Here is a 45,520-nt window from a genome sequence, read left to right as displayed (position 1 = left end):
ATCCCCGGCCCCGCCTGTTCCGCCTTCCCGAGGACGAGGCGGTGATCAACCGCATGGGCTTCAACAATGGCGGGATCGACGCGGCCCTGGCGCGCATCGCGAAGCTTGGCCCACGCCGGGGCATGCTCGGCATCAATGTCGGCGCGAACAAGGACAGCACGGACCGCGTCGCCGATTATGCGCTGGGCGTCGGCAAGGCGGCCAATCTTGCCGACTATATCACGATCAACGTCAGTTCGCCCAACACGCCGGGCCTGCGCGATCTCCAGTCGCGCCCCGCGCTCGACGAGTTGCTCGCCGCGAGCCACGCCGCGCGGGGCGAGACGCCGCTGTTCCTCAAGGTCGCGCCCGATCTCGATCGCGCCGGGCTGGAGGGCGCGATCCGGGCGGCGCTCGACAATCGGATCGACGCGCTGATCGTCGCCAACACCACCATCTCGCGCCCGCCGCTCCGCTCGGGCCATGCCGGCGAGACCGGCGGCCTGTCGGGCAAGCCGCTCGCGCCGCTCGCCCGCCAGAAGCTGGCCGAGGCGGCGGAGATCGCCGCAGGCGCGCTGCCGCTAATCTCTGCGGGCGGGATCGACGGGCCGGACGAAGCGAAGCGCCGCATCGACGCGGGCGCCACGCTCGTCCAGATCTATTCGGCGCTGGTGTTCAAGGGGCCGGGCCTGCCCCGCGCCATCGCCCGGGCGCTCGCCTAGGTCGAGAACCCAAACAAGTATCTGATTTTCCTTCGTCATCCCCGCGCAGGCGGGGATGACGGGGTTTGCTGATTGAGGCGCGACCCTAGCCGGCGAGCTTCCGGAGCCGCAGCGCGAGCGCGACATAGGCCGCACCGCCCAGGATCGCGAGCCAGGCGATCAGCCAGACCAGCCCGATCGCGCCCGCGACCGGCCAGGCGAGAAGCATCACGCCGAAGCCGATCGAGACCAGCCCGGCGAGGATCAGGAAGATCTCGCCTTCGATCTCCTTGCGCAGCGCGATCGCGCCGGCGGCCTCCATCACGCCGGTGACGATTGCCCAGGCGGCGATCAGCAGCAGCAGCACCTGCACGGTGATGCCCGGCCAGATGATCGTCAGCAGGCCCGCGGCGATTCCGGCGAGACCGGTGAGTGCCAGCCACCAGCGCGGCGTATCGCCGCTGCGCATGCCGGACAGCGACGCGGCCAGCGCAAACGCGCCGTCGACGAGCGCATAGGCGCCCCAGACCAGCGCCAGGGTGAGCAGGGCGATTCCCGGCCAGAGCAGCGCCAGGATGCCGAAGGCGATGCCGGCGATGCCGCGCAGCAGGAACAGCCACCACCGCTTGCCGAGCGCGCGAAGCAGCGAGGGGGAAGTTGCGAACGTCGAGCCGTCGGTCATGCTAGCCCTCCATGGGGAGCGCGCACCCGTCCGGCATGGGCGGGCACCGGCGCTGCACCGTCCGCCAGATTGCGCCTGGTTATACCCTTGCGCAATCATCCGATCATCCGCCGCCCGACGTAGCGTCTTTGCGCTCCGGCCAAAGCCCGCTACGGCTTGCCGGATGAAGAAGCTGTTCCTGCTGCTCGCCCTTCTCGCCGCTCCCGCCGCGGCTTCCGCCCAGGGTGTGGTGAGCGCGGCCGATCCCCGCGCCGCCGCCGCCGGCACCGAGATCCTCAATGCCGGCGGCAGCGCCACCGATGCCGCGATCGCGACGATGCTCGCGCTGAACGTGGTCGAGCCGCAGAGCGCCGGCATCGGCGGCGGCGCCTTCTTCCTTCAATATGACGTGAAGACCGGCAAGATCGCCACGGTCGACGGGCGCGAGGCAGCGCCGATGGCCGCGGACGATCGCTGGTTCTATGGCCCGGACGGCCAGCCGCTCGGCCATATGGCGGCGGTGCCGGGCGGGCGCAGCGTCGGCGTGCCGGGCACGCTGCGCGCGATGGCGAAGGCGCATGCCCGCGCCGGCAAGCTGCCCTGGGCGCGGCTGTTCGATCCGGCGATCCGGCTGGCGCGCGAGGGCTTCGACGTCTCGCCCCGGCTCGCGAACGCGCTGCGCAACTATGCGCCGCACGTCGATGCCGGCGTCCGCGCGATCTATTACCAGGCCGACGGCAAGCCGCTGGCGGCCGGCGCGCACGCGACCAATCCGCAGCAGGCCGCGCTGCTCGAGCGCGTCGCGAAGTTCGGCCCCGACAGCTTCTATGTCGGCCCGCAGGCGGAGAAGCTGGTCGCGACGGTCAACGGCGCGGCGCGCAACCCGTCGAAGATGACCGTCGGCGACCTTGCCGCCTATGACGCCAAGGAGCGGCCGGTGCTGTGCAGCAAGTACCGCGCCTACAAGATCTGCTCGATGGGCCCGCCCTCGTCGGGCGGCGTCACCGTGATGATGATCCTCGCCCAGCTCGAGCGGTTCGACATGGCGAAGCTCGGCAAGGACAATCCGGTCGCCTGGCACCTGTTCGCCGAGAGCTCGCGCCTCGCCTATGCCGATCGCGACCTCTATGTCGGCGATCCCGACTATGTGCAGGTGCCGATCGCCGGCCTGCTCGACCGCGGCTATCTCGCCGGCCGCTCGGCGCTGATCCATCCGGACGGCACCATGGCCCAGGTGCGGGCCGGCACCCCGCCGGGCGCGCCGAAGCGCATCGCGGTCAAGCCGCAGGAAGTGCCGGGCACCACCTCGCTCTCGGTGGTCGACAAGGCCGGCAATGTCGCCCAGGTGACCACCACGATCGAAGGCGCCTTCGGCTCGGGCCTGTCGGTGGACGGCACGATGCTCAACAACGAGCTCACCGATTTCGACATCGTGCCGGAGAAGGACGGCTATCTCGTCGCCAATCGCGTCGAGGGCGGCAAGCGCCCGCGCAGCTCGATGGCGCCGACGATCGTCTATGGCCCGGACGGCAAGGTCCGCATCGCGATCGGCGCGGCGGGCGGCTCGACGATCATCGCCCAGGTCGCCAAGGCGCTGGTCGGCGTGATCGACTGGAAGCTCTCGGCGCAGGATGCGATCGGCCTCGGCCTGCTCTATGCGCCCGGCCCCATGGCAGTCGCGGAAAGGGGCACCCAGCTCGACGCGATGGTCCCGGCGCTCCAGGCGCTGGGCGAGAAGGTGCAGTCGGCCCCGCTGGGGCTCAAGATGAACGCGGTCGAGCGCGTCGGGGGCCGCTGGACCGGCGGCGCCGATCCGCGCAGCGAGGGCGTCGTGATGGACCAACAGGGCCACATGACCGTTATCAGCCGTGTGGGCGCGCAGCCGAACCGGCCGTCGGAATAACGTCGGGGAAGAGGCGGGACGCTCCAGGAAAGGGGCGCCCGAACTGGGGAGAGGGAATGCGTAGGCTCGAACGGTTTGAGAACCTGGTCCAGATGTTCTTCGCGCGGGCGAAGGAAAAGGGCGACGCGCCCTTCCTCTGGCACAAGGCGGAGGGGAAATGGCAGCCGACCAGCTGGGCCGATGCGGCCCGCCAGGTGGCGAGCCTGTCGGCGGCGCTCACCGCGCTCGGCCTGAAGCGCGGCGACCGGGTGATGCTCGTCTCGGAGAATCGCCCGGAATTCTGCATCAGCGACCTGGCGATCATGGCAGCCGGGTGCGTGACCGTGCCCACCTACACGACCAATACCGAGCGCGACCACCAGCACATCATCGAGAATTCGGGCGCCTGCGCGATCATCGTCTCGAACACCAAGCTGGCCAAGACATTGCTCCCGGCCGCGATTCGCTCCTCCTCGGCCCGGATGGTGATCGGCATCGAGGAACTGCGCGTCGCCCAGCAGGGCAGCCTGGAATTCCATGACTGGCGCGGGCTGATCGCCAGGCACGACACCGATCCGCGCGGCCTTTCCTGTACGTTCCGCCGCGAGGACCTGGCCTGCATCATCTACACCAGCGGCACGGGGGGAAGCCCCCGCGGGGTGATGCAGCACCACGGCGCGATCCTGCACAATGTCGAGGCGTGCTGCGCGCTGATCAGCGAGGATTTCGGCTGGGACGACGAGGTGTTCCTCTCGTTCCTGCCGCTCAGCCACGCCTATGAGCATACCGGGGGCCAGCATTTCCCGATCGGGCTCGGCGCGCAGATCTATTATTCCGAGGGGCTGGAGAAGCTCGCCTCGAACATCGAGGAAGTGCGCCCGACGATCATGGTCGTCGTGCCGCGCCTGTTCGAGGTGCTGCGCACGCGCATCGTCAAGCAGGTGGAGAAGCAGGGCAATTTCGCCAATTTCCTGCTCGACAAGGCCGTGGCGATCGGCGGCCGCAAGGCGGCGGGCACCGGCCGCTTCTCGGATCTGCCGATGAACCTGTTCCTCGGCGCCACCTTGAAGCCAAAGCTCGCGAGGAAATTCGGCGGGCGGATCAAGGCGATGGTCTCGGGCGGCGCGCCGCTCAATCCGGAAGTCGGCATCTTCTTCCAGAGCCTCGGCCTCACGTTCCTCCAGGGCTATGGCCAGACCGAGGCGGCGCCGGTGATCTCGTGTAACCGGCCCAAGGCCGGGCTCAAGATGGACACGGTCGGCCCGCCGCTCGAGGGCGTCGAGGTGCGCATCGCCGACGATGGCGAGATCCTGGTTCGCGGCGAGCTCGTGATGCACGGCTATTGGCGCAACGAAGCGGAGACGAAGCGCGTCCTGCGCGATGGCTGGCTCTATACCGGCGACATCGGCCATATCGACGAGAAGGGCCGGATCAAGATCACCGACCGCAAGAAGGACATCATCGTCAACGACAAGGGCGACAATGTCGCGCCGCAGAAGGTGGAGGGCATGCTCACCTTGCAGCCCGAGATCGTCCAGGCGATGATCGCCGGCGACAAGAAGCCCTATATGTCGGCGGTGATCGTCCCCGATCCGGAATGGACCGCCGAATGGTGCGCCCGAACCGCCACCAAGTGCGACTTCAGGGAACTCGCGCACGATCCCGACTACAAGGCGGCGCTGGGCCAGGCGGTGGAGCGCGTGAACAAGGACCTGTCGGTGATCGAGCGGGTGCGCAAGTTCCTGGTCGCCGACGAGCCGTTCACGATCGAGAACGAGCAGCTCACGCCGAGCCTCAAGATCCGCCGGCATGTGCTGAAGGCGGTCTATGGCGAGCGACTGGACGGGTTGTACCGGTAAGGAACGCACCGCTGCGGCTTCGCTCTCCCCTTCCCCGCCTTCGCGGGAAGGACGAAGCGGACGGAACGGTGCGGACAAACAAAAAGGCCGGGGCTGCCACCCCGGCCTTTTCCGTTTCCTATAGAGCGGGCCCGAAGCCTCACTTCTTTTCCGGCACCACCTTGAGCGTCCAGTCCCTGTCTGGGCGGAGATACTTCATCGCCAGCCCCTGCACGTCCTGGGGCGTCACGCGCGAATAGTCCTGGGCCAGCGTCTCGACGCCGGCGATCCGCGCGGGATCATGGGTGCCGCCCTCGACCAGGCGCATCCAGAACATGTTGCCCGAGGACATGCGCAGGATCTGCTGCTTGAGCGGCGTGAGCGCGCGATTGAGCTCGTCCATGTCGATCGGCTTGGCGACCAGATCCGCCGCGATCGCCCGCGACAGCTCGAAGAAGAAATCGACCTTGTCGGGGGGCACCATGCCCAGCGCCATGATCTTGCCGCCCGTCGGCAGGCCCTGGGGCCACTGGCTCGCCACCTGGGGCGAATAGCTCACGCCCGCCTGGCTGCGCAGCTGGTCGAGCAGCCGGTCGCGGAACACTGCGGCCAGCACCTCGAGCTTGCGGCTCTCGGTGATGCCGCCATTCTCGGTGCCGCCGCCGGTCGGCCAGGCGATCACCGCCGCGGCCTGGTTGGGCTGGCCCTTGTGGAACAGCGTCACCGGCGTGGCGACGTGCGCGGGGAACTCGACCGGCGCAAGCGGCGCCTTGCTCGCCGTGCGCGGCTTCAACGCGCCGAAAGTGGCGGCCACGGCCTTCACCGTCGCCTCGGCGTCCATGTCGCCGAACACTTCGACTTCGATCGGACCGGTCGCCAGCAGCGGCTCCCAGAACTTGCGGAAGCTCTCCGGCGTGGTCTCGCGGATCGTCGCCTCGGCCGGCACGCCCCAGCGCGGATCGCCATTGTGGAGCAGCCGCTCCAGGTCGCGATTCAGCACTGCGTCGGGCGAGGCCGAGAGGCCGGCATAGCCCGACAGGATGCCCGCCTTGGCGCGCAGCACCGGATTGGGATCCCAGCCCGGCGCGGCAAGCTTCGCGGCGAGCAGCTTGAGCTGGTCGGACAGATCCTCCTTGGTGGTCTGCCCCTTCAGGACGAAGGCATCATCGTCGACGTCGAAATCGGCGCCGATCTGGCGGCGGCCGGTGAGCGCGTCGAGCTCTTCCTGGCCATATTTGCCGATGCCGCTGGCGACGAGCGCCGGCTCGCCGGCCCAGGCCGGATTCCGGCCCTTGTTCGGCAGGCCCGAAAGCCCGCGGCCGAAGCGCACATTGACATAGACCTTGCCGGTTTCCGACGGGTCCTGGCGGATCAGCAGCGTCACTCCGTTCGCGAAGGCGAGCTTCTCGATGCCGGTGCCCGGCAGAATCTGCTCGCGGCTCGCCACCTTGCCCGGAACGCCGAGCTTCGGCAGCGCCGCGAAACTGACATTGCCGACCAGCTTGCGCTTGCCGTTCGCAGCGACATTGGCCTCGAGCGCGGATGCCACCTTGGTGGTGATCGCCGGATCGGGTGTGTGCAGGTTGACGATCGCGCGCGTCGCGGTGCCTTCGAACACCTTCTTCGACGACGCCAGCACCGTGGTCGGCGTGAACATCTTGCCGTCCACCGCGCCCTTGAAGATCGCGTAGGAGAATTCGGGCGTCGTCACTGTCTCGTTGATGTCGACTGCCTCGGCCAGGTCATCGGCCAGCTTGGCGCCCGCTTCCACCGGCGCGGTGTTGATCCGCTGCTTCATCGACGCTTCGATCTCGGCGACTTCGCGGTCGATCTCGGCCTGGGTGGGCGGCGTCGCCTGGGCGTCGGCAATCACTGCGCGCACGTCGCGCAGCGCCGCTTCCCAGTCGTCGCCCACCGGCAGCACCTGCACGGTGGTGATGTTCGCCGAGCGGCCGATATCGCTCAGGTCGGCGCCCGCCGCGATGAAGGTGCCGCCGGAGCGAGCCCGCGTCTCGAGCCTGCGGTTGATGATGCGGATCGCGACCAGGTCGATCATCCGCTTCTGGTTGAAGATCACCGTGTCGCCGTCGACGGTCCAGGGGCGCACGATCGCCATGGTGGTGAGCACCGGCAACGCAGGCTCGACGATGCTGGCGGCGACCGGCTTGCCCTCGACCGGCTTGCCGAAATCGGGAGTCGGCACCACCGGGCCGGTACCCTTCCAGTCCGAGAAATGCTTGACGATCATCTGCTCTAGCAGCGCCGGATCGACGTCACCGATCGCGATGATCGTCGCGCGCTCAGGGCGATACCAGCGCTCGTGAAAGGCCTGTACCGTCTCCGGCGTGGCGCGGGTGAGCGTCTCGACCGTGCCGATCGGCTCGCGCTGCGACAGCGGCTGGCCGGCGAACATCAGGTCGAGCATCGCGTCCTGCAAGCGCACCTGCGGCCCAGGCTGCTCGCGCTGTTCGGCAAGCACCACCGGCCGCTCGGAATCGAGGATCTTCTGGGTGATCTGCGGACCGGACATCATGCCGGCCAGGATCTTGAAGCTCTCGTCCAGCCCGGCGGGCGTCGCCATGGGCAGGTCGAGCTTGTAGGTGGTCGCAGTGAAGGTCGTGCTTGCGTTCGAGTCGGAGCCGAAGGTCACGCCCAGGCGCTGCCAGATGCGCTTCGATTCGCCGTCGGGCACGTGCACCGATCCGCGGAACGAGAGGTGCTCGAGCAAGTGCGCGAAGCCCCGCTCGCTATCCTGCTCCATCAGCGAGCCGACATCCATGCGCACCCGCACCGAGACCTGGCCCGGCGGCACGCCATTCTTGCGCACGGCATAACGCACCCCGTTGGAAAGCCGTCCGAATTTCCATGCATCGTCATGGACCAGGTCGCTCTTCTCGTAGAGCCAGGGATCCTTGGCGGTCTGCACCGGCCGCCCCACCGTCTTGGTATCGGGCACCCCCGGCGGATTGGTATTCTGCTGGGCCTGTACCGGCAGCACCGGAGCGAGCGAGGCAAGGGCGAGAAGCGCGAGAGGCGCGCGCAGGAAGAAATGCATAGTCCGTCCATCTAGGGGCGAAGGCCCGGGCATGCCAGCGCGAACCTTTCCCCCAGATGTACGCGCCGGACACGAAGCGGCACCTGCGCGCCGCAGCGGGGCCATGTTTTCGACCCATCCAAAGGCTAATCGGAGCGGAGCGGGCGAGTCCCGCAGTCGAATAGGCAGCGTAACCAGCAAGGTCAGGTGCAGTGAAGGTCGAGCCGAGTGCGCGGGGCAGCGCAATGTGGCGGGACGCGGACGAAGTCGAAACCGCCGCGGCACGGGAAATGATTCCCGATCTCACGCGCATGTCCGGGGCCGCGATGCCGGATGCGCTGCTGCGGGCGGACGGCAACCGGCCTTTCCTGATCAAATATGGCAAGCATCTGCGCGGCGCCTTCGACCGGTTCATCGCCCGCTTCTCGCTCGCCTCGAACGAACCGGTGCTCGACGTGCGCGACTTCGCCTGGACCGAGGCACTGCGCGCCAACTGGCAGGCGATCCGCGCCGAGGCGATCGCCGCCGCCCTCGAACGCCACCCTGCCCCTTCGCTCTCGGTGATCTCGCCCGATCACCGCGCGATCGCGCCGCCGGGCAAGTGGCGCAGCTATTTCCTCTACGGCTATGGCTATCTCGTGCGGGAGAATCTCGATCGCTGCCCCGAGACGACTCGACTGGTCGAGGCGATTCCCGGCCTCAACAGTGCCTTCTTCTCGATCCTCGCGCCGGGCACGCACATCCCGGCGCATCGCGGCGTCACCAAGGGGCTGATCACCTGCCATCTCGGCCTGATCGTGCCGCGCGACGGCGATGTGCGCATGCGGGTCGGCGATCGTATCCTGCGCTGGGCGGAGGGCCAGACATTGGTGTTCGACGACACCTATGATCACGAGGTCTGGAACGACACGAGCGGCACCCGTGTCGTGCTGCTCATCCAGTTCCGCCGGCCGCTCCGCCAGCCGGGCAAATGGTTCGTCGACCGGTTCCTGGCCTGGATCCGCGGCTCCGCCTTCGTACAGGAAGCGCGCGTGAACCTGAGCCGCTGGAACGCGGCAATGCAGGCGCTCGACGATTGATTTGCGCGCGGCGCGGGCCCACATGGCCGAACGAAGGAGCTGCCGCAAATGGCTATCAACCACGCCAAGGCCTGGGCCGAATTCCGCCGGATGATCGCCTGGATCGCGCTTGCGGGCGTGCTGATGGTCGCCGGCGCGCTCTGGTATCTCTCGCTCTACGACGCACTCTATCCCTCGGCCGTCCTCGCCACGATCGGCGGCGTGTTCCTTTCCACGCTGCTCGGCTGCGGCCTGTTCGCCGCCGCCTTCTTCAGTGACAAGAGCGGCCACGACCAGAGCGTGACCGACGCGACACGGCACGAGGACGACGACTAGGTTGAGAACCCAGGCGAGTATCTGATTTTCCTCCGTCATCCCCGCCTTGTGCCGGGATCCCGCTTCCTCCTCTGCCGCCAAGGCGGCGGCCCCCGGCTCAAGGCCGGGGTGAAGAGGGAAGAATATAAGGCCTCAGCCCAGGCGCAGCGCTTCCCCATCGGAAACCTTTCGTTTCGCCCTTCCGGCTTGATCCCCGCCGCCCGAGCGCCCAAATGGCGGCCATGTTGATCGAGACCGAAGCCACGCCCAATCCGGCGACGCTCAAATTCCTTCCGGGCCGCACCGTGATGGACGCAGGCACGCGCGACTTCGCAAGCCCGGAGGAAGCCGAGGCTTCGCCGCTCGCCGAGGCGCTGTTCGGCCTGGGCGACGTGACCGGCGTGTTCTTCGGCCGCGACTTCATTTCGGTGACCGTCGCGCCCGGCGCCGAATGGCGCGACGTGAAGCCCGACGTGCTCGGCATCCTGCTCGATCACTTCGCGGCGAACATGCCGCTGTTCCACGCGGCAGCGGCCGGCTTCAGCGTGCCGGCCGAGAGCCAGGATTTCGGCGACGCTCCCGAAGATGCGGAAATCGTCGCGCAGATCAAGGAACTGATCGAGACGCGCGTGCGCCCCGCCGTCGCCAATGACGGCGGCGACATCGTCTATCGCGGCTTCGATGCCGGCAAGGTCTATCTCCAGATGCAGGGCGCCTGTTCGGGCTGCCCGTCCTCGACCGCCACGCTCAAGAACGGCATCGAGCAGCTGCTCAAATATTACGTCCCCGAAGTCACCGAAGTCCGGGCCGTCTGAGCCCAATCGCCCAAGAAAGGACTGGAACATGGCCCAACCGCTCGACGACGCGGCGCTGGACACGATCTTCCGTACCGCGCGCACCTATAACGGCTATACCGACGCGCCGGTGACCGAAGCCGATATCCGCAGCATCTACGGCCTGCTCAAGATGGGGCCCACCTCGGCCAACAACCAGGCCGCGCGCTTCGTGTGGCTGACCACGCCGGAGGCCAGGGAAAGGCTCGCGGCGCTGTCGAGCAGCACCAATGCCGACAAGATCCGCAAGGCGCCGGCCGCGGTGATCATCGGCATGGACCTCGCCTTCAACGAGCAGCTGCCCTGGCTCTTCCCGCACGCGCCGACCGCCAAGGACTGGTTCCCCACCGAGGAGAGCCGCTATACGACGGCCTTCCGCAACTCGTCGCTCCAGGGCGCGTATCTGCTGATCGCCGCTCGCGCGCTCGGCTTCGACACGGGCCCGATGTCGGGTTTCGACAACGCGAAGGTTGACGAAGCCTTTTTTGCGGACCAGCCCAGCGTGAAGTCCAACTTCATCTCGACCCTGGGACATGGCGACCCCTCCACCATCTTCGATCGACTCCCGCGACCTGAATTCGAGCAGTTCAATCGCGTCCTCTGACCTGACTCTCGTCATCGAGACCGCGACCGCCGCCTGTTCGGTCGCGCTGCTCGACGGGGCGAGCGTGGCCGCCGCCGCCCATGCGGTCGTGGGGCGCGGCCATGCCGAGCGACTGGTGCCGATGATCGCGTCGCTGCCGGGCCAGGGCCGGGCGGCGCGGATCCTCGTCGATGTCGGCCCCGGCAGCTTCACCGGCGTGCGCGTGGGTCTCGCCGCCGCGCTCGGCCTGTCGATCGGCTGGGGCGCGGAGGTGCGCGGCTATTCGTCGCTTGCGCTCGTCGCCGCGGCGGGCTTCGCCGCCGATCCGGCGATCGCCAGCCTTGCCGTGGTGCTCGAAGGCGGGCACGGTGAAGTATTCATGCAGGCGTTCCATTCCCAGCCGTTGCGCGAAGACGGGCCGTTCCGCTCGCTCCCTCCCGCCGCTGCCCTCGCCGCGCTCGAAGGGCGCCCGGCCTTTGGCAGCGGCGTCCGTCACCTGATCCCGCTGGCCGAAGGGCTCGATCTGCGCGAGGCGCTGCCCGCCGCGGCCGACGCCCGGCTGCTCCCGGGCGATTTCACGCTGCTCCCCTCCCGCCCGGTCTATGGCCGCGCGCCCGATGCCAGAACGCTCGCCGAACGGGGCCTGGCATGAGCGGCGCGATCAATCTGGTCGAGCTGCGCGAAGGCGGGCCGCACGATCTGCAAAGCGTCAATCGCATCATGCAGGAAGCCTTCGATCCGCGCTTTGGCGAGGCCTGGACCAGTGCCCAGTGCCTGGGCATGCTCTCGCTTCCCGGCGTATGGCTGGTGGTGGCAAGCATCGACGGAGAGGATGCCGGCTTTGCCCTTGCCCGCGCTGTCGTCGACGAAGCCGAACTGCTGCTGCTCGCCACTCGCCCCGCCGCACGCCGTCGCGGCGTGGCCGGCGCGCTGCTTCGCGCAGTGATCGAGGAAGCCCGTGGCCGCGGTGTCGCGCGCCTCCATCTGGAGGTGCGTTCAGGAAACGATGCCGTCTGGCTCTACCGTCGCGAAGGCTTCGAAAAGGTCGCCGAACGCAGAGACTATTATCGAGGACGTAGCGGGCAGTTGTTCGATGCCCATACCTATGCGCGGAACCTGACGTGAGACTTACGGATATCTGCAAATATGGTCTTGCGTTTGCTCCAAAATGGTCCGATAGGGTGGCACCGGGCGATGAGTCATAGTCGTCCTCGCCGGGTCGAAAGGAAAAAAATGGAAACGCAAGCCGAGATTGATGAAACGCTGGTCACGCTGACGGCGGATATTGTTGCAGCACATGTCAGCAACAATAGCGTGTCGGTTTCCGACCTTCCGACTCTCATCCAGAACGTGCATGGCGCGCTCTCGGGTCTTGGCCGCGCTGCTGCCGAGCCGGAAGTGAAGCAGGAGCCTGCCGTTTCCATTCGCGCCTCGGTGAAGCCCGACTACATCGTGTGCCTCGAGGACGGCAAGAAGCTCAAGATGCTGAAGCGCCACCTGATGACGCACTATCAGATGACGCCGGAGCAGTATCGCGCCAAGTGGAACCTGCCGGCCGACTATCCGATGGTCGCCCCGAATTACGCCGAGCAGCGCCGCAGCCTGGCGAAGAAGATCGGCCTGGGCACCAAGCGCCGCAAGCGCTGAGCCCCGACGCACCGAAATCGCAAGGGCCGGTCCGGATCGCTCCGGGCCGGTCTTTTCGTTGCACGCGCCTTTTCTCCGCCCCAGTTTTCTCCGCCCCAGTCTTCCAACTTCGATGCACCCACGCTACATCGCGCCCATGGGCCGTAAGATCGATCTCGAAGCGCTCTGCCACGAGAAGGGGCTGCGCATCACCGAACAGCGCAAGGTGATTGCGCGCGTCCTCTCCGATGCGGAGGATCATCCCGACGTCGAGAAAGTCTATGAGCGCGCTTCGGCGATCGATCCGGGCATCTCGATCGCCACGGTCTATCGCACCGTGCGCCTGTTCGAAGAAGCGGGCATCCTCGATCGCCATGATTTCGGCGACGGCCGCGCCCGGTACGAGCCTTCGCCCGAAGCGCATCATGATCATCTGATCAACGTCGAGACCGGCGAAGTGATCGAGTTCGTCGATCCCGAATTGGAACAGTTGCAGAAGCAGATCGCCGAGCGACTCGGCTTCCGTCTGGTCGATCACCGCATGGAGCTCTACGGCGTCGCGCTCGACCGCAAGAGCTGAGGTGCCGGGCGCGGGCGAGACGCGGGAGCAGCGCGCCGCGCGCCGGCGCGAGGAAGCGATCCAGGGCCACGACACCCTGCTCACGCCAGCCGAGCATTGCCGCATGTGGCTGCGCGTCGCGATGCTGGTCGTAGCGCTGCTGCTGCTCGTGCCCCTGCACTATCTTTTCCGGCTGGTCCGCCTGCCCTCGCCCTGGCCGCGCTATTTCCTGTCGGCGGCCGCGCGGATCTGCGGCGCGCGCATCCACCGCGTCGGCACGCATCTGAAGCGCGACGTCTTCTACATCTCCAACCATCTCAGCTGGATCGACATCCTCGCGCTGGGCGGCGCCAGCGGCACCGCCTTCATCGCCAAGGCCGAGATCGAGCGCGCGCCAGTGGTCGGCTGGCTCGCCGGATTGAACCGTACCGTCTATGTCAAGCGCGAGAACCGCCTGGGCGTCGCCGAGCAGATCAACGAGCTGCGCGACGCGCTGGCCGAGACCTGGGCAATCACCGTATTCCCCGAAGGCACCACCACCGACGGCAAGTCCCTCCTTCCCTTCAAGACGCCGATGCTGCGCGTGCTCGAGCCGCCGCCGCCCGGCGTGATGGTGCAGCCGGTGATGCTCCATTATGGCGCGGCGGCGGACGACATCTGCTGGATCGGCCAGGAACGCGGGCTCAACAACGCCCGGCGCGTGCTGGGCCGCAAGGGCAGCTTCCGGCTGGACGTGCATTTCCTCGAGCCCTTCCACCCGCGCGACTTTCCCGGCCGCAAGGTGATCGCCGCCGAGAGCCGCCGCCGGATCGAGACGGCGCTGGTCGAGGTGCTCGGCCACCCCCTGCGCACCTTCCGCTTCGCCGAGGATCCGATCGGCTATCGGCCGAAGCCGGGGGCCTGATCCTTCCCGCAAGGGAAGGGATCGAGGGGGAGCCTGGCGATACCGAAGCCGCACGGGATCATGCCGTATCGCGCGCATCGAATCGCCCCGGCCTCTCCCGTCCAGTGAGGGGCTTAATGTTGTCGACTTTCGCAGCTATAGCCCCGCCCGATGAACGCCCCCCGGAATCCCAAGGCCAATCCCAAGACCTTCCACGTCAAGTCGTTCGGCTGCCAGATGAACGTCTATGACGGCGAGCGCATGGCCGAGTTGATGGCCGCGCAGGGCATGACCGCGACTGCCGAGGCGGATGGCGCCGACCTGATCGTGCTCAACACCTGCCACATCCGCGAAAAGGCGACCGAGAAAGTCTTCTCGGACATCGGCCGCCTGCGCAAGCACGCCGCCGAAGCCGATCGGCCTGCTCCGATGATCGCAGTCGCCGGCTGCGTCGCCCAGGCCGAAGGCGAGGAGATCGTCCGCCGCGCGAAGGTCGACGTCGTGGTCGGCCCGCAGGCCTATCACAACCTCCCCGAGCTGGTCGCCAAGGCGGCCGAGGGCGCCTCCGCGCTCGACACCGACATGCCCGCGATCAGCAAGTTCGGCGCGCTCCCGAAGCGCCGCAAGGTCGGGCCCACCGCCTTCCTCACCGTGCAGGAAGGCTGCGACAAGTTCTGCACCTATTGCGTCGTGCCCTATACTCGCGGCGCCGAGATCAGCCGCCCCTTCGCCGAGCTGGTCGACGAGGCCAGGGCGCTGGTCGATGCCGGCGCGCGCGAGATCACCTTGCTCGGCCAGAACGTCAACGCCTGGGACGACGAGGCCGGCACCGGCCTGCACGGCCTGATCCGCGCGCTCGACCGAATCGAGGGCCTGGCGCGCATCCGCTACACCACCAGCCACCCCAACGACATGCGCGAGGGCCTGATCCGCGCCCATGCCGAAGTGGAAAAGCTGATGCCCTTCCTCCACTTGCCGGTGCAGGCGGGCAGCGACCGCATCCTCAAGGCGATGAACCGCAGCCACAGCCGCGATTCCTATCTCAAGATCCTCGACCGCGTCCGTGCCGCCCGGCCCGACATCGCGCTGTCTGGCGACTTCATCGTCGGCTTCCCGGGCGAGACCGACGCCGAGTTCGAGGAGACGCTGAGCCTGGTCGACGCCGTGGGCTACGCGCAATGCTTCAGCTTCAAGTACAGCCCGCGTCCCGGCACTCCGGCGGCGGAGATGAGCGACGCGTTCGTGCCGGCGGCGGTGATGGACGAGCGCCTGCAGCGCCTGCAGGCCGCGCTCAACCGCGACCAGCTCGCCTTCAACCGGGCGACCGCCGGCAAGAGCTGCCAGGTGCTGATCGAGCGCCAGGGCAAGCTGCCTGGCCAGATGCTCGGCAAGTCGCCCTGGCTCCAGTCGGTATATCTGGATACCGATGCCGGGATCGGCGACATGGTCGACGTGGAGATCGCCGAGGGCTTCGCCAATTCGCTCAGCGGCATGGAGAAACAGCCGGCGGCATGAGGCTTGCCCCGGCCGCGGCGGAGCGGGATCGGCGAAGCGTTGCGCCCGCGACACGGCGAGGCCGCCAAGCGCCCGGCCGCCGCTTTCCCCCTGTCCAAGTTGGAATTCCTCTGCCACTCTCCCCATATCGCATGCGCCAGGGAACCGCCCGCATCGTCTTCGCTTTGACACGCAGCGCCTCTACGCGCGCCGGACGAGCGATGTCCGCGCGCACGCGCGGGACCGTCAAGAGAGTCAACATTTTTCAGCCGCAAGGAGCCGCATGAGCCGCAAGCCTGTCCCCGCCCAAACCGGCGAACGCTCCCGCGTGGAGGTGAATTTCGACAAGCCCCAGCTCCTTCCCCAGCTCTTCGGCGAGTTCGACAGCAACATACTTGCCCTGGAGGAGCGGCTCGGCGTCTATATCCATGCCCGCGGCCAGCGCGTGCAGATCGAAGGCTCGGCCGAAGCCGTCGCCCATGCCCGCGAAGTGCTGCAGGAGCTCCACGCCCGCGTCATCCGCGGCGAGGAAGTCGATACGGGGCTGATCGACGCGGTGATCGCCATGTCGAGCGAGCCGACGCTCACCGGCATCATCAAGGCGGACAACGGCAATGCCCCGCCGCCGATCATGATCCGCACGCGCAAGAAGACGATCGTGCCGCGCTCGGTGGCGCAGACGCAATATATGCGCGCGCTCGTCTCGAACGACATGATCTTCGCGCTGGGGCCCGCAGGCACCGGCAAGACCTATCTCGCCGTGGCCCAGGCGGTGGCGCAGCTGATCACCGGCAGCGTCCAGCGGCTGATCCTGTCGCGCCCCGCAGTCGAGGCCGGCGAGCGGCTGGGCTTCCTGCCCGGCGACATGAAGGAAAAGGTCGACCCCTATCTCCGCCCGATCTACGACGCGCTCTACGACTGCCTGCCCGCCGAGCAGGTCGAACGGCGCATCGCCAGCGGCGAGATCGAGATCGCCCCGATCGCCTTCATGCGCGGCCGCACCCTTGCCGATGCCTTCGTCATCCTCGACGAGGCGCAGAACACCACGCCGGCGCAGATGAAGATGTTCCTCACCCGCTTCGGCCAGAATAGCCGGATGGTGATCTGCGGCGACCCGAACCAGGTCGACCTGCCCGGCGGCCCGCCCGCCTCGGGCCTGAACGACGCGGTGCGGCGGCTCGAGGGCGTGGAGGGCATCGCCTTTTCGCGCTTCTCGGCGGCAGACGTGGTCCGCCACCCGATCGTCGGCCGGATCGTGGAGGCCTATGAGGGGCCGAATGCGTGATGCCTTCCTGATCCTCCCCGGCACGGGGAGGGGGACCAGCCACAGGCTGGTGGAGGGGGCTCTCCACCAGGGACTTCGCTTGCGGAGCCCCCCCTCCACCACGCCGCTTCGCGACGCGGTCCCCCTCCCCGTTCCGGGGAGGATCTAGATGCTTGACGTTGCCGCCCTGGTCGAATCCCCCTGGCCGGACGCGGACTGGGAAACTCTCGCCAACCGCGCCGCCGCGGCCGCGCTCCGCCAGACGCCGTTCCTCGAATGGCTGGACCACCCCGCGACGATCGAAGTCGCGGTGCGCTTCACCTCGGATGCCGAGGTCCATGTCCTCAACCGCCAGTATCGCGGCAAGGACAAGCCGACCAACGTGCTCTCCTTCCCGATGATCCAGCCGGACCTGATGGAAGCAGTCACCGAGAACAGCGATGACGGCGAAGTGCTGCTGGGCGACATCGTCCTTGCGCACGGCATCTGCGCCGCCGAGGCGCTGGAGCGCCGGGTCGCCGTCGAGGACCATGCCACGCACCTGATTGTCCACGGCCTGCTGCATTTGCTAGGCTATGACCATATGGACGATGCCGAAGCCGAGGCGATGGAGGAAATGGAGCGCGCCGCGCTTCGCACGCTCGGCCTGCACGACCCCTATCTGATACGCGAGGATTGAACACCGAACATGCCCGAGGGCCCTAGTAGCAACGGCAACGGAGACAGCCACGAAGGTGGCGGAATATGGCGCGGCATCCGCACCCTCCTGTTCGGTGACGACCAAGAAGAAACGCTGCGCGACCGCATCGAGGACGCAATCGACGAGCATGACGAGGGCGGTCGCGCGCCGGCGGGCGACCTTGCCCCGATCGAGCGCCAGATGCTGCGCAACCTGCTCCATTTCGGCGAGCGCGACGCCGGCGATGTCGGCGTGCCGCGCGCGGACATCATCGCGGTCGAGGAGGGCACCAGCTTCACCGATCTGGTGAAGCTGTTCGAGGATGCCGGCCACAGCCGCCTGCCCGTCTATCGCGAAGAGCTCGATACGATCATCGGCATGGTCCACATCAAGGACGTGTTCAACATCCTGGCCAGCGGCGCGCCGCACCCCGCCAGCATCGCCGGCCTGATCCGCCAGCCGCTCTACGTGCCGCAGTCGATGGGCGCACTCGATCTTCTCGCCCAGATGCGCCTGCGCCGCACCCATCTCGCCATCGTGCTCGACGAATATTCAGGCACCGAGGGCCTGATCACCATCGAGGACCTGATCGAGGAAATCGTCGGCGAGATCGAGGACGAGCATGACGAAGCGCCGACCGCGCTGCTCGTCCCGATCGAGGGCGGCGGCTGGGACGCCGATGCCCGCGCCGAGCTGGAGGATGTCGCCGACACGGTCGATCCGCGCCTGGGCGAAGTCGATGGCGACGTCGACACGCTGGGCGGGCTCGCCTTCGTGCTCGCCGGCCATGTGCCCGAAGCGGGCGAGTGCCTGGAGCATGGCAGCGGCTGGAAGCTCGAGATCGTCGAGGCCGATCCCAAGCGCGTGACCCGGCTGCGACTGCATCCGCCTGCCGAGAAGTCGTTGGTGGAGGAATAGGCAGCCGCCGCCCCCCCCCCGGCGAAGCGCTCCCCTCTCTTCCAGCGAGGGGAGCGGGCATGACGTCGTCCGCGAGGAGAGCATGCCGGGCATTCCGCGCTTCGCTGCGCATGACAACCACATGTCGTAAAAATCACCCGGTCGATCACTGACCGCGATCTAATCCATTTCTACGATCACTACCCTCCGGTTAGCTTCCTCCGGACTCAGGCAAGCCCCTGGCTTCCAGAGCGACCAAGCAATCGAGAGGAGTCGACCCCCATGGACGCACCGACCACCGGCAGCCCCTTAAGCGATCCGTCGAAGGAGCCCGCCGCGCTCAGGACCCTGCTGGGCCGGACCAATCGCGATTGGTGGCCCGAACAGCTCAGCCTGGACATCCTTACCCAGGGCGGCGTCTCGTCCAATCCCTATGGCGATGACTTCGATTATCGCGCCGCCTTCAACAGCCTCGATTACTGGGCGCTCAAGAAGGACCTGACTGCGCTGATGACCGACAGCCAGGCCTGGTGGCCGGCCGATTACGGGCATTACGGCCCCTTCTTCATCCGCATGGCCTGGCACTCGGCCGGCACCTATCGCACCGGCGACGGCCGTGGCGGCTCGTCCTCGGGCTCGCAGCGCTTCGCCCCGCTCAACAGCTGGCCGGACAATGGCAATCTCGACAAGGCCCGCCGCCTGCTTTGGCCGATCAAGCAGAAATACGGCGCCAATATCAGCTGGGCGGACCTGTTCATCTTGACCGGCAATGTCGCGATCGAGTCGATGGGCGGCCCCACCTTCGGCTTCTCCGGCGGCCGCGAGGATATTTTCGAGCCCGAGCGCGACATCTATTGGGGCACCGAGGAACAATGGGTCGGCCATCCCGACAACAAGACGCGCATCGACGATGAGGCGGGGATGGCGCTCGAGGAGCCGCTCGCCGCGATCCAGATGGGCCTGATCTACGTCAATCCCGAAGGGCCGGGCGGCAAGCCCGACACCAAGGGCTCGGCGCGCGACCTGCGCCGCACCTTCGCCAACATGGCGATGAACGACGAGGAGACTGCGGCGCTCACCGCCGGCGGCCACACTTTCGGCAAGGCGCATGGCGCGGGCGATGCGAAGCATGTCGGCCGCGAGCCCGAGGCCGCGGGCATGGCCTCGATGGGCCTGGGCTGGATCTCGACGCACGAGACCGGGATGGGCGACCACACGATCACCTCGGGCATCGAAGGCGCCTGGACGCCTACGCCGACGAAATGGGACATGACCTATTTCGACATGCTGCTCGACCATGAATATGAGCTGGTGAAGAGCCCGGCGGGCGCCAAGCAGTGGCAGCCGGTCGGCAATCCCGAGGAGACGCTCGCACCGGCGGCGCACACGCCGGGCAAGAAGGTCCCGACGATGATGACCACCGCGGACAAGGCGTTCAAGGACGACGCCGATTACCGCGCGATCCTGGAGAAGTTCCGCAGGGATCCGGCCTATTTCGCCGACGCCTTCGCCCGCGCCTGGTTCAAGCTGACGCACCGCGACATGGGGCCGAAGTCTCGCTATCTCGGGCCGGAGGTGCCGCAGGAGGACCTGATCTGGCAGGACCCGATCCCGGCCGGCACGCCGCTCTCGGGCGGCGACGTCGCCGCGCTCAAGGGCAAGATCGCCGCTTCGGGCCTGACCGTGCAGCAGCTGGTCAAGACCGCCTGGGCCTCGGCCTCGACCTATCGCGGGTCGGACCGTCGCGGCGGCGCCAATGGCGCGCGCATCCGCCTCGCCCCGCAGAAGGACTGGGACGTCAACGAGCCGGCCGAGCTCGCCAAGGTGCTCGAGGTGTATGAGGGCATCCGGGCCGATTTCGGCGGCAACGTCAGCATCGCCGACCTGATCGTCCTGGGCGGCAATCTCGGCGTCGAGCAGGCGGCCAAGGCTGCCGGCCACAATGTCGCGGTGCCCTTCACGTCCGGCCGCGGCGACGCGACCGACGCCCAGACCGATGCCGAGAGCTTCGACGTGCTCCAGCCGCGCGCGGACGGCTTCCGCAACTATCTGTCGGTGCGCTTCAGCGTGCCGACCGAAGAGCTGATGGTCGATCGCGCCCAGCTGCTCGGCCTGTCGGCGCCCGAGATGACGGTGCTCGTCGGCGGGCTGCGCGTGCTCGGCGCCAACCATGCCAAGGCGGGCAAGCACGGCCAGTTCACCGATCGGCCCGGCCAGCTGACCAACGACTTCTTCGTCAACATCCTCGACATGGGGACGGTGTGGAAGGAGATCGACGAGACCGCCGACGAGGAATTCGCCGGCACCGATCGCGCTAGCGGCGCCAGGAAGTGGACCGCATCGCGCACCGATCTGGTGTTCGGCTCCAACTCGCAGCTCCGCGCGATCTCGGAAGTCTATGCCGAGGCCGGCGGTGGCGACCGGTTCGTACAGGACTTCGTCGCCGCCTGGGCCAAGGTGATGAACGCGGACCGCTTCGACCTGAAATGACCATCCGGTTCCTCCCCGAGCCTGTCTCGGGGAGGAATTAGGCGATTGGCTTAGGCCCGCCCGCCCCCTATCCTCCCGCCATGCTCAAGCGGATCCTCATCGTCCTGGCCATCCTCGCGGTGGCGCTCATCGCCCTCTTCATCTGGGCCACGCGCCCCGATGTCGCCAAACTCCCGGAACAGGCCGTCACCGGCGTGGTCCCGCAGCTGAGCGAGGCCCGCTACCAGGATATTCCGACGATCCGCATCGCCAAGCCGGTGGGCTGGGCGAACGGCGCCAAGCCGAACGCTCCCGAGGGCCTCAAGGTGGAGCCCTTCGCCGACAAGCTCGATCATCCGCGCTGGCTCTATCGCCTGCCCAATGGCGACGTGCTGGTCGCCGAGACCAATTCGCCTCCGCGCGAAGGCGGCGGCATCACCGGCTGGATCATGGGCATATTGATGAACCGCGCCGGCGCGGGCGTGCCCTCGGCCAATCGCATCACGCTGCTGCGCGACACCAATGGTGACGGCATCGCCGACCAGCGCTCGACTCTGCTCGAAGGGCTCAACTCGCCGAGCGGCATGGCCCTGGTCGGCGACTGGCTCTACGTCGCCAATACCGACGCGCTCGTCCGCTTCCCCTACAAGGCAGGCGACACGAAGATCACCGCCAAGCCGGAGAAGATCGTCGACCTGGCCGGCGGCGGCAATCACTGGGCGCGCAACATCCTCGCCTCGCCCGACGGCAAGCGCATCTATGTCGCCGTCGGCTCCTCCTCGAACATCGCGGAGAACGGGCTCGACAAGGAAGGCGACATCTACGCCGCCGATACGCCCTTCCAGGTCGCGAAGCAGCTCGACGCCGCCAAGCGCACCCGCGCCGCGATCCTCGAGGTGGTGCCCGAAACCAAGTCGTCGCGCGTCTTTGCCTGGGGCCTGCGCAACCCGAACGGCATGGCCTTCGAGCCGCATACGGGCAATTTGTGGACCGTCGTCAACGAGCGCGACATGCTCGGCTCGGACATGCCGCCCGACTATCTCACCCAAGTCGATTTCGGCGCCTTCTATGGCTGGCCGTGGAATTACTGGGGCGGCTATGTCGACAAGCGCGTGACGCCCGAGCGGCCGGACCTGCGCGAATATACCAAGCGGCCCGACTTCGCGCTGGGCGCCCATACCGCCCCGCTCGGCCTCGCCTTCGCAGCCGACGCCAAGCTCGGCGGCAAGTTCGTCAACGGCGCCTTCGTGGCACTGCACGGCTCGTGGAACCGCGAGCCGCCCTCGGGCTACAAGCTCGTCTTCGTGCCCTTTGGCGACAATGGCTATCCGCTCAAGAGCGCCAAGCCGATCGACCTGCTCACCGGCTTCCTCGGCAAGGACGGCAAGACGGTAAACGGCCGCCCGGTCGGCGTGATCACCGATGCCGGCGGCGCGCTGCTGGTGGCGGACGATGTCGGCAACATGATCTGGCGCGTGAGCGGCACCGCAGGCGCACCGATCGCCGGAGCACCTGCCGCCAAGTAGAACGGCCGCATGTCCGAGCTGCGGCGGCGTCACGGCTTGCAATGCGGATGCGCCTGCTTGCCTCGCACGGTCCGACCTGGTGCCCGCCGCTCCTTCAATCGTCCAGGAAACGGATCGCGCAATTGCGCGCCGCACGCCTATCCGGGGACAGCCGGACCGGCGCCGGCGCGGACGCTTTCACTCCGCCACGCGGCCGGGAGTGAAAGCTGTTTCAATCCCGGTGCGCCTAGGCCGGGATCTGCTGGCTGATGCAGTGAAAGCTGCCGCCACCGGTCAGGATATGATCCGCGCGCTGGCCGATGATCGCCCGGCCCGGAAAGAGCCTTGCCAGCCCCTCGATCGCCGCCTGATCGTTCTCCTGCCCATAGAGCGGGACCACCACCGCGGCATTGCCGATATAGAAGTTCATATAGCTTGCCGGGATGATCTCCTCATCCTCGTTGAGCACCCGGCCCGGCGAAGGGAAGCGCACCACTTCGACGCCGGCACGCTCGGCGCGGGCGGCGGCATCCTGATAGATGCGCCAATTGGGGTCGTTCTCGGCGCCCTCGGGGATCAGCAGCCGGTTGGGCCCGATGAAGCGGGCGAGATTGTCGACATGGCCGTCGGTATGGTCGTTGAGCAGGCCGTCGCCCAGCCACAGCACCTGCGTATAGCCTAGGTCCTTGCGCAGCATTTCCTCGATCTCGGCCTTGCCGAGCTGCGGGTTGCGGTTGCGATTGAGCAGGCATTGCTCGGTGGTGACCACCAGGCCGGTGCCGTCGCCGTCGATCGCGCCGCCTTCGAGGATCCAGCCATGATCCTCGACTCGCATCCGGGCGCGCTCGGCCAGGCGGTGGCCGATATCGTCATCGCCTTCGAGATCATATTTGCCGCCCCAGCCGTTGAACTGGAAGTCATGGGCAGTGCCGTCGCCACCGATGATCGCGGCGGTGTCGCGCAGCCAGATGTCGCCGAACGGCTCGACCACCACCTTGGCGGAATTCCCCGCCAAGGTTCGGGCCGCCTTGGCGGACTCCTCATTGGCGGCAACCAGGATCACCTGCTCGCCCTTGCCGTCCGCGTGCACCGCCTTGGCAAAGGCGGCGACTTCCAGCCGGGCGGAGGCCAGGTCCTCGAGCCAGAGTTCGGGATGGCTGGGAAAGCCGATCCAAACGGCGTGATGGTGCGCCCATTCGGGCTTGGGGGGAGGCGGAATCGTCATTCCGCCCCCATAATCCCGTTCACTGCCCGGCGCGAGACTTGTCGCGGATCGCGCGGAATTCGGCGGTCGGATACCAGTTGGGCCAGGCGGCGCCATCGGCCAGCTGCCGGCCAAGGCCGTAATAGACGTTGAGATCAGAGACCGCGCCGCTCCAGTCCCAATTGGGATCATATTCGTCCTGGGGCTTGTGATAGCGGTTCTGGGTATAGTCCTTGGCGGCCTTCTCGCCGGCTTCCTTGCCGCCGTTCACCAGGTCGTCGCCGCTCTCGCCATAGAGCATCGGCACCCCCAGCTTGGCGAAGCTGAAATGGTCCGAGCGGTAATAGCCGCCGGCCTCGGGCCGTTCCTCGGGAACGATCACCCGGCCCTCGGCGGCGACGATGGGCTTCACCAGGTCCTCAAGCTCGGACTTGCCGGCGCCGACCAGCACGAAATCCCGGGTCTTTCCAATGACGTTGAGCGAATCCATGTTCACCCCGCCCACTGTCCTGGCGAGCGGATAGACTGGGTTCTCGGCGTAGAACTTGCTGCCCAGCAAGCCCGATTCCTCGGCCGTGACCGCCAGGAAGACGATGCTGCGCCGGGCGGGGCCGGCCTTGGCATGCGCCTCGGCCAGCGCGACCAGCCCGCCGATGCCCGAGGCATTGTCGACCGCACCGTTGCAGATGTCGTCGCCATTCACCGCGTCGCAGCGGCCGAGATGGTCCCAATGGGCCGAATAGAGCACCACCTCATCCGGCTTGCCCGTGCCGGGAAGGATGCCGACGACATTCTTCGAGGCCTGACGCTTGATGGAGTTTTCCCAGCTGACAGAGGCCTTTACTCCAAGCGGCACGGCCTTGAAGCCCTTCTGCGTCGCGGCGGCGGCGAGCGTGTCGAAGTCCTTGCCCGCCGCGGCGAAGAGCGCCTTGGCCTTGTCGAGCTGCATCCAGCCGATCGCCTGGCTCTGGTCCATGTGATCGCCCGGCGTGTCCTGCTCGAGCTGCGGGCCGGTCCAGGAGGATTGGACGACGCCCCAGGGATAGGAGGCCGGGAAGCTGTCATGCACGATGATCGCGGCGGCCGCGCCCTGGCGGGCGGCTTCCTCGAACTTATAGGTCCAGCGGCCATAATAGGTCATTGCCCGCCCCTCGAACAAACCCTTGGTATCCGGGGATTTGTAGTCGGGATCATTGACCAGGATGACCACCGTCTTCCCCTTCACGTCCAGGCCGGCATAGTCGTTCCAGCCGCGCTCGGGGGCGTTGATGCCATAGCCGACAAAGACCACGTCGCTGTCCTTGATCGCGACCTTGGGGACCACGCGGTAGGTGGCGATCACCATGTCCTTGCGATAGTCGAGGCTGACCGGCGCCTTGCCTCCGGTGAAGACCAGCGGCCGGACATTGCCCGCGGTGAGTTCGACCAGCGGCACATCCTGGGTCCACTGCCCCTTGTTGCCCGGCTTCAACCCGGCCTTTTCAAAGCGTTGGACGATATAGGCGATCGTCTTGTCCTCTGCCGGCGTGGTCGGCGCGCGGCCCTCATAGGCATCGGAGGACAGTTCCTTCGTCACGTCCTTCATCGTCTCGACCGGGATGGTCTGGGCATTGGCCGCGGTGCCCGCGAGCAGGAGGGCGGCAGTGAGCAGGTGGCGCATGGGATCCCTTCCGGAACATCTCTGCGACGATGTTGGCAAGGGTTGCGCGATCCGGCAATGCGCGGCAGCATGGTAGCGATAACATAGGAGGGGTTACCATGCGCTTGTGGACGCTTTGGGCGCCGATATTCGCGCTCGCTTTGCCCGCAGCCGCGCAGCAGCAGGATTACCGGGCCGCCGATGCCGATCGCCAGGCAATGCTCGACCGGCTGGGAATCAGGGAAATCCGCCCGGGCGCCGACGGATTCGACCCCAAGGCCTCCAATGCGGCCAATTATGACGAGGCCAGAACAGGCACGCCCGAGCTTCCGAGCCTGATGCGTATGGACCACGGCCATCCGGCCCGAAGCCGCAAGGATTGGGCCCGCCGCCGCAGCGAGATCGTCGCGCGGTTCGATCGCGAAATCTATGGCCGCGTGCCGCTAACCGCCCCGAAGATAAGGTGGAATCTCGTCAGAGAGGAAAAGGCGGTCGAAGCCGGCATGCCGGTGGTGAAGCGCTGGCTCGAAGGCGTGGCGGACAACCGGGCCCGGCCGCAAGCATCCGCGACTCTTGCCGTCCGCTATACGCTGCCGGCCGGCCGCCGCCGCGTGCCGGTGATGCTCTCCTTCGGCTTTCCCGAGGGGTTCCGATTTCCCGGGCCGCCCCGCCCCGCCGATCCCGGCCCGCCCCCTGGCGAGCAGCTGCTCCGCCGCGGCTGGGGCCACGCCGTGGTGGTGGCGAGTTCGATCCAGGCCGACAATGGCGGCGCGCTCAAGACCGGCGTGATCGGCATCGCGCTGAGGGGCCGTCCGCGCGCGCCGGACGACTGGGGCGTCCTGCGCGCCTGGGCCTGGGGCGCCAGCCGGGCGCGCGAGGCCATCGCCGCCGACGCGCAAGTCGACCCGCGCCGGATCGGGATCGAGGGCCTGTCGCGCTACGGCAAGGCGGCGCTGGTGGCGATGGCCTATGACCCGCAATTCGCGATCGGCTTTGTCGGCTCGTCAGGCGCGGGCGGCGCCGCGCTCTATCGCCGCAATTTCGGCGAGCGGATGGGCAATCTGGCGGCGAGCGGCGAGTATCACTGGTTCGCCGGCAATTTCCTGAAATATGCCGGGCCGAAGACCGAATTCGACTTGCCGATCGACGCGCACATGCTGATCGCGCTCGTCGCGCCGCGGCCATTGTTCCTGGGGGCGGGCACGGTCGACACCGGCGATGGCTGGGTCGATCCCAAGGGCAGCTTCCTGGCGGCGGTGGCGGCATCGCCGGCCTGGGAAATCCAGGGCGCAAAGGGGCTGAGCGCGACGGCGTTCCCGCCCGAGCTGACGCCGGTGACGGGCGGCACCCTGGCCTTCCGCCAGCATCGCGGCGGGCACGATAATCGCGACAACTGGCCGAGCTTCATCGACTTCGCGGTGCGCGAACTGGGGAAATGATCGCAGCGGTTGGAAAGGGCCGCCTGAAGCAGGTTGGCGATTGCTCCCACCCACTAGCGAAGGCGGGGATCGAGGGATCCAGAGCGGCGCTCCATGCGGCTCTAAATCCCCGCCTTCGCGGGGATGACGGCAGAGGGGTAGCGGCGGCAAGGAAGGCAGATCCCGGAGGAGCATGCGAGCAGCACAGCGCTCGGCCTGAAGCCGCCCTGCCCCACCTTCCTTGCGCATGCCTCAGCCGCGCCCGCAGCGCACATAGATCGGGTTGCCGACCAGCAGCAGCTTGCCGTCCTCGGTCGTGACGTTGACTGCGATCCAGCCACAGGCGGCCTTGCGATCGAGGCGGAAGGCGACCAAGGGAGCGACGGGAAGCGCCTGCACCGCGGCGCCATTGGCGATCAGCACCGCCTTGCCTGCCGCGACGCCGGCGATCGTCGCGGTGACGTCGATCCGCGCGCCGGCGGCAAGCGCCTCGCCCATCACCGCGCGGCTGTCGCCCGACGCGGCCGCGACGTCGAGCATCCGGTCGCGCGTGCCCTGGACGTCGATGAAGACGCGGCCGGCACGGATGCCCGCCAGGATCGCGGGCGTGGACAGCTCCGCGGCATGGACCACGGTGGTGGGGCGGCCGATCGGGGCGCGGCCGGCCTGAGCATCCGGATCGTGATTGTCGCTGCCGCCAATGCCGGCAAGGCGATCGCCCGCATTCAGCCGCTTGTACCAGAAGCCCATGCCCGAGAGCGGCGTGTCGACCGTGTTGGCGTTGATCGCCTCGATCGCGGCGATGCCGGCCCAGTCGGTATCCGGCCAGATCCAGCCGCAGCCCATGCAGGCTTCGCCCGAAGGCAGCGCGGGATGGTTGATCGAGAGGATCGCCCCGGCCTCGGCCACTGCCTTCTCCATCGCGGCGACATTGGGGACACCCGGCGTGCCGATGCGGAAATCGACCCAGCGATCGAGGCCGATGGCATTGGCATGGCCGCCAAAGGTGGTGATCTCGGTCCCCGGGATCAGCAGGATCGTGTCGAAATAGGGCTGGAGCTCGCGCAGCCCGTCGAAATGCGAGACGGTGTTGTGATCGGTGACGGCGACGAAATCGAGGCCGGCCCGGGCGGCCGCGTCGACCGTGCGGAAGAGCGGGCATGGGACCTTCCTGCCCGCCTTGCTGGCACAGCTGCCGTCCGAATGGGCATCGTGCATGTGGAGATCACCGCGGAACCAGCCCGGCCCGGCCCGGACAGGGCCGTCGGCAATGGCGGCGCTGGCGGTCCGGGCGGCGCCGCGATCGAGGAATATCTCGATCCGATAGGGGCTGCGCGCATCCTTGCGGGCATTGGGCACGCCGAGCTGGACGTGCCAGCGGCCGGCGGGCAGCGCGCCGGGCAGATAGCCGGGCGAGGCGTCGCTGGCGGAAATAGTGAAACGGTCGCGCGTGCCGCCGCTCCAACCGCGGAAGCGCTCGGGATCGAACAGGCCGAGATCTACGACCGTCCGGTTCGCCTTGTCATAGGCGAGGCGCACGGTGATGCGCCGGGTCCCTTCCGGCACGTCGAAGGGGATCTGCCGATAGCTCTCGTGATCCGCGCCGGTGATCTCGCCGGTGACGACCTGGTCCGCCTGCTGCGCATGCGCGGGAGCGTGGGCGAGGAGGAGGCAGAGCGCGATCAGCAAGCGGAGCATGGGGCAGTCCCTTGGAGAAGGACCGTCATCCCCGCGCAGGCGGGGATCCAGGGTCATGAGCAATGCCGCTTTTGGCTCTGGATCCCCGCCCGCGCGGGGATGACGATCAAGGGGTGAGGAACGAAGAGGTAGGGCGAAGAACTGGGGAAGAGGAAGATACGCCTCCCCTTCCCCGGATACTCAGAACGAGAAGTCGACCGCGAAGCGGATGTTGCGGCCCACGATCGGGCGGCCGATGAACAGCAGGTCGTTGGCCTGGCCGCTGGTCAGCTCGCCCGCGCGCGGATTGCCTTCGGTGAGGCCGATCGTGTTGGTCAGGTTGTCGCCATAGGCCCAGAGGCGGATGTTCTTGGTGAGGCCCAGGCTGACGCTGGCATTGATCACCGTATAGGCCGGCAGCTTCGAAGTGTTCGCCGCATCGGCATAGCGATCGCCATAATGCTCGACGTCCATCTGCGCGCGCAGGCGCCCGTCGAACAGCGTCACCGCCGGCGTGGCCCGCAGCGAGAGCTTGGGCACGCGCAGCAGCTGGTTGCCCGAATAGTCGCGCGCGACCAGGCCGCCCGACGTGTTCTCATTGTAGCGCAGGTTGCGGAAGGTCGGCTCCTGTACCGTCGCCTGGACAGTGAAGTCGAACCACTTGACCGGGCGCAGCGTCGCCTCGAGCTCGACGCCATAGGCACGCGTGTCGGTATAGACCGTCTGCTGGATGACGCCGGTGGCCGGCGGTGGCGCGAAGACGAAGTTGCCGATCGAATAGGAATCGTAATCGGTCAGGAACGCTGTGGCATAGACGCTGATCAGCGGGGTGGAGAGCTTGAGCCCGCCTTCCCACATGTTGATGCCCTGGATCACCGGCTGCGCGGTGGCGCTGGTGATGAAGCTGCCCACGCTCGGCATGCGGAAGGCATGGGTGTAGCGCGCGAACACGCCGCCGACCTTGGCGAACTGCCAGTCGATGCCGGCGGTATAGCCGATATCGTGGAACTTGCGATCGAAGTTGGTGAACACGCCGTTGCCGGTGAGCACATTGTCGTCGGCCAGCGTGGTGGGATCGCCCAGATTGACCGTCTTCTGGCCTTCCTGCGCGCCGCGGGCCTTCATCTGCTCCCAGCGGATGCCGCCGTCGAAGCGCAGCGTCGGCGTGATCTGCCACTCGTCCGACGCATAGAGCGCGATCGTCGTCTGGCTGCCGGTGCCGTTGGCGAATTCCGAGCCGTAGCGAGCGACGCCGTTGCGCGTGAGCGAGCCGACCACCGCCCCGGTGGCGTTGACCGCGACCACGTCGAGCAGGCGCGAATTGTTCGACACGTCCTGCACCGTCGATGCCGAGTAGCGGCTGAAGGTCTCGTCGATGTTCGCATAATAGAAGCCGAGCGCGAAATCATGCGTGCCCGCGGCTTCGAACTTGTGGGCAATACGGAAGTCGTTGAGGAACTCGCGCTCCCAGACGGTCACCGGACGGGCGGCGTTGATGAAGAGGTCGCCATTGCCGTTCTGGTTGGCGACGTTGAACGCCTGGCCGTTGTCGGCATAGCGGATCTGCACGTCGGTCGCGCCCGGGAAGGCGCCGAGCAGCGCCGCGCGGTTCGCCGCGAGGAAGGCCGTCGCGGTGCTGACCGAGGTGGGATAGACGCCGTTGCGGACCGTGTAGCTGTCGCGATAGCGCATGCCGTTGGTGAGCTTCCAGCCCGGCGCGAACTCGTAATCGGTGAGGACCGAGCCCTGATCGAGGCGGACATCGGTGCCCTTGGTATTGTCGAAATTGACGATGCCGGTGGCGCTGCGCAGCGACAGCTTGGCCGAGGCGGGGCTGGCGGTGGTGCCATAGTGCGGATCGAAGCCCGGCAGGCCGACGATCTTGCCCTTGCCGTCCTTGGTCAGCGGGATGCCGGTGTAGAAGATCGCGTTGTCGTCCAGATGCTTGTAGCTGAAGGTCAGCGAGCCGCCGTCGAATTCCTTGACGAGGTCGGCGCGGATCTGGCCGCCCTTGTTGCCGGTGAAGCCGGGGTCGCGGACGCCCTGCTCGCTGCGGTAGAAGCCGCCGACGCCGAGCTTGAGGCCGTCGCCCAGCGGAGCGCCGATCCAGCCGTCGAAGCGGTAGAGCTCGGCGGTGGGACCATAAAGGACGCGGGCGTTGCCGGTGATCGAATCGCCGGCGCGACGCGTGATGTAGTTCACCACGCCGCCCGGGGCGTTCGAATAGAAGACCGACGAGGGGCCGCCGCGGACCACTTCGATCCGGTCGATCGATTCGTCGAGGCGGAAGGCCTGGTCGGCGTTGAGATAGCCGAGCGCCGGATCGTGCTGCACGGGCAGCCCGTCCTCGAGCAGGTTGATCGAGCCGAAGCCGTCGACCGGGATGCCGCGGGCGCGGACATTGCCCGAGCCTTCGCCGCCCGAGGCCTCGACCCAGAAGCCGGGGACCGACTTCAGCGTCTCGGTCACGCTCGACGGCGCGCGCGAGCGGATCATCTCGTTCGACAGGGTGGTGACGGCATAGCTGGTGTCGAGCTTGGTACGCTCGCCAGCGCCGGCGCGGCCGGTGACGACGATCTCCTCGTCGGGCGTGACGGCATCGGTGGTGGTCGCTGCCTCCTGTGCCTGGGCGAGCGCCGGAACGCTCGCCGTCAGCAGGAGGGCGGTGAAGCTGGAGCGCGTCAGCATATGGCTGATCTGCATTGGTATTCCCCTTTCGCATGGACAGCGCAGGCTGCTGCCGGGGCGCGCTAGGCGTCTGCTGTTGCGATAGGACGGCGCGGAGAAGACACCGAAATGAAGCTATTTTTTCCGAATCGTGACAGCGATTGCCGGTGTGCATGGAGCCTGTCACAGGGGGCATGGGGGCACGACCGGCCCCGAGGTTCCGCCCGGTACACGCCGGGCGGATTGCCAAAGCGTGGGCATCGGCTAGGCTTCCTCGGAACAGGGGGAGGAATCATGAAGAACTTCGTTCGCGCGGCGCTGCTCGCCGCCTCGGCCGTGCCGGCGCTCGCTTCCGCGCAGAGCCAGGACGCGCGCAATTTCGGCGCGCGCGAGTTCGTGCAGCAGATCAGCCTGTCGCCCGACGGCACGCAGGTGGCGATGATCGAGCCGCTGGCCGGCCGCGGCGACGCGCTGGTGGTCGCCAATCTGCAGACCGGCGCCAGCAAGGCGGTGCTCACCGCGAGCGGCGATCCAGACCGGCTGACAAGCTGCCGCTGGGCAAGCTCGACCCGGATCGTCTGCAACATCTATATCATCGAGCAGCTCGACAAGAAGCTCGCCTTCACCCGCATGGTCTCGCTCAACGCCGACGGATCGGACTTCAAGCTGCTGAGCAAGCGCACCAGCGCGACTGCGCTCGACATCACGCAGTCGGGCGGGGACATCATCGACTGGGGGCCCGACGGATCGGACGGATCGGTGCTGATGACCACCATGTTCGTCCCCGAACATTCCACCGGCACGCACCTCGCCAACACACGCGAGGGCATGGGAGTGGAGCTGGTCGACACGACAACGCTGAAGCGCAGGAGCGTGGAGCAGCCGCGGGGCAATGCCAGCGAGTTCATCAGCGACGGGCACGGCAATGTCCGCATCCTGGGCGTGGCGGAGACGCGCGGCGGCGGGATCAACACCGGCCGCTACACCTATAGCTATCGCACGCCGGACAGCCGCGAGTGGAAGAAGCTGGGCGAACTCGTAGCGGACGGCGGCGGCGGCTATGCCGGCTTCAATCCCTATGCCGTCGATCGCGAGGCCAATCTCGTCTATGGCTTTGACGGCAACGAGGGGCGGCTGGCGCTGTACAGCATCGCCCTCGACGGCAGCCTCACCCGCAAGCTGGTGTTCGCGCATCCCCAGGTCGATGTCGACGGCCTGGTCCGCATCGGCCGGCAGCGGCGCGTGGTCGGCGTGAGCTACGCCACCGACAAGCGCAGCACCGAATTCTTCGATCCCGAACTGCGCAAGCTGCGTGTCGCGCTCGGCAAGGCGCTGCCCGGCAAGCCGCTGGTCACTTTCGTCGATGCGACCGCCGACGAGAAGAAGCTGCTGCTGTTCGCCGCCGGCGACACCGATCCGGGCACCTATTATGTCTATGACAAGACCAGCCGGCAGCTGGCCGAGATCATGCCGTCGCGACCGGAGCTCGCCAAGACCGGCCTCTCGCCGATGCGGGCGGTGAACTTCCCGGCGGCGGACGGCACTTCGATCCCCGGCTATCTCACCTTGCCGCCCGGCAGCGACGGCAAGAATCTGCCCGCGATCGTGATGCCGCACGGCGGACCGGGCTCGCGCGACGAATGGGGCTTCGACTGGCTGGTCCAGTTCTACGCGGCGCGCGGCTTCGCGGTGCTCCAGCCCAATTTCCGCGGATCGACCGGCTATGGGGACTCGTGGTTCCAGAAGAACGGCTTCCAGTCGTGGCGCACTGCCATTGGGGATGTGAATGACGGCGGCCGCTGGCTCGTCGCGCAGGGCATCGCCACGCCGGACAAGCTCGCGGTCGTCGGCTGGTCCTATGGCGGCTATGCGGCGCTGCAGAGCCCGGCCCTGGATCCCGACCTGTTCAAGGCGATCGTGGCGATCGCGCCGGTGACCGACCTGGAGACGCTGCGGAGCGAAGCCCTGGGCTTCACCAGCTACGACATGGTCAGCAAGTTCATCGGCAGCGGGCCGCACGTGAAGGAAGGCTCGCCGGCGCAGAACGCCCAGAAGATCAAGGCGCCGGTGCTGATGTTCCATGGCGACCGGGACCTGAACGTGGGCATCGGCGAATCGCGGCTGATGGCATCGAAACTGCGGGGCGCGGGCAAATCGGTCGAGCTGGTCGAGTTCAAGGGCCTCGACCACCAGCTCGAAGACAATGGTGCGCGCGCCCAGATGCTCGACAAGAGCGACGCGTTCCTGCGCACGGCGCTGAAGCTTCCCGCCAGGCCCTGAGCGCTAGGCGCCGAACCGAGCCGGGGATGCGCGCCAGGAGCGGTGCGCGACCTGGACGTCGCCGTCGAAGCGCATCCCGCCATGCGGCGCGAGCTCCCGCTCGGCGAGCGTGACGACGGCATCGGCCGCATTCGACGCGAACAGCGCCCGGAAGGCGTGGTCGAACCGGCGCGCAAGCCCGTCGTCGATCCCGGCGAGCGCGCGCGGCACCCATTTGCCCGTCGCGTTCCACCGGCCGCGGCCGCGCAAGGCGAGCTCGGCCAGCAACGGATACAGCAGGACGCCGATCCCGACGCGCTCGGCCTCGTCCCGGGCGCCCCGCAGGTCCTGCACCGCATCGGTGATCGCATAGCGCAGCGCATCCAGCTGCGCCGGCGCCATCGGCGGAGGCCCCTTGGCGAGCAGGCCCGCCACCACTTCCCGCAGCCGCCCCGCCCGGTGCGGGGCACGACCGATTGCCGTCGCCTCGGCGATCATGGCGAGGAGGCTGGGCCGGCCGCGCGTCGCGGCGACATCGATCGCCCAGGCCAGCGTCTCGTCGTCATGGACGAACGCTTCCACCGGCACGCCCCCCGTCACGAAGGATTCGCGCCGCGAGGATTCGATCCGGTCGTACAGCACGATCAGGTCCAGGTCGGAATGCGCCGTGCCCTCGCCGCGCATCAGCGATCCCGCGACGAGCGCGAAAGCGGCATCCGGATAACGCGACGCCACTATCGCGCGGGCGGCGGCCAGCACTTCTGCCGGCGTGGACGAAGTCGGATCGATCATGCCGGCATCTGTGCCGGAACCCCGGGGACCGGACCAGACCGGACATCCGCCATAGCGGTGCGATCCCCGCGACACGAAAAAGGGCGGCCCCGCAGGACCGCCCCGTTTCTCGTTTCCTTCCGGATCGGCACCGCGGCAAAAGCCGCGCCGTCGGTCGGCGCTTTCGCCGCCGCCGGCCGAGCCGCTGACCATGGCCGGCTCCGGCTCGCGCCGGAGCCCGGCATCAGCGGCTGTAGAACTCGACCACCAGGTTCGGCTCCATCTTCACCGGATACGGCACCTCGTCGAGGGTCGGCACGCGCGTGAAGGTGATCTTCGAGGCGCCGTCCGGCGACACATAGTCAGGGATGTCGCGCTCGGCCAGGCTCTGCGCCTCCATCACCAGCGCCATTTCCTGCGCCTTGGCGCGGAGCGACACGGTCTGGCCCGGCTTGATGCGGCGCGAGCCAATGTTGCACTTCTCGCCGTCGACCAGGACGTGGCCGTGGTTGACCAGCTGGCGGGCCGCGAAGATCGTTGGCGCGAACTTGGCGCGATAGACGATCATGTCGAGGCGCTGCTCGAGCAGGCCGATGAGGTTCTGCGACGTATCGCCCTTCATCTTCGACGCGTCCTCATAGGCGCGCTTGAACTGCTTCTCGGTGACGTCGCCGTAATAGCCCTTGAGCTTCTGCTTGGCGCGCAGCTGGATGCCGAAGTCCGACATCTTGCCCTTGCGGCGCTGGCCGTGCTGGCCCGGGCCGTATTCGCGCTTGTTCACCGGGGACTTAGGACGACCCCAGATGTTCTCGCCCATGCGGCGATCGAGCTTGTACTTCGCGCTGGAACGCTTCGACATTCTGTAATCCTTGCAATCGCTAACAACGGTGTTCCCGGTATCCGCCTGCTGATCTCGCCAGGGAGGGCAGGGCCACCGCTTCACCGGGGGTGCGGGGCCATTGCGAAGGCGCGCGGTTAGCGGCGCCCGCGCGCCGAGTCAAGCTGGACAGCGGCGCGCCGCCCGGCCAAGGGAGCCGCCATGCAAGAAACGATCGATCCCGAAGCCTGCACGACCATGATCGAGGTCCGCGCCGGCGTCGACGCGGTGGACGCGGCGCTGGTCCAGCTCCTCAAGCGCCGCTTCGGCTATATGGACGCCGCCGCGCGCATCAAGCCCGAGCGTGCGCATGTCCGCGACGAGGCGCGCAAGACGCAGGTGATCGCCAATGCCCGTGCGCATGCCCGCGCCGCCGGCATTCCCGACGCGCCGATCGGCGAGATCTGGGACAGGCTGGTCGAAGCCTCGATCGCCTATGAGCTCGAGGCGTTCGACCGGCGCTGACGTGAAATGCGAGTGCGGGCATCCGCGCGGCGGCCGACGCAGCCGGCGCGTGGAAATCCGCTCAGTTGCCGCCCGGCGTAATGCCCAGGCCGCCGGTCCGGCCGCCCATGTCGCGGTCCAGCTTCGTGCGCGCATTGGTCGAACGGTCGCTCATCGCGTCCCATTCCGCCTTGGTATGACATTCGCGCTTGCTCATGATCGAGCCGGTGGCGACGACCGCCCGGCAGATCTTCTTCTCCGATGCGGCCTTCTTGTCGGCGGCGCCATCGGCATCCTGATGGGCAAGCGCCGGGGTAGCAAGAGCGAGCAACGCAAGCACAGGTACGAAACGCATCAAAATCCCTCCCCACTCGAAAGATTCGCAAAGTCTAGCGGGATTTCACATCTGCGAAAAGCAGAAGTGTATTGCAGCGCTGTATCAGCTGCCGCGGTGGCGCTTCTTTCCTTCGAGCGCCGAAAGCACGCCGCGCAGCGTGCGCAATTCCTGGCTCGACCAGGCCGGCTTGGTGAGCAGGGTGCGCAATGTGCGCTTCGTCGACGGCACGCGATCGGGCGGGAAGTAATAGCCCGATTCCTCGAGCATCGCATCGAGCTGGCCGATCATGCCGTCGAGTTCGTCCTGCGGCGCCGGGGGATCGAGCTCCTCCTGCGTCGGCTGGGCAAGGCGCACGCCCTTCGACCATTCATAAGCGACGAGGATCACCGCCTGGGCAAGATTGAGCGAACCGAATTCCGGATTGATCGGCACGGTGACGATGGTGCGGGCAACGGCCACGTCATCGGTCTCCAGGCCCGAGCGCTCGGGACCGAACAGGATCGCCGAGCGGCCCTCCTCGCGATGCATCTCGCGGGCAGCCGCCTCAGGGGTGGCCACCGGCTTGGAGACGCCGCGCTTGCGCACCGTGGTGGCATAGACGTGCGCGCAATCGGCCACTGCGTCGGCGACAGTCTCAAAGACCTCGGCCCCTTCGAGGACGATATCCGCGCCGCTGGCCGCGGGGCCCGCGCTCGGATTGGGCCAGCCGTCGCGCGGGGCGACGAGGCGCAGATCGACCAGCCCGAAATTGAGCATCGCGCGCGCTGCCTTGCCGATATTCTCCCCGAGCTGCGGGCGGACGAGGACGATGACGGGGGGCTGGCTCAACTCTTCCCCACCTCGCTCACATTGCCGGCAAATTCCTCGAAGTCCTTCGCCTCGCGGAAGTCCTTATAGACGCTGGCGAAGCGGATATAGGCGACCGAATCCAGGCCCTTCAGCCCTTGCATCACCAGCTCGCCGATCTTCTGCGACGGGATCTCGGTGTCGCCCATCGTCTCCAGCTGGCGCTGGATGCCGGAGACCAGCTTCTCGATCTGCATCGCATTGACCGGCCGCTTGCGCGTGGCGACCGAGATCGAGCGGACCAGCTTGTCGCGATCGAACGGCTCGCGCTTGTCCTCGGACTTGAGCACGGTCAACTCGCGCAGCTGGATGCGCTCGAACGTGGTGAAGCGCGCGGCACAGGCCTCGCACTGGCGCCGGCGCCGGATCGCCGCCCCGTCTTCAGTGGGGCGGCTGTCCTTTACCTGGCTGTCTTCATGTCCGCAGAAGGGGCAGCGCATCTATTGCTCCTGACGGAGAAGCGGTACCAGCCCGCTCCCCCACCCGGCCACCCATAGAATACCCCGCCGGTGGGTGGCCGGGTGGGGGCGCGGGCCGGCACCGAACGCGCGGGCGCGCATCAAATCAGAGCTCCGGATAGATGGGAAAGCGCTCGCACAGGGTGCGGACGCGCTCGCGGACATTGGCTTCCACCTGGGCGTCGCCCTGCTCGCCATTCTTCTTGAGGCCGTCGAGCACGTCGGCGACCATGTTGCCGATCTCGCGGAACTCGGCGGGGCCGAAGCCGCGCGTGGTGCCGGCCGGCGAGCCGACGCGGATGCCGCTGGTCTTGACCGGGGGCAGCGGATCGTTGGGGATGCCGTTCTTGTTGCAGGTGATCGCAGCGCGCTCAAGCGCCTCGTCGGCGTCCTTGCCGGTCACGCCCAGCGGCGTGAGATCGATCAGCGCGAGATGCGTGTCGGTGCCGCCCGAGACCACGGCCGCGCCGCGCTCCTTGAGCGTGGCCGCCAGGATCTTGGCATTCTCGACGATCGCGGCGGCATAGGCCTTGAACGAGGGATCGAGCGCCTCGCCGAACGCCACTGCCTTGGCCGCGATGACGTGCATCAGCGGCCCGCCCTGGAGGCCGGGGAACACCGCCGAGTTGATCTTCTTCGCGATCGCTTCGTCATCGGTGAACACCGCACCGCCGCGCGGCCCGCGCAGCGTCTTGTGCGTGGTGGTCGTCACGACATGGGCGTGGCCGAACGGCGTCGGGTGGACGCCGCCGGCGACCAGGCCGGCGAAATGCGCCATGTCGACCATGAAGATCGCGCCGACTTCATCGGCGATCGCGCGGAAGCGGGCGAAGTCGATATGGCGCGGATAGGCCGAGCCGCCGGCGATGATGATCCGCGGCTGGCTCTCCTTGGCCTTGGCCAGGACCTCGTCGAAGTCGATCAGATGGGTTTCGGGATCGACGCCGTACTGGACCGCATTGAACCACTTGCCCGACATCGCCGCCTTGGCGCCGTGAGTCAGGTGGCCGCCCGAATCCAGGCTGAGGCCCATGATCGTGTCGCCCGGCTTGGCGAGCGCGAGCATCACCGCGCCGTTCGCCTGGGCGCCCGAATGCGGCTGGACGTTGGCGAACGCGCAGCCGAACAGCTGCTTGGCGCGGTCGATCGCCAGCTGCTCGACTTCGTCCGAGGGGTGGCAGCCCTGATAATAGCGCTTGCCGGGATAACCCTCGGCATATTTGTTGGTGAAGACCGAGCCCTGCGCCTCCAGCACCGCCTTGGAGACGATGTTCTCCGAGGCGATCAGCTCGATCTGATATTGCTCGCGCGTCAGCTCGTGCCGGACCCCTGCGAAAACCGCCGGATCCGCCTCGGCCAGGCCGCGGGTGAAATAGCCATCCGGCTGCACGCCAGTCTCTACGGGGTTGGTGCTCATGCAGGGTTCCTTTCGGGATGGCTGAGCTTCTCGACGCGGCGCTGATGGCGATCGCCGAGGAACTCGGTTGCGAGGAAAGTGGTGATGCAGGCCTTGGCCATTTCGATCCCGACGAGACGGGCACCGAGCGCGACGACGTTCGCGTCGTTGTGCTGGCGGGCGAGGCCGGCCGAGAGCGGTTCGGAGACGAGCGCGCAGCGGGCGGCGGGATTGCGGTTCACTGCGATCGAGATGCCGATGCCCGAGCCGCACAGCGCGACGCCGCGCGCGGCCCGGCCATCCTCGATCGCCTTCGCCAGGCGGTAGCCATAGTCGGGATAGTCGACGCTCTCGGGTCCGTTGGTGCCGAGATCCAGCACGTCATGCCCTTCGTTACGCAACCATTCGGCGAGTTCTGCCTTCATGGCGTAGGCGGCATGGTCCGATGCGATGGCGATGGTGTATGGCATGCGCGCTCCCCTACGCCGCAAGGGACCGGCTGGCTAGACCGACTATTCGGAGAGAAAGATGCGCAAGACGATTTTCACCCTGCTTCCCGCACTGGCCCTGGGCCTCGCGGCCTGCTCGCAGAGCGCGCAGGACAATCTGAGCAATTCGCTGAACGAAACCGGCGATTCGCTGGCGAACAGCATGAACGACATGGGCAACACGCTGGGCAATGCCGCCGACGATGCCGGCGCCGCGATCGACAATACCGCCAGCGACATCGGCAACCGCGCCGAGCATGTCGGCAACGCGATCGACGAGGCGACGCGCTGATGCGGCCGCTCCTCCTCCTCGCGCCCGCGCTGGCGCTCGCCGCGTGCCACGCCGCCGACAAGGCCGCCGATGCCACCGCCAATGCCACCGAAACCGCGGGCAATGCCGCCGTCGCAGTGGGCGGCTCGATCGCCAATGCCGTTGCCGAGGGCGCCGCCGACCTGAAGAACCAGGTATCGGGCAAGGCCGTGGACCGCGACGGCTGGGTCGGGCGCTGGAAGGGCGTCGAGGGCACCTATCTCGCCGTCTCGAAGGGCAAGGACGCCGGCACCTACACGCTCGAGATGCAGTACACGCTCGACGACAAGGGCAGCTTCGAGGGCAAGGGCACGCGCGAGGGCATCGCCTTCGAGCGACCGGACGGCAAGCAGGTCCTGAAGGCCAGCGACGGCGATGCGACCGGCTTGAAGTATCTGGCCGGCAAGAAGGATTGCCTGACGGTGAAGACCGGCGAAGGCTATTGCCGCGACTGACGCGCGCCTAGCCACCCGCGCGCCCGCGCTTCCGCCGCATAGGTGGTGCTGACGGGGACGGTGCCGCCGCCGGCGAGGCGCAGGCGCCAGCGCCGTCCCTCGCGCTCGGCGCCTTCCACCGCGCCGGCGCAGACCCAGGCTCCGCGGTGCACCCGCGCGCCGTCGAGCCCCGCGACTTCGGCCAGCGCGTCGCCGAAGCGATAATGGATCAGCGCGCTCTGGCCGTCGCGGCGGAGGACGCGGCAATAATGGTCCTCGGCCTTGATCGCCGCGATATCGCCGGCGGAGACCCGGGCACGGGCGAGCAGGCCGGTATCGGCGCGCACCGGCCGCGCCCGGCGCAGCACCAGCCAGGCGACGGCCCGGCAGACCGCGAAGATGCCCAGGCTGATCGCCGCCGCGCCCAGCCAGACCTCGATCGGCACGGCCCGCATCTCGACGCCGACGGCCCGGCCGCACAGCCAGATCTCGAACGGCAGGGGCAGGTTGAGCGGGATCGCGCCGAGCAGCGAGACGCGCGGCCAGTCGCTCGGCTTGCGCACGCCCCAGGCGAACAGCGCCTGCCATTTGAGCGCGTTCCACCCCATCAGCAGCAGCCAGAAGGCGATGCGCGTGCCGGGCGGCAACGCTCCGGTGCCGAACCCGCCGGTGACCATCATCAGCGCGGCCGCGGCGAGGCAGGCGATCCACAACAGCGGGAAGCCGGGCACCGGCGCCTTGGGCACCGCGCGTTTCGCGAAGCCGAGCGCGCGCTTCGCGAAACCGCGCTTGCGCAGCGGAAGGGCGGCGGGGCCAGTGCGGAGCGACCGGGCGGCGGGCATGGCGGAAAGGCTGCCATGCCCGGCCCCGGATCACAACGGGAGACACCGATGCTTCGCCTGTGCCTGATTCTCGCCGCCCTCGCCCTGCCCGCCGCGGCAAATGCCCAGGCCGCCGACACCGCCGCAATGGCCGCCCAGGCCGAAGCGATGCACAAGCTCGACTGGATGCACGGGAAATGGCGCGGCGAGGCCAGGATGCAGATGCCGGGCGCGGGCGAGCGCGTGGTGACGCATACCGAGCGCGTCGGCACGATGCTCGACGGGACGATCGCAGTGATCGAGGGCAAGTCGTTCGGCCCGGACGGCAAGGTGCCGTTCAATGCCTTTGCCGTGGTCTCGTTCGACGCGCGGACCAGGAGCTATGCCATGCAGAGCTATACCGGCGGGCGATCGGGCAGCTTCCCGATGACGGTCACCGAACGGGGCTATGCCTGGGAAATCCCCGCCGGGCCCAATGCCAAGGTCCGGTACAAGGCCGTCTTCGACGGCACGACCTGGACCGAGACCGGCGATTTCGCCGCCGACGGCCAGCCGCCCCGCCCCTTCTTCAAAATGACCCTGACGCGCATCGGCGATAGCGACTGGCCGGGCGCCGGCGGCGTTGCACGGGATTGATTTCGCAGGGCTGCTGACTCTAGGGGCGTCCCGGGGGCACCCGCGACGAAGCGTTGCGGGTGCGCAAGCGAGCCCCTAAAGTGACGCCGGTTCGTCACAAAGGGGTAATAGGGCGAGGCGGTCGCCGCCTGTCCGCCGGGCGTCCAGGAGTCACTGATGGGTTCGATTACCAAGACGCCGAAGAACGTCGCCGTCCGCGGCGCCGTGCACCGCCACGAGCACATGACCAAGGAAGGCCTGCTCGAGCGCGCGTTCACCTTCGCGTTCAGAGGCCTTGTCTATCCGCAGATCTGGGAAGATCCGGTGATCGACATGGAGGCGCTGCAGCTCCGGAGCGACCATCACATGGTCACGATCGCCTCGGGCGGCTGCAACGTCTTCTCGTATCTCACCGCGAACCCGGCCAGGATCACCGCGGTCGATCTCAACCCGGCGCACATCGCGCTCAACAACCTCAAGAAGCAGGCGGCGCTGAACCTGCCCGATTACGCGGCGTTCCACCGCTTCTTCGGCCAGGCGAACAAGGCGGAGAATGTCGAGGCCTATCGCCAGCATATCGCGCCGCATCTCGATGCGCCCTATCGCGACTATTGGGAGCGCCGCGGCCTGAACGGCACGCGCCGCATCGATGCGTTCAAGCACGGCTTCTACAAATACGGCCTGCTCGGCCGGCTGATCGGCTTCGTCCACTGGCTGGCGCATCGCTACGGCATCGATCCGCGCGAGATCCTGGCGGCGAAGAACATCGAGGAGCAGCGCCAGATCTTCGAGACGCGCTTCGCGCCCTTCTTCGAGAAGAAGTTCCTGCGCTGGCTGGTCGACCAGCCCGCCGCCCTGTTCGGCTTCGGCATCCCGCCGGCGCAATACGACCTGCTCAAGGTCGACGATCAGGCGGGTATCACCGGCGCGCTCAGGAGCCGGCTGAAGAAGCTGGCCTGCGACTTCGACCTGAAGGACAATTTCTACGCCTGGCAGGCGTTCGGCCGCGGCTATGGCGAGGGGCCGGACGCGCCGCTGCCGCCCTATCTCGAGGCCAGGAACTGGGACGTGGTGCGCGCGCGCGCCGACCGGGTCGATATCCGCCACACCAATTACGCCGATTATCTCGAATCGATGCCCGCCCAGTCGCTCGACCGCTTCATCCTGCTCGACGCGCAGGACTGGATGACCGACGAGCAGCTCACCCGCATCTGGAGCGAGATCACGCGCACCGCCAAGCCGGGCGCCCGCGTGCTCTATCGCACCGCAGCGATCCCCGACGTGGTGAAGGGCCATATCCCCGACGCGATCATGGACCAGTGGGAATATGAGGACCAGGCCAGGCTCGACGACTGGACGCGCCGCGACCGCTCGTCGGTCTATGGCGCGACGCACGTCTGGACGCTGAAGCCGCACGCATGAGTGCCGCGACCGGGGGCGCCGACCAGAAGGGGCTGATGGACGCAACCTATGCGCTCCATCGCCACTTCTACGACTTCACGCGCAAATTCTATCTGCTCGGCCGCGACGCGCTGATCCGCGGACTGAACCCGCCCAGGGGCGGGACGGTGCTGGAAATCGGCTGCGGCACCGCGCGCAACCTGATCGTGGCGGCAAAGCGCTTCCCCGAGGCGCGCTTCTTCGGCTTCGACATCAGCGAGGCGATGCTGGAGACGGCACGCGCCTCGGTCGAGAAGAACGGCCTGTCGGGCAAGGTCACCCTGGCCCAGGCCGATGCCGGCGCATTCGACGTGCAACGGCTGTTCGGCGTCGAGCAGCTCGACCGCGTGTTCATGAGCTACACGCTCTCGATGATCCCGCCCTGGGTGGAAGCGATCGAGCTGGGGGCCCGGGCACTGGCGCCGGGCGGCAGCCTGCACATCGTCGACTTCGGCCAGTATGAGCGGCTGCCCAAGTTCGCGAAGAAGCTGCACTTCAAGTCGCTGAACGACTTCCACGTGTTCCCACGCGCCGAGCTTCCGGCGGTGCTGAAGCGCATTGCCGAGGAACAGGGGCTGCGGCTCGATTTCCGTTCCACTCTGCGCGGCTATGTGTGGAGCGCGACGCTGACGCGGGATTGAGCCCGCCATGTGGAAGCGCATCGTCCTGTACGGCGCGCTTCTGGCCGCGGGGACGCTGCTGCTGCAATGGCTCGACTATCAGCGGCTGGTGCACAGCCATGTCGGCGATGTCTTCACCTTCCTGATCGCGGGCGGCTTCCTGGCGCTGGGCGTCTGGCTGGGCGCCAAGGTGATCGCCCGGCCGGCGCCGCGCGCGTTCGATGGCAATCCGCAGGCGGTGGCGACACTCGGACTCTCGCCGCGCGAGATGCAGGTGCTGGAGGAACTGCTCGCCGGGCGATCGAACCAGGAGATCGCCGAGCGGCTGGGCGTGTCGCGCAACACGGTGAAGACGCATGTCGCGCGGCTGCTCGACAAGCTGGGAGCGAAGCGGCGCGGCGACGCCGTCGCGCGGGCACGGGAACTGGGGATCGTTCGCTAGGGTCGAGAACGCAGATTCTTCCCTCGTCGCCTCGGCCCTGAGCCGGGATGACGATGGGAAATCAGATATTTGCTTGAGTCCCCAATCCATGCCCGCTGCCTCCCCATGGTTCCCGCCCGCGCGGGGATGAACTTTGGCGGGAGGCGCGTTTCGCGCAAATCACCCCTTCGGGCGATTGCAGGGCGGGCTTGCCCGGCGCTTCCTCAGGGCGCAACCTGAACCCAAGGAGGACATCGACATGCTCCGCACCGCTTTGGCTTATGGCGCGATCGGCGGACTGATCGCCGGCGGCCTGCTCTCCATCGTCGTTCTCAACTTCAAGGACGCCATTGGCGCCTATGGCATGGCGATCGGCTATCTGATCATGCTGATCGGCCTGAGCACGATCTTCATCGCGATCAAGCGCCAGCGCGACGTGGAACAGGGCGGCGTGATCCGCTTCTTCCCCGCGCTCGGGCTGGGCGTGGCGATCAGCCTGGTCGCGGGGGTCGTCTATGCCCTCTGCTGGGACGTGGCGCTCCACATGATCGGGATCGACGCATTCATCGACAGGTTCGCGGGAGACATGCTCCAGGGCAAGACCGGCGCTGAGCTGGCCAGTGCAAAAGCCGAGCTGGAGAGCTTCCGCGCCACCTATCACAACCCCTTCTTCCGGCTGCCGATGACCTTCATGGAGATCTTCCCGGTGGCGCTGGCCGTGTCGCTGTTCTCGGCCGTGACGCTCCGCAACAGCCGCTTCCTGCCGGCGCGGACCGCGGACTAGGGTCAAGACCCGTTCAGCAAACCTTGTCATCCCCGCGCAGGCGGGGATCCAGGGTAATGCGGGATATCGGCACCACCACGCGAACGCCGTCCGGAAAGGACGGGGCCTGCCACCCCGGCTCCGCGCCTGGCCCTGGATCCCCGCCTGCGCGGGGATGACGATTGAAGGAATATGAGTCCCCAACCCAGGCAGCGAACCCATAAACGGCCGCTGTCGACGCGAGAGCTAAACGACCGACATTGGGTGGCTAGCGGTCATTGCCCGCTCCGTCGGACCATTCATGTGATATTCGCTCCGCATGCCGATATCTGTTTTCGAGAATGGCTCCGAAGAGCCTGTCACATTCATCCTGGATCCCGGTGACGTGCATCACGAACTGCCGCCACTCGCTCGAATTGGCGTTCGATACTCATTTGGGTTGGGCCTAGTCGATCGCACGTTCGCCGACATTGGGGAGCGCACCATTCGGTTCTGGTGCGAAGGCGAGATGCGCGACGTCGAAGTCGTGCAGCCCAACGCATTCGATCTCCTGCTGTGGGATATATGCGTCAAGGGGGGATGCTGTGGCGGGCCAGCGAGTCACGTTACAGACCTGCTACCCTCCAATGGCATCGTCACGGCTGCGGAGTTCGCAAGCCTTGTAATCCAGGCGGAAGGCGGTGGCGGCAATGAGGAATGGCTCGCAGCCAAATTCGTCGAGCGCATGGGTAGCTCCTCCATGCCCGCCCAGGCGCTCGTGCAAAACCTAGCGCAACCTTTCGATGTCGATGCCGACTGAACATCCGCAACTGGGGCGCTAGCCGGCAGGCCGCTTTTATGAGTCTACGGCCTAGGTTGAGAACCCAAACAAGTATCTGATTTTCCTTCGTCATCCCCGCGCAGGCGGGGATCCAGGGCCAGGCGCGGAGCCGGGGTGGCGGGGTCCTGTCCTCTCCGGACAGCGTTCGCGCGGTGGTGCCGGTATCCCCTGCTACCCTGGATCCCCGCCTTCGCGGGGATGACGATTGAAGGAATATGAGTCCCCAACCTGGGTTGTGGACTCATTCAGCTAACTCCGTCATCCCCGCGCAGGCGGGGATCCAGGGTAGCAGGGGATACCGGCGCCATCATGCGAACGCCGTCCGAGGGCAGAACGTGCCGCACCTGCTCCACGCATAACTCTGGATCCCCGCCTGCGCGGGGATGACGAAGGAAAATCAGATACTTGTTTGGGTTCTCAACCTAGGGTCAGGACTCATTGGTCATAGCCAGAAGATGATGGTGGCGGCGAGCGCGATGGCGGAGAAGAAGGTGGTGGGGCAGCGGTCGTAACGGGTAGCGACGCGGCGCCAGTC

General features: G+C 67.4%; 43 protein-coding genes and 1 pseudogene. 29 read left to right on the top strand and 15 right to left on the bottom strand.

The window, feature by feature from the left end:
• A partial coding sequence (gene pyrD / locus FFS08_RS21290; RefSeq protein WP_137871856.1) for a dihydroorotate dehydrogenase (quinone) occupies nucleotides 1-701 on the top strand: 701 nt, incomplete at its 5' end.
• Between the two features lie 85 nt (nucleotides 702-786).
• Here the strand turns inward: pyrD and FFS08_RS21285 are convergent.
• Nucleotides 787-1,362, bottom strand: coding sequence for an HdeD family acid-resistance protein (locus FFS08_RS21285; RefSeq protein ID WP_137864497.1), 576 nt, complete (start codon nucleotides 1,360-1,362; stop codon nucleotides 787-789).
• Nucleotides 1,363-1,525: 163 nt separating this feature from the next.
• On the opposite strand from FFS08_RS21285, the gene ggt reads away from it, so the two are divergent.
• Together ggt and FFS08_RS21275 are read left to right on the top strand one after the other, a co-directional pair.
• Nucleotides 1,526-3,244 carry a gamma-glutamyltransferase gene (gene ggt, locus FFS08_RS21280; RefSeq protein WP_137864498.1) on the top strand — a complete coding sequence of 573 codons (1,719 nt, stop codon included), beginning with the start codon at nucleotides 1,526-1,528 and terminating at the stop codon, nucleotides 3,242-3,244.
• Nucleotides 3,245-3,300: 56 nt separating this feature from the next.
• Entirely contained in the window at nucleotides 3,301-5,082 is a 1,782-nt protein-coding gene (locus FFS08_RS21275; RefSeq protein ID WP_137864499.1) for an AMP-dependent synthetase/ligase, read from the top strand.
• A 139-nt stretch (nucleotides 5,083-5,221) separates the two neighbouring features.
• Here FFS08_RS21275 and FFS08_RS21270 read toward each other — a convergent pair whose 3' ends face one another.
• Complete coding sequence (locus FFS08_RS21270; protein ID WP_137864500.1) at nucleotides 5,222-8,116, bottom strand: M16 family metallopeptidase; 2,895 nt, start codon at nucleotides 8,114-8,116, stop codon at nucleotides 5,222-5,224.
• A 224-nt stretch (nucleotides 8,117-8,340) separates the two neighbouring features.
• On the opposite strand from FFS08_RS21270, the gene FFS08_RS21265 reads away from it, so the two are divergent.
• The 15 genes from FFS08_RS21265 (at nucleotide 8,341) to FFS08_RS21195 (ending at nucleotide 22,281) form a co-directional block, all read left to right on the top strand.
• A complete protein-coding gene (locus FFS08_RS21265) occupies nucleotides 8,341-9,174 on the top strand; it encodes an aspartyl/asparaginyl beta-hydroxylase domain-containing protein (RefSeq protein ID WP_249341248.1) in 834 nt (277 codons plus the stop codon).
• 48 nt (nucleotides 9,175-9,222) lie between these two features.
• Nucleotides 9,223-9,489, top strand: a complete 267-nt coding sequence (locus tag FFS08_RS21260; RefSeq protein WP_249341249.1) for a hypothetical protein — start codon at nucleotides 9,223-9,225, stop codon at nucleotides 9,487-9,489.
• Nucleotides 9,490-9,710: 221 nt separating this feature from the next.
• Nucleotides 9,711-10,283: a NifU family protein gene (locus tag FFS08_RS21255; protein ID WP_137864535.1), complete on the top strand. Its 573-nt coding sequence runs from the start codon at nucleotides 9,711-9,713 to the stop codon at nucleotides 10,281-10,283.
• 28 nt (nucleotides 10,284-10,311) lie between these two features.
• Nucleotides 10,312-10,905 (top strand): malonic semialdehyde reductase, encoded by a 594-nt coding sequence (locus FFS08_RS21250; RefSeq protein WP_137864501.1) that lies wholly within the window; start codon nucleotides 10,312-10,314, stop codon nucleotides 10,903-10,905.
• A complete protein-coding gene (gene tsaB, locus FFS08_RS21245) occupies nucleotides 10,835-11,536 on the top strand; it encodes a tRNA (adenosine(37)-N6)-threonylcarbamoyltransferase complex dimerization subunit type 1 TsaB (RefSeq protein WP_137864502.1) in 702 nt (233 codons plus the stop codon). Before FFS08_RS21250 ends, tsaB begins: the two co-directional genes overlap by 71 nt.
• The gene (locus FFS08_RS21240; RefSeq protein WP_137864503.1) at nucleotides 11,533-12,009 is read left to right on the top strand and encodes a GNAT family N-acetyltransferase; all 477 of its coding nucleotides are present in this window, start codon (nucleotides 11,533-11,535) and stop codon (nucleotides 12,007-12,009) included. Before tsaB ends, FFS08_RS21240 begins: the two co-directional genes overlap by 4 nt.
• A gap of 108 nt (nucleotides 12,010-12,117) precedes the next feature.
• Nucleotides 12,118-12,531 carry a Ros/MucR family transcriptional regulator gene (locus FFS08_RS21235; RefSeq protein ID WP_137864536.1) on the top strand — a complete coding sequence of 138 codons (414 nt, stop codon included), beginning with the start codon at nucleotides 12,118-12,120 and terminating at the stop codon, nucleotides 12,529-12,531.
• Between the two features lie 136 nt (nucleotides 12,532-12,667).
• A complete protein-coding gene (locus tag FFS08_RS21230; RefSeq protein ID WP_137864504.1) occupies nucleotides 12,668-13,090 on the top strand; it encodes a Fur family transcriptional regulator in 423 nt (140 codons plus the stop codon).
• 103 nt (nucleotides 13,091-13,193) lie between these two features.
• The gene (locus FFS08_RS21225; RefSeq protein WP_137864537.1) at nucleotides 13,194-13,973 is read left to right on the top strand and encodes a lysophospholipid acyltransferase family protein; all 780 of its coding nucleotides are present in this window, start codon (nucleotides 13,194-13,196) and stop codon (nucleotides 13,971-13,973) included.
• A 150-nt stretch (nucleotides 13,974-14,123) separates the two neighbouring features.
• Complete coding sequence (gene miaB / locus FFS08_RS21220; protein ID WP_137864505.1) at nucleotides 14,124-15,467, top strand: tRNA (N6-isopentenyl adenosine(37)-C2)-methylthiotransferase MiaB; 1,344 nt, start codon at nucleotides 14,124-14,126, stop codon at nucleotides 15,465-15,467.
• Between the two features lie 262 nt (nucleotides 15,468-15,729).
• On the top strand, nucleotides 15,730-16,731 hold the full coding sequence (locus FFS08_RS21215; protein WP_137864506.1) for a PhoH family protein: 1,002 nt from the start codon (nucleotides 15,730-15,732) through the stop codon (nucleotides 16,729-16,731).
• Nucleotides 16,732-16,879: 148 nt separating this feature from the next.
• Nucleotides 16,880-17,389: an rRNA maturation RNase YbeY gene (gene ybeY, locus FFS08_RS21210; protein WP_137864507.1), complete on the top strand. Its 510-nt coding sequence runs from the start codon at nucleotides 16,880-16,882 to the stop codon at nucleotides 17,387-17,389.
• A gap of 9 nt (nucleotides 17,390-17,398) precedes the next feature.
• Nucleotides 17,399-18,307, top strand: coding sequence for a hemolysin family protein (locus FFS08_RS21205; protein WP_137864508.1), 909 nt, complete (start codon nucleotides 17,399-17,401; stop codon nucleotides 18,305-18,307).
• Between the two features lie 261 nt (nucleotides 18,308-18,568).
• Nucleotides 18,569-20,776, top strand: a complete 2,208-nt coding sequence (gene katG / locus FFS08_RS21200; RefSeq protein WP_137864509.1) for a catalase/peroxidase HPI — start codon at nucleotides 18,569-18,571, stop codon at nucleotides 20,774-20,776.
• An 80-nt stretch (nucleotides 20,777-20,856) separates the two neighbouring features.
• Nucleotides 20,857-22,281, top strand: a complete 1,425-nt coding sequence (locus FFS08_RS21195; RefSeq protein ID WP_137864510.1) for a PQQ-dependent sugar dehydrogenase — start codon at nucleotides 20,857-20,859, stop codon at nucleotides 22,279-22,281.
• A gap of 226 nt (nucleotides 22,282-22,507) precedes the next feature.
• On the opposite strand, the gene FFS08_RS21190 is transcribed toward FFS08_RS21195, so the two are convergent.
• A complete protein-coding gene (locus tag FFS08_RS21190; RefSeq protein ID WP_137864511.1) occupies nucleotides 22,508-23,485 on the bottom strand; it encodes an agmatine deiminase family protein in 978 nt (325 codons plus the stop codon).
• Nucleotides 23,486-23,504: 19 nt separating this feature from the next.
• A complete protein-coding gene (locus FFS08_RS21185) occupies nucleotides 23,505-25,124 on the bottom strand; it encodes a M28 family metallopeptidase (RefSeq protein ID WP_137864512.1) in 1,620 nt (539 codons plus the stop codon).
• Between the two features lie 98 nt (nucleotides 25,125-25,222).
• Between FFS08_RS21185 and FFS08_RS21180 the strand changes: the two genes are divergently transcribed.
• Nucleotides 25,223-26,542: an alpha/beta hydrolase family protein gene (locus FFS08_RS21180; protein ID WP_137864513.1), complete on the top strand. Its 1,320-nt coding sequence runs from the start codon at nucleotides 25,223-25,225 to the stop codon at nucleotides 26,540-26,542.
• A 231-nt stretch (nucleotides 26,543-26,773) separates the two neighbouring features.
• Here FFS08_RS21180 and FFS08_RS21175 read toward each other — a convergent pair whose 3' ends face one another.
• Together FFS08_RS21175 and FFS08_RS21170 are read right to left on the bottom strand one after the other, a co-directional pair.
• A complete protein-coding gene (locus FFS08_RS21175) occupies nucleotides 26,774-28,219 on the bottom strand; it encodes a CehA/McbA family metallohydrolase (protein ID WP_137864514.1) in 1,446 nt (481 codons plus the stop codon).
• Nucleotides 28,220-28,399: 180 nt separating this feature from the next.
• Nucleotides 28,400-30,901 (bottom strand): TonB-dependent receptor, encoded by a 2,502-nt coding sequence (locus FFS08_RS21170; RefSeq protein ID WP_137864515.1) that lies wholly within the window; start codon nucleotides 30,899-30,901, stop codon nucleotides 28,400-28,402.
• 258 nt (nucleotides 30,902-31,159) lie between these two features.
• Here FFS08_RS21170 and FFS08_RS21165 point away from each other — a divergent pair, with 258 nt between their 5' ends.
• Nucleotides 31,160-33,145: an alpha/beta hydrolase family protein gene (locus FFS08_RS21165; protein ID WP_137864516.1), complete on the top strand. Its 1,986-nt coding sequence runs from the start codon at nucleotides 31,160-31,162 to the stop codon at nucleotides 33,143-33,145.
• Nucleotides 33,146-33,148: 3 nt separating this feature from the next.
• On the opposite strand, the gene FFS08_RS21160 is transcribed toward FFS08_RS21165, so the two are convergent.
• A complete protein-coding gene (locus FFS08_RS21160) occupies nucleotides 33,149-33,916 on the bottom strand; it encodes a nucleotidyltransferase domain-containing protein (RefSeq protein ID WP_137864517.1) in 768 nt (255 codons plus the stop codon).
• A gap of 223 nt (nucleotides 33,917-34,139) precedes the next feature.
• Nucleotides 34,140-34,754 carry a 30S ribosomal protein S4 gene (rpsD, locus tag FFS08_RS21155; protein ID WP_086128258.1) on the bottom strand — a complete coding sequence of 205 codons (615 nt, stop codon included), beginning with the start codon at nucleotides 34,752-34,754 and terminating at the stop codon, nucleotides 34,140-34,142.
• A 180-nt stretch (nucleotides 34,755-34,934) separates the two neighbouring features.
• On the opposite strand from rpsD, the gene FFS08_RS21150 reads away from it, so the two are divergent.
• Nucleotides 34,935-35,237: a chorismate mutase gene (locus FFS08_RS21150; protein WP_137864518.1), complete on the top strand. Its 303-nt coding sequence runs from the start codon at nucleotides 34,935-34,937 to the stop codon at nucleotides 35,235-35,237.
• A 61-nt stretch (nucleotides 35,238-35,298) separates the two neighbouring features.
• On the opposite strand, the gene FFS08_RS21145 is transcribed toward FFS08_RS21150, so the two are convergent.
• The 5 genes from FFS08_RS21145 to rpiB all read right to left on the bottom strand — a co-directional run bounded on the left by FFS08_RS21145 (nucleotide 35,299) and on the right by rpiB (nucleotide 38,723).
• On the bottom strand, nucleotides 35,299-35,571 hold the full coding sequence (locus FFS08_RS21145; protein WP_137864519.1) for a hypothetical protein: 273 nt from the start codon (nucleotides 35,569-35,571) through the stop codon (nucleotides 35,299-35,301).
• A gap of 84 nt (nucleotides 35,572-35,655) precedes the next feature.
• The gene (locus FFS08_RS21140; RefSeq protein ID WP_137864520.1) at nucleotides 35,656-36,381 is read right to left on the bottom strand and encodes an RNA methyltransferase; all 726 of its coding nucleotides are present in this window, start codon (nucleotides 36,379-36,381) and stop codon (nucleotides 35,656-35,658) included.
• On the bottom strand, nucleotides 36,378-36,839 hold the full coding sequence (nrdR, locus tag FFS08_RS21135) for a transcriptional regulator NrdR (protein ID WP_137864521.1): 462 nt from the start codon (nucleotides 36,837-36,839) through the stop codon (nucleotides 36,378-36,380). Before nrdR ends, FFS08_RS21140 begins: the two co-directional genes overlap by 4 nt.
• 124 nt (nucleotides 36,840-36,963) lie before the next feature.
• Nucleotides 36,964-38,274, bottom strand: a complete 1,311-nt coding sequence (gene glyA / locus FFS08_RS21130; RefSeq protein ID WP_137864522.1) for a serine hydroxymethyltransferase — start codon at nucleotides 38,272-38,274, stop codon at nucleotides 36,964-36,966.
• Complete coding sequence (rpiB, locus tag FFS08_RS21125; RefSeq protein ID WP_137864523.1) at nucleotides 38,271-38,723, bottom strand: ribose 5-phosphate isomerase B; 453 nt, start codon at nucleotides 38,721-38,723, stop codon at nucleotides 38,271-38,273. Before rpiB ends, glyA begins: the two co-directional genes overlap by 4 nt.
• Nucleotides 38,724-38,781: 58 nt before the next feature.
• Between rpiB and FFS08_RS21120 the strand changes: the two genes are divergently transcribed.
• Together FFS08_RS21120 and FFS08_RS21115 are read left to right on the top strand one after the other, a co-directional pair.
• Nucleotides 38,782-39,033 carry a hypothetical protein gene (locus tag FFS08_RS21120; RefSeq protein ID WP_137864524.1) on the top strand — a complete coding sequence of 84 codons (252 nt, stop codon included), beginning with the start codon at nucleotides 38,782-38,784 and terminating at the stop codon, nucleotides 39,031-39,033.
• Nucleotides 39,033-39,506: a hypothetical protein gene (locus tag FFS08_RS21115; protein ID WP_137864525.1), complete on the top strand. Its 474-nt coding sequence runs from the start codon at nucleotides 39,033-39,035 to the stop codon at nucleotides 39,504-39,506. The genes FFS08_RS21120 and FFS08_RS21115 overlap by 1 nt, the downstream gene beginning before the upstream one ends.
• Here FFS08_RS21115 and FFS08_RS21110 read toward each other — a convergent pair.
• Nucleotides 39,491-40,327, bottom strand: coding sequence for a LytTR family DNA-binding domain-containing protein (locus FFS08_RS21110; RefSeq protein ID WP_137864526.1), 837 nt, complete (start codon nucleotides 40,325-40,327; stop codon nucleotides 39,491-39,493). The genes FFS08_RS21115 and FFS08_RS21110 overlap by 16 nt on opposite strands.
• A 48-nt stretch (nucleotides 40,328-40,375) precedes the next feature.
• Between FFS08_RS21110 and FFS08_RS21105 the strand changes: the two genes are divergently transcribed.
• From FFS08_RS21105 to FFS08_RS21080, 6 genes are all read left to right on the top strand, one after another.
• On the top strand, nucleotides 40,376-40,942 hold the full coding sequence (locus tag FFS08_RS21105; protein ID WP_137864527.1) for a DUF1579 family protein: 567 nt from the start codon (nucleotides 40,376-40,378) through the stop codon (nucleotides 40,940-40,942).
• 156 nt (nucleotides 40,943-41,098) lie between these two features.
• Nucleotides 41,099-42,343, top strand: a complete 1,245-nt coding sequence (locus FFS08_RS21100; protein ID WP_137864528.1) for a BtaA family protein — start codon at nucleotides 41,099-41,101, stop codon at nucleotides 42,341-42,343.
• On the top strand, nucleotides 42,340-43,002 hold the full coding sequence (locus tag FFS08_RS21095) for a class I SAM-dependent methyltransferase (protein WP_137864529.1): 663 nt from the start codon (nucleotides 42,340-42,342) through the stop codon (nucleotides 43,000-43,002). Before FFS08_RS21100 ends, FFS08_RS21095 begins: the two co-directional genes overlap by 4 nt.
• 7 nt (nucleotides 43,003-43,009) lie before the next feature.
• The gene (locus FFS08_RS21090) at nucleotides 43,010-43,423 is read left to right on the top strand and encodes a response regulator transcription factor (RefSeq protein WP_137864530.1); all 414 of its coding nucleotides are present in this window, start codon (nucleotides 43,010-43,012) and stop codon (nucleotides 43,421-43,423) included.
• A gap of 238 nt (nucleotides 43,424-43,661) precedes the next feature.
• Nucleotides 43,662-44,186 (top strand): DUF4199 domain-containing protein, encoded by a 525-nt coding sequence (locus tag FFS08_RS21085; RefSeq protein ID WP_137864531.1) that lies wholly within the window; start codon nucleotides 43,662-43,664, stop codon nucleotides 44,184-44,186.
• 364 nt (nucleotides 44,187-44,550) lie between these two features.
• The gene (locus FFS08_RS21080; RefSeq protein WP_212742058.1) at nucleotides 44,551-44,964 is read left to right on the top strand and encodes a hypothetical protein; all 414 of its coding nucleotides are present in this window, start codon (nucleotides 44,551-44,553) and stop codon (nucleotides 44,962-44,964) included.
• Between the two features lie 463 nt (nucleotides 44,965-45,427).
• Here FFS08_RS21080 and FFS08_RS21075 read toward each other — a convergent pair.
• A pseudogene (locus FFS08_RS21075) lies at nucleotides 45,428-45,520 on the bottom strand (IS5/IS1182 family transposase); the annotation flags it as partial.

Source organism: Sphingomonas sp. 1F27F7B (assembly GCF_005503355.1).
Taxonomy (GTDB): Bacteria; Pseudomonadota; Alphaproteobacteria; order Sphingomonadales; family Sphingomonadaceae; genus Sphingomonas.
Note: the sequence above shows the minus strand (reverse complement) of the source record. Positions and strands in the feature narration are given on the sequence as shown.

Coding starts and splice junctions, on each gene's coding strand:
- FFS08_RS21235 (WP_137864536.1), top strand. CDS start 12,118: ATGGAAACGCAAGCCGAGATTGATGAAACGCTGGTCACGCTGACGGCG.
- FFS08_RS21215 (WP_137864506.1), top strand. CDS start 15,730: ATGAGCCGCAAGCCTGTCCCCGCCCAAACCGGCGAACGCTCCCGCGTG.
- FFS08_RS21170 (WP_137864515.1), bottom strand. CDS start 30,901: ATGCAGATCAGCCATATGCTGACGCGCTCCAGCTTCACCGCCCTCCTG.
- FFS08_RS21230 (WP_137864504.1), top strand. CDS start 12,668: ATGGGCCGTAAGATCGATCTCGAAGCGCTCTGCCACGAGAAGGGGCTG.
- FFS08_RS21160 (WP_137864517.1), bottom strand. CDS start 33,916: ATGATCGATCCGACTTCGTCCACGCCGGCAGAAGTGCTGGCCGCCGCC.
- FFS08_RS21090 (WP_137864530.1), top strand. CDS start 43,010: ATGTGGAAGCGCATCGTCCTGTACGGCGCGCTTCTGGCCGCGGGGACG.
- FFS08_RS21265 (WP_249341248.1), top strand. CDS start 8,341: ATGTGGCGGGACGCGGACGAAGTCGAAACCGCCGCGGCACGGGAAATG.
- rpiB (WP_137864523.1), bottom strand. CDS start 38,723: ATGCCATACACCATCGCCATCGCATCGGACCATGCCGCCTACGCCATG.
- FFS08_RS21250 (WP_137864501.1), top strand. CDS start 10,312: ATGGCCCAACCGCTCGACGACGCGGCGCTGGACACGATCTTCCGTACC.
- rpsD (WP_086128258.1), bottom strand. CDS start 34,754: ATGTCGAAGCGTTCCAGCGCGAAGTACAAGCTCGATCGCCGCATGGGC.
- FFS08_RS21175 (WP_137864514.1), bottom strand. CDS start 28,219: ATGCTCCGCTTGCTGATCGCGCTCTGCCTCCTCCTCGCCCACGCTCCC.
- FFS08_RS21095 (WP_137864529.1), top strand. CDS start 42,340: ATGAGTGCCGCGACCGGGGGCGCCGACCAGAAGGGGCTGATGGACGCA.
- tsaB (WP_137864502.1), top strand. CDS start 10,835: ATGGCGACCCCTCCACCATCTTCGATCGACTCCCGCGACCTGAATTCG.
- FFS08_RS21275 (WP_137864499.1), top strand. CDS start 3,301: ATGCGTAGGCTCGAACGGTTTGAGAACCTGGTCCAGATGTTCTTCGCG.
- FFS08_RS21110 (WP_137864526.1), bottom strand. CDS start 40,327: ATGCCCGCCGCCCGGTCGCTCCGCACTGGCCCCGCCGCCCTTCCGCTG.
- FFS08_RS21120 (WP_137864524.1), top strand. CDS start 38,782: ATGCGCAAGACGATTTTCACCCTGCTTCCCGCACTGGCCCTGGGCCTC.
- FFS08_RS21180 (WP_137864513.1), top strand. CDS start 25,223: ATGCGCTTGTGGACGCTTTGGGCGCCGATATTCGCGCTCGCTTTGCCC.
- ybeY (WP_137864507.1), top strand. CDS start 16,880: ATGCTTGACGTTGCCGCCCTGGTCGAATCCCCCTGGCCGGACGCGGAC.
- FFS08_RS21115 (WP_137864525.1), top strand. CDS start 39,033: ATGCGGCCGCTCCTCCTCCTCGCGCCCGCGCTGGCGCTCGCCGCGTGC.
- FFS08_RS21105 (WP_137864527.1), top strand. CDS start 40,376: ATGCTTCGCCTGTGCCTGATTCTCGCCGCCCTCGCCCTGCCCGCCGCG.
- FFS08_RS21150 (WP_137864518.1), top strand. CDS start 34,935: ATGCAAGAAACGATCGATCCCGAAGCCTGCACGACCATGATCGAGGTC.
- FFS08_RS21205 (WP_137864508.1), top strand. CDS start 17,399: ATGCCCGAGGGCCCTAGTAGCAACGGCAACGGAGACAGCCACGAAGGT.
- FFS08_RS21185 (WP_137864512.1), bottom strand. CDS start 25,124: ATGCGCCACCTGCTCACTGCCGCCCTCCTGCTCGCGGGCACCGCGGCC.
- FFS08_RS21195 (WP_137864510.1), top strand. CDS start 20,857: ATGCTCAAGCGGATCCTCATCGTCCTGGCCATCCTCGCGGTGGCGCTC.
- FFS08_RS21225 (WP_137864537.1), top strand. CDS start 13,194: ATGTGGCTGCGCGTCGCGATGCTGGTCGTAGCGCTGCTGCTGCTCGTG.
- FFS08_RS21085 (WP_137864531.1), top strand. CDS start 43,662: ATGCTCCGCACCGCTTTGGCTTATGGCGCGATCGGCGGACTGATCGCC.
- FFS08_RS21285 (WP_137864497.1), bottom strand. CDS start 1,362: ATGACCGACGGCTCGACGTTCGCAACTTCCCCCTCGCTGCTTCGCGCG.
- FFS08_RS21165 (WP_137864516.1), top strand. CDS start 31,160: ATGAAGAACTTCGTTCGCGCGGCGCTGCTCGCCGCCTCGGCCGTGCCG.
- FFS08_RS21145 (WP_137864519.1), bottom strand. CDS start 35,571: ATGCGTTTCGTACCTGTGCTTGCGTTGCTCGCTCTTGCTACCCCGGCG.
- FFS08_RS21190 (WP_137864511.1), bottom strand. CDS start 23,485: ATGACGATTCCGCCTCCCCCCAAGCCCGAATGGGCGCACCATCACGCC.
- miaB (WP_137864505.1), top strand. CDS start 14,124: ATGAACGCCCCCCGGAATCCCAAGGCCAATCCCAAGACCTTCCACGTC.
- FFS08_RS21100 (WP_137864528.1), top strand. CDS start 41,099: ATGGGTTCGATTACCAAGACGCCGAAGAACGTCGCCGTCCGCGGCGCC.
- ggt (WP_137864498.1), top strand. CDS start 1,526: ATGAAGAAGCTGTTCCTGCTGCTCGCCCTTCTCGCCGCTCCCGCCGCG.
- FFS08_RS21240 (WP_137864503.1), top strand. CDS start 11,533: ATGAGCGGCGCGATCAATCTGGTCGAGCTGCGCGAAGGCGGGCCGCAC.
- nrdR (WP_137864521.1), bottom strand. CDS start 36,839: ATGCGCTGCCCCTTCTGCGGACATGAAGACAGCCAGGTAAAGGACAGC.
- FFS08_RS21270 (WP_137864500.1), bottom strand. CDS start 8,116: ATGCATTTCTTCCTGCGCGCGCCTCTCGCGCTTCTCGCCCTTGCCTCG.
- glyA (WP_137864522.1), bottom strand. CDS start 38,274: ATGAGCACCAACCCCGTAGAGACTGGCGTGCAGCCGGATGGCTATTTC.
- FFS08_RS21260 (WP_249341249.1), top strand. CDS start 9,223: ATGGCTATCAACCACGCCAAGGCCTGGGCCGAATTCCGCCGGATGATC.
- katG (WP_137864509.1), top strand. CDS start 18,569: ATGGACGCACCGACCACCGGCAGCCCCTTAAGCGATCCGTCGAAGGAG.
- FFS08_RS21255 (WP_137864535.1), top strand. CDS start 9,711: ATGTTGATCGAGACCGAAGCCACGCCCAATCCGGCGACGCTCAAATTC.